Source organism: Fredinandcohnia quinoae (assembly GCF_022427965.1).
Classification (GTDB): Bacteria; Bacillota; Bacilli; order Bacillales; family Bacillaceae_L; genus Ferdinandcohnia; species Ferdinandcohnia quinoae.
Window position 1 is genome coordinate 1 of record NZ_JAKTTI010000005.1, and the last position, 57671, is coordinate 57671.

Below are 57671 nucleotides of genomic sequence, written 5' to 3' on the forward strand. Positions count from 1 at the left end.
CTGGACTGAGCGTAGCGAGGGAAGCGGCTCGGCCCCGCCCGCGGAAAGCGACCACACGGAGTGGAAATCAACCTACACTATTTACCTATTTCTATTCTAAATGAAAAAAGACTCATTTTTCTTTACAGTAAATGTTCATAACTATTATTATAAATTCTATTCAATTCACTTATCCTATAAATAAGTATTTCATGATCTTCATTTCCCTCTAACCTATTATCAAGGATATATTTTTCCTTTGCATTCATTGCTTTTTCTTCAGTAGTAAAAATTCCAATTATGTTTGATGCTTCTCCACATTCAGTACAACCAATATCTACAACTACATAGTACATCTTAGTCCAACCCCAATTCATTATTTACTTAACGTTACCAGTAGTGTAACAAAAATAAAAGTCGACATAAAGAAACTCGTCATACTAAGGATTTTATCGCAAAGACAAAAAAACAGATCCTAAATTTTTTAGAATCTGTTTCATGTATTTCATATATGGGTATTTTAAACTTTTTGGACGTTAGCTGCTTGTGGTCCACGACTACCTTCTTCAATATCGAAAGTAACCTCTTGACCTTCTTCTAAAGTTTTGAACCCTTCGCCTTGGATTGCTGAGAAGTGAACAAATACATCATCTCCACCTTCAACCTCAATAAATCCAAAACCTTTTTCACCATTAAACCATTTTACTTTTCCTTGTGCCATTTAATTTCCTCCTATGTAATGCAACCAAAAAAGGTGCAAGGTATTGCATGAATTATTATTACCCAAGATAGATTTTTTATAACATTTTTTTTAAATTTATTATAAATAAAAAAACCGATCTTTTTTAGACCGGTCGAATTGGTTTATGCTAAGTAACTTTTACAATGATTATCGACTACTTGTAATTCTTTTGTGGATTGCTCCATTGATGAACCACAAATTGGGCATATAGGGATTTCAGTACTTTTAAAATTATCCCTTAACCAACAATTACAATCATCAGACGTACATACCCAAATCTTAGTTTCCTCAGTAACAATCTCTTCAACCGGTTTTCTTCCAAATGCCATTTAAAAACATCTCCTTTACCTAAACTTGATGAGAAACATGAACACTAAATGATATGTAATAAATAAAAAAACTTATTATAAAAGTTTCTTGTGCAAAAACCCTTTATAATAAGCAGTTCACATATTAATTTGCTCTTTTAATTAGTTTATTATACAATCAAATACCTGTATTTGTCAATCAAAGACTTTTATGAGTGTCGAAATTATTCGTCAACTAAATTAGAAATGAAATACAATATTAATATAAGTGACATGCTGTAAAATGACTTTCTTTAACTTCCTTCCATTTTGGTTTTTCTAGTGCACATATTTCCATTGCATGCTTGCATCTTGTGCGAAAAACACAGCCAGAAGGTGGAAAAATAGGACTTGGAACATCACCTTCTAGGACAATCCGTTCCCTTTTAACAGTTGGATCTGGTATAGGTACAGCAGATAATAATGCCTGTGTATACGGGTGGAGAGGTTCACTATTTAATGACTGACTATCTGATAGTTCTACCATATTACCTAAATACATCACTAAAATTCGGTCAGAAATATATTTTACCATTGATAGATCATGGGCAATAAACAAGTAGGTTAGGCCCATTTGTTCCTGTAATTCTTTTAAAAGATTAACAATTTGGGCCTGGATTGAAACATCTAAAGCAGAGATTGGTTCATCACATACAATAAATTTCGGCTCTAATGCTAGAGCTCTTGCAATACCGATCCTTTGTCTTTGACCACCACTAAATTCATGAGGGTATCGATTTGCATGTTCAGGACTTAGGCCAACAAGATTTAGCAATTCAGCAACCCTTTCTTTTCTTTGCTTTCCTTTTGCGAGTCGATGAATATCGAGTGGTTCTCCAACTATATCTTCAATTTTCATTCTTGGATTTAACGAAGCATATGGATCTTGAAAAACGATTTGTACGTCTTTTCGGAGCTCCTTAAGTTTTGTATGAGACAGTTTGTATATATTAGTTCCTTCAAAATAGACTTCACCTGCAGTAGGTTCTAATAGCCTGATAATTGTCTTACCAACTGTAGACTTTCCACAGCCACTTTCACCTACTAGTCCAACTGTCTCCCCCTTTGCTATTACTAAATTAAAATCGTCAACCGCTTTAACTGCTCGATTATTGGAAAGAAAATATTTTTTCACATGCTGAATTTCCATTAGTGGTTTTTCAACTAATATACTCGAACCCGTATTTAGCAAGTAGACTCCTCCTTTGCCATTGGATGATGAAGCCAACAAGCACTATGATGGGAGTCCCCTGTTTTTTCAAATCCCGGCTTATACTCACCACATATTTTCATTGCTTTTTCACACCTTGGAAAAAAAGAACATCCTGTTGGTGGTTCAAGCAAATCTGGAGGCGTACCTTTGATCGACGATAACTTCTCTTGTTTCAGCATGTCAAGACGTGGTACTGATTTTAACAATCCCTTCGTATATGGATGGGAAGGGTTTGCAAAGATTTCACTTACAGAACCCGTTTCAACAATCTCCCCAGCATACATGACCACGACTCTGCTGCACATCTCTGCAACAACACCCAGGTCATGAGTAATAAGGATAATCGAGGTATTTGTCTTCAACTGAAGCTCTTTCATCAAATGCAATATTTGAGCTTGAATGGTCACATCAAGTGCTGTTGTTGGTTCGTCTGCTATTAATAAATTTGGCTTACATGCCAATGCAATTGCAATCATTACCCTCTGTCTCATTCCACCAGAAAATTCATGTGGGTATTGATTTATTCTTTTTTCAGGCTGAGAAATCCCTACTATTTCAAGCATTTTAATCGAATGTTCAATTGCCTTTTTTTTCGAAATTTTATTATGCCTTAATAATCCTTCAGAAATTTGTTCACCGATTTTTGCTGTAGGATTTAATGAAGTCATTGGATCTTGAAATATCATCCCTATTTCAAATCCTCTAATACGTGTCATTTCTTTTTCCTTTTTATTCACCAAGTTTACTCCATTTAGAGTAATGGAACCTTGTTTAATTTTTGCTTGGGGTGATGGTAAAAGGCGCATAATGGATTTAGCAGTAACACTCTTACCACAACCTGACTCTCCAACAATTGCAATCGCTTCTCCTTTATTTACATGAAAGGATACTCCGCGCACTGCCTTTACCTCTCCTTCAAATGTTTGAAATGAAACGTGCAGATTTTCTATTTCTAGAAGTCTTTCCATTTTATCCCCCCTCCTCACATACTCTTATTATTTTCGCAATCTCGGATCAAGTGCATCTCTTAATCCATCACCAAATACATTAAATGCAAACATTGTAAGTGAAATAAGGAAGGCAGGAATGAACAATTGATAAAAATTCCCGATCAAAATACTCCCGAGTGCATCATTTGCCATCGTTCCCCAACTTGCCTCAGGTGCCGGGATACCTAGCCCTAAAAAACTAAGGGTTGCTTCTGCGAAAATTGCTGTTGGGACAGTTAATGTTACATTTACTAAAATAGGTCCCATTGTATTTGGAATCATATGCTTTCGAAGTTTCCATATAGTACTTGCTCCAATTGCATTAGCTGCTTGGACATATTCATATTCTTTGATTTGAAGAACCTGCCCCCTTACTAATCTTGCCATTGGAATCCACCCAGTAATAGTCATTGCAATAATAATTGTCCATAATCCTCTCCCCAATACAATCATCATTAAAATAACCATTAATAAATATGGAATTGCATAGATTACTTCTGCTATTCTCATCATTATATTGTCTAATTTCCCACCACGAATCCCGGAAATGCCCCCATATAAAATTCCAATTGCAAAATCAATTAATGCAGCCATAAACCCAATAAATAAGGATATTCTTGCTCCATACCATGATCGTGTAAATAAATCACGACCTGATGAATCTGTACCAAACCAATGCTCTAAGTTGGGTCGTAAGTTCTTTTTCGTAAAATCCTGTTCATAGTATGTGTATCCATTTAAATATGGACCAATTATTGCCATTATCCCGATAATTACAATGATGATGAGGCCGATAATTGCTAATTTATTTTCCTTTAGACGTCGCCAAGCATCTGACCAAAAGGAAACACTTGGTCTAGCTATTTTTTCAGCTTCTGCAAAGTTATGATCTACAGGTAAAAACATCTCTTTTGTATACTTAATTTCTTTATTCATTTGCTCTCCCCCGTCACTTTAATTCTTGGATCTATCCATGTATAAGCAATGTCGACAATAAGAATTAAAAGAATCAGGATCGCAGCATAGAAAATTGTTGAACCAAGTATAACTGGATAGTCTCGGTTAAAAATGCTGTTAACGAACATTTCCCCCATGCCAGGAATACCAAAAATCTTTTCGATAATAAAACTTCCTGTAACCAAATTCGCAATTAAAATACCTAGAACTGTAATTACTGGAAGTATTGCATTACGAATTGCATGCTTTAAAATGATTGTTCCGGTCTTTAAACCCTTTGCTTTCGCAGTAAGTATATAATCCTGTGCCATTACCTCTAACATACTCGATCTCATAAGCCGAGCAATATAAGCCATTGGCATCATGGCAAGTGAAATAGAAGGCAAAATTGTATGTGACCATGATTTCCAAGTAGCAACCGGTAATAATTCCAACTCAACCGCAATGAAATTTATTAGAAATGTTGCTAGTATAAAGTTTGGAACAGAGATTCCGATGATTGCTAGAATCATAGAGGAATAGTCTGGCCATCGGTTTCGATATAATGAAGCAATCACCCCAAAAAGCAGTCCTAAGGGAATAGCAATTAATAAAGCTTGAGTACCTAAATGCAGGGATACTGGAAATCCATTAACGATATAATCGTTAACAGTTAATGATGAAGATTTATAGGACGGACCAAAATCAAATTGTAAAATTGATTTTAAGTACATTCCATATTGAACAAGTAATGGTTTGTCCAAATTATAGTAGCCTTGAAGATTATCATAGACAGCCTTTGGCATAACACCTTCTTGAGCAAAAGGGTTACCAGGAATACTGTGCATCAAAATAAACGTTAGGGTTATAATGACCCAAAGTGTTATGATCGCCAATCCTATTCTTTTTACAATGTAAGTTAGCATCTTACCCCCCATTTCAGATGATCATTAAATAAAGATAAGAAAAATCGGGTATGCTTTTACGGAGCATACCACGAATTTTTCTATTTTACTTATTTATTAATATCAGCATAAATAAATTGAGGGTAACGATTGATAGGTGTATAGACCCCTGTGACATATGGTTTTACGGTAAATGGCTTCGTATAGAAATAGACTGGAATTACAGGCATTTCATCCATCATTATTTTTTCAGCATCATGCATTGCCTTCATTCTTACTTCTTGATCCATTGTCGTCTTTGCAGTATTTATTAATTTGTCATATTCGCTATTACTCCAATTGGCATCATTATAAGGTCCATCAGTAACCCACAGGTCTACGAATGTCATCGGATCAACATAATCTCCTACCCAACCTGCTCTTGAGATTTGATAATCCCCTGCCTTTTCTCGGTCAAGTTTAACCTGGAATTCAACATTTTCTAATGTAATGCTAATATCAAGATTTTTACGCCACATTTCTTGTACTGCTTCTGCAATCATTTTATGCCCTTCAGATGTGTTATATGTGAGTGTTACATCTGGGAACTTATCAAGCCCTTCTTCTGCTAGACCTTCCGCTAGAAGTTTTTTTGCTTCTTCAATATTTGCTTCAAATAGATTTCCTGTATTTCCTTGGAAGTCACCAGAAATATCAGGTATACCTGGTGGAACGATTGAATATGCCGGTTGTTGACCACCTTGAGCAACATGCTCAACAATTGTTTCACGATCGATTGCCATTGATAATGCTTTACGAATCTTCACATTATTAAAAGGCTTTTTCTCATTATTTAGATTATAATAATATACTGAGAGATCAGGTCCATTTTGGAATTCAGGATTTTTCTCTTCTGCTAATTTCCCGATGACATCCTGTGGTAATGGATAGACTAAATCTAATTCTCCTGATTGATACATTTGCCAGGCAGTATTTTCATCATCAATAATCACGAAATGAACTTCATCTAATTTAATATTTTCTTTGTCATAATAATTTTCATTCTTTTCTAGCTTCATGCTTTCTTTATGCTGCCACTCTGTTAATTTGAAGGCACCATTCGAAACATATGATTCTGCTTCCTTATACCAATCTGGATTTGCTTCTTGCACTTTTTTATTGACCGGATAATACGTGTAAAATGATGTTAAATCTAAAAAATATGGGGTTGATTGTCCAAGTTTCACCTCTAGTGTCTTTTCATCAAGTGCTTTTACCCCAACCTTATCTTCAAGTGCTTGCAAATCAGCACCCTCTGCAGCAGAATTAAATTCTTCCCCACCTTCTAGATAATAGAGCTGGTACGCATAAGTGGAAGCGGTTGCAGGATTTAGTGCAAATTTCCATGCATATTCAAAATCATGTGCAGTTACTGGATCACCATTAGACCATTTTATTCCTTCTTTAAGTGTAAAAGTCCAAGTAAGTCCATCATCACTTGTTGTCCAATCTTCAGCCATCCCTTTTACTATTTCACCTTCTGGGGTTTTCTTTGTAAGTCCCTCAAACGCGTGCTCCAATATCCATGAATCATGTGTACCTTGTGCAATTCCTGGATGGAGTGAACCAGGTTCTTCATTGTTGTTTAGTTTTAAAATCTTTGGACCTGTATCCTCCTCAACTTCTTCTGTAGTTCCTTCATCTTTCGGAGTATCTTTGTCCTTCGGTTCATCAACTGTTTCCCCACTAAAACATCCTGATAAAGCCAGAAAAATAGAAAGCAATAAAATAAATCCTACCGTTAGCTTCCTTTTCATACAAATTCCCCCCTATTTATTATTTTTTTGAAATCATGTACAAATAGATTTCTACAACTAATCTATAAGAAGTTTTTTAAAATTATTACTTATGAAGTAAAATTTCATGATTGTTTTTAGTAGATTTCATTTATAAGCCACACATATTTACCCTTATTCATATAAATTTGGTACACTTATACATAGTAGATATAATTCGTGTGGAGTGATAAATATGGATCGTATAAAAATTAAGGAAGTATTAAAAACTGTTCCCCTTTTTAAAGAACTAACCTCAAATGAATTGGAAGAAATCGTTAACATAGCCCAAAATCGGCAATTTCTTAAAGGAACGCATGTCTTTATGCAAGATGACCCTTTGGAGAATGTCTATTTTATCTATGCCGGTAAGGTGAAAATTTATAAAAATGACTTTAACGGTCGTGAGCAAATTGTCTCAGTTTTAAAGAATGGAGATATGTTCCCCCATGTCGGTTTCTTTCGGAAGGGCAATTATCCAGCATATGCCCATGTCATTGAAGATGCGACACTTGTTGTAATATCCATTTCTCATTTTGAGATGCTATTATTACAACACCCACAGGTTTGTATTAAGCTGTTCCGGGTAATGGGTGAAAAAATTGTTGATCTACAAAATAGGCTTGAAGCACAAATTTTAAATAATACGTATGAGCAAATTATCAAATTACTTCTCAGACTTTCGGAAACAGATGGAAAAATAATAGATGATGGTCGGAAAGTCTTTACAACCAACTATACAAATAAAGATTTAGCAAATATGATTGGGTCTACGAGGGAGACAGTTAGCCGAACTTTAACAAAACTAAAAAAGAAAGAGATTATCAATGTAAATTCCCATGGTAACCTAATTATTGATGTAGAGAAATTAGAGGATGAATTATTTATATAAGTTAAACTAAACTCGTCGTCTGGCGAGTTTTCTTTATTACACAAAATACCTAAACGTTTTCATTAGTAAATGAATATAGTAGCAGTAAATATTTCTAATGAAAGGAAGATTTAAAATGAATGAAGAAGAAAAAAAACGACAACACGAGCCTTTTGGGCCAATTATTCGTTCAATGAATGACTTTTTCACCCAACAACCCGTTAGACGTCTTTTAGATAGTATGGATGAATTTTTTGAGAGAAGACCATTCATTTTATCAACAATTTCAATCGATATGTATGAAACTGATAAAGAATTGATTATTTCTGCGGATTTACCTGGGGTAAAACGCGAACAAATTAATATTGAGTATTCTGAACGTCATTTAACGATATCTGTGAACCATCAGGAGGAATTAGAAGAGACTAATGATACAAAACACTATTATGTGAAAAAGCAGTCTTTTAAAAAAGCTCAAAGAACAATAGTATTACCCTATCCAATCACTGGTAATCATATAAAAGCAAGCTATCGTGATGGGGTTCTGAAGGTACAATTACCTAAAGAAAGACAAAAGAAAATAGCCATCGATGACTAAGAGCACTTCATTGAGTGTTCTTTAGTACATACTTTCTTATACTTAAATGCACTCTATATCTAGGAGGTGTTAAAACAATTTGGATAAAACGCTTGGCTATCTACTTGAGACCCTTTCAAATTACTCGGATCATCATGTGATTCCGCAAAGAATGATGAATAAGCTTGAAAATACACAATACAATTCGGAAGGTACATTTATAAGAGAGCTTAATGAGGAAGAGTTAATTTTTCTAAATAAAGTACTACCTGATGAAATCAAATACGCATTAGAAAGTCAGGATTTTAAAAGGGTTCAAGAATTAAATGAGGTTTATGAATTACTTCCTTAAACGAAGGTGGAAATTATGAATCAAAAGCAATTTTCTACAAAACAGTATTCAGATACAAATGTCGAAGATGTAAAAAGATTAAATGCGCAATCAGGCCTATCATATAATGAAGTACTCCAATTGTTGGCTAAACAGTACAATGAAAAGCATAAAAGAAAGCTGTAATTTGACAGCTTTCTTTTTATTAATCTACGATTTAAATGTTTGGGACAATCCTTTAACAATTGAACTTACCTGATTAACCGCACCCATCATTTGTCCAGCTGTATCCATTAGTTTATTTACATCATATGTGCCATCTTTTTTCTTAAACTGTGAAAGGAATGATTGAACTCCAGCTGTTTGCTGTTGATTCATATTCCCGATTGGATATGGTGTTGGGTATGGAGTATACATGGATGAACTATTTGAAAAGTATGGTTGCTGTTGTTGTTTCGATGTTTGGGGTGGGAAATTATTTGAAAAGGATTGGTTAGAAAACATGGAGTAAGGGTATAAATACGACTGGTAATTTGGCTGTGAATAATACGGCCATGAATGGCCATAAGGCTTTGTAATATATTTGCTCCTCCCATAATTTTGATACATTGGAAACAACCTCCTCTACTGTGCTTTTTAATTATAGTTTATGAAAAATCATGATATTTGTGTAATGAAAAAAGACACCTTCTATAAATAAAAGGCACCCTTTATCGGCTAACTTTTTTATTAATGCTCTCTAGGACATACATAATTGATTCGTACATCGCTTTAAAACGCCTTGCTTTTGTATCCTTATAAAATCCCTGTATCGATATTAATTGTATATTTTCATGTGTAGCATCGATTTGATTAGGGTGAAGGTGTTTTGGTTTTTCTTTTTCTATCCAATCATTAGCTAATTGCATCCATCGATCAGCAATTTCCATTACTTCATCAACATAAGGCTTAACCTCATTATAAAAATCAGCTTCGTAATCTGTATTTTTTTTTACATCTTCCATTCGAATAAGTGATTGATTACATCGTTCAATTAATATTGTTGTTTTAGCAATTAATTCTGTGTACATTCTTTCACCTCAATGTATATCATACCTGTTTAATAGCTGAATGTTAAGTGAAATGAACGCTCCTTTTCATTTATTCTATCTTTAAAATCATTTTTAAAAATATAATCCTTTTTGATTGAAGTTATTTTTTTCTTATGCACCTCTATACTTTTAAGGCAATTATTTGCTTCTTGATTAATATTTTCATTTACTTCTGTGATTATTTTATGTTCAATTTGATTAATTAATTGGACCAAATCATTTAGTTGATACAATACACTTTCCTTATTAGCCAAAATAGCTTTTGTCACGATTATTCATCTCCTTCTAAATGCTCTTTATACACATATTCTAGATAGAAAAACAACTCCCTTCATCGTTGACAAAACTAGTTTTCTTTCGTCAAAGAAAGTGGTTTTATGATGGGATTATCACAATTAGTTCGACAAGTGTTTTATGAAAAAAGAATGTATTGCCAAGAAGTTGCTCAAACTAAGAGAAGGAGGTGGATTATAGTGGCAAAAAAGAAAGACAATAAAAAAGGACGACAAAGACAAAATGAGGAAACTGCACCTGGTTATGGAAACAAAAAAATAGAAGGGCCTAATCGTCCATCTACGTAAAAAAATAAAGGCTGATTATGATCAGCCTTTATTTTTTCTTAATAATTGCTCCAATGTAATGCCGAGTTGTAGTTGTTTTTGTTTATTTAAATACCAATTCGTGATGTCATACTTTTTATTTTCATTTTTTACAGGTTGAAACCATTTCTTTTTAATTAATCCGATAAACCAATCATTATTACCTTCTCTACTATGTGTAATGATTGGATAGGTTGTCCTTAGAAATGGAGTAATTCGATACTTCCGGGGATGTAAATAACGTTCATAGTCAAATCTTGAACCAGTATGTTCAATTTTTTTTGAGAAAAGTAGAAAGGAATAATAGTGATCTTCATGAAAAAGAAGTGAAGCTAGTTTCTTTCCTAACTCAATTCGTTCATCAAGCTTTTTAAAATTATATACCGAAAACCCAAATAATTCTCCATGAAGTGTTGGAAAAATTGCTGAACTAAAATGGAGCCAATCTTGAAAGTTAAAAAAGAATGAATCAAAAACCTTTTTTTTATAAAAAGGGTGCTCAATTACAGGTTTTTGGATAATATTTTGCTCATTAATGATTTGTGCAATAATCAATCGTTCTCTATTCCTATATTTCCAATAATATTCCCACTCCATTTCAATAAATTTTGAAACAGAAAATGCTGGTAATAAATGAAAAAGCGGTTTACCATATCGTTTTGAATATTCATAGACAAGTAATTGTGGATATGCATCTGAAAAAATAAGCCAATTTGCTCGCTCATATGTTAAAAATATATGATTTCTTATCTTTCTATCAAGGATTTTTGTAAACCATTCACCTTCAAGGTCTGTCATATTCCAGCCAGCATTTCTTGATACCATACTCGCTAAAAATGACCATCTTATTTCTTTATTCCTATAATAATAAGTTGCATAGCTTTTAGTTCTCGAAATATTATCTTGATTTTGTTTCGCGGTTTCCTGCTTTATATCAGTAATTAATTTTATATCAAATGTTGAATTTTGATATTTTTCTCGACGTTGTTCAACCTTTAATCTAATATCTTTTTGGAAATGATTCTTGTCTCCCATATAATCACCTCTTGGTACATCTAGTTTAACCATTCACCTAAATTATAAAGCCCTAAATCTACCTGAAGTTCCGAATATGATGACTGAAATTTCTCTTAATCCCGATTCATATTTAATGCAACTATTTTATTGGATTTTCTGATATGATAGTTAGTAGGTTTTTAAGGGGGGATTTTGAATGGAGTTCCGCTATCCTAATGGCAAAATATATAAACCTAAAAATGTTGCAGATACACCCTATTTAAAACAGAAAATATATAGTAATCGCGGAATGACTCTAGAAGAAGACCTGAATGTAACGAATAGTTACTACTTGGAAAAAGATATTGCGGTTATCCATAAAAAGCCTACTCCTATACAAATTGTGAAGGTAGACTACCCAAAAAGAAGTGCTGCTGTTATTAAAGAAGCATATTTTAAACAAGCATCAACTACAGATTATAATGGGATATATAAAGGGAGGTATATTGATTTTGAAGCAAAGGAAACTAAAAACAAAACATCGTTTCCTCTTCAAAACTTTCATGAACACCAAATCAACCATATGTCTGAGATCTTAAAACAAATGGGAATTTGCTTTGTAATATTACGGTTTTCTACATTGGACGAAATGTATTTACTTGATGCGAAACATTTGCTATCCTTTTGGAATCGTCATCTAACAGGCGGTAGGAAATCTATTACAAAACAAGAAGTTGAAATGTATGGTCACCAACTACCAATTGGTTATCATCCAAGAATCGATTATCTTAAAGTTATCGATCAACTTTACTTTTAAAGCAAAGGCAGGATAGATATATGACTGAAAAATATCAAAGTCGAGAAGAACGACGTAAATCACAAGGGAATAATAATAAAAAGAAGCAACCAAAAAAACAAAAACGATCTTTATTTAAAAGAATCTTAATCATCATGTTTTCATTAGGCATATTATTCATGGTTGCAGGTGCGATAACCTTCTTTGTTTTAGCAAGTGGAGCCCCCCCTCTTGATGAGGCATTGCTTAAGGATCCACTTTCTTCAAAGGTCTATGATATTAATGGTAAGAAAATATATGAATTCGGAGCGGAAAAAAGAACATTCGTTCCAATTGATGAAATTCCTGATGACTTAAAAAATGCTGTTATCGCTGTTGAAGATGCAAGATTTTATAAGCATCATGGTTTAGATGTTATTCGTCTCGGGGGTGCCGTAATAGCCAATATTACTGAAGGTTATGGCGCAGAGGGTGCAAGTACAATCTCTCAACAGGTAATCAAGAATTCATTTTTCACACAGGATAAAAAATTAAAAAGAAAAGTACAAGAACTTTGGATGGCTTTTCAATTGGAAAGAAAATATTCAAAAGAGCAAATTTTAGAAATGTATTTGAACAAAATATATTATGGTGTAGGAAACACATATGGTGTTGCGAAAGCAGCAGAATTATACTATGGAAAGACATTAGATGAACTAACCCTTGAGGAATCAGCATTTATAGCTGGTGTAGGAAATAACCCAGGTTTATTTAATCCTTATACACATCCAGAAAGGGCAGAAAAAAGACGAAATATTGTCCTTAATTTAATGGAAAAAAATAACTTTATTACTAAAGAAGAAGCAACAGCAGCAAAAACTACGGCAATAGATGCTACTTTAGTTGCTTCAAAGGAAGAATCACAGCCTATTGATTCCTTCTTAGATCAAGTCAAGAAAGAATTAAAAGAGCAAGGCGGAATTGATGTGTATACAGCTGGATTAAAGATTTATACAAGCTTTGATCCCGATGCACAAGCACACATCGATTCATTGCTGAATAATGAAGGTGATGTCCAATTTCCTAATGATGAATTCCAAGCAGGAATTGCTCTAATTGATACTCAAACTGGAGAAATTCGAGCACTAGGTGGTGGACGTAATCAATCTGCAAATTCACGAATAAATTTTGCAATTGATCCGCTTAATCAACCTGGTTCAACCATCAAGCCAATCATTGATTACGGTCCGGCGATAGAAAATTTAAAATGGTCAACTTATCATCAGATTGTTGATGAACCAACCACCTACACCGGCAGTGATAAAAAGATTAACAATGTGGACTTTAAATACCTAGGACAAATGACAATTCGAACTGCTTTAGCTAAATCAAGAAATACTACTGCAGTAAAAACCTTCAGAGAAGTTGGCGGTAAAAAAGCGCGTGAATTTGCCGTAAACTTGGGAATGCCTTTTAGTGAAAATGAAGTTAATGAAGCATACGCCATTGGAGGAACAGAAGGTGGGATCTCCCCTCTTCAAATGGCAGGTGCATATGCTGCATTTGGCAATAACGGGAATTTCAATAAACCACATGCGGTTAAGAAAATTATCTATCCAGATGATACTGAAGTAGTAATGGCACCTGAATCAGTTCCTGTAATGAAGGAAGCCACAGCATTCATGATTACTGATATGTTAAAGTCTGTTTTAGAACCTGGTGGTTCTGCTGCAGGATATGATGTATCAGGTCTTCCCATTGCAGGGAAAACAGGTACAACTAACTATGATTCAAAAACTGCACAAAAATATAATATTGAATCTGGAGTTCCGGATGTCTGGTTTAGTGGATATACAACAAATTACACGATATCAATTTGGACTGGTTACAAGGATAATATAACCCCGATTAAAAACAAAGAAAGAAATATAGCAAAGCAATTGTTTCGAGATATTATCACATATGTTTCAAAAGACAAAGACACAAAAGATTTTGTTAAGCCTAATAGCGTTGTAAAAGTCGGTGTTGAAAAAGGGACTAACCCTGCTAAGCTTCCAAGTGAATTTACACCGAAAGAAGATATTGTTTATGAGTATTTTATTAAGGGTACTGAGCCTACTGAGATTTCTGATAAATACGATAAACTCACTTCGCCTACAGACCTTGTTGCTACTTATAATGCAGAGAAAAATGAAATAGCACTTAGTTGGAATTTTCCAAAAGACAAATTAGATGGAATTTCTTTTGAAGTAAGTGCTTCAATTGATGAAGGACCTGGAATCGTTCAAGGAACATTGAAAGATTTAACTTATACAATGGTTAACCCTATTCCTGGTGCAATTTATAGCTTTACTATTGTTGCAGTCAGTGATGACAATAAAGAAAATCGCAGCGATCCAATTTCTAGTAAAATAGAGATCCCTATTATCCCTGACATAACCAATCCAGGTGATGACAATGGAAATGGAAACGATAATGGTGAAGGGAATGGAAACGGTGACGGGAATGATGATGGGAATGGAGACGATGACACAGGAATTGATATTCCTGACATACCACCCCTCCCACCTGGTGATGTTAATGATCAATCTAATGGTCGAAAGGGAAACTAATTTGTAAAGAAAACTCGGCGATTGCCAAGCCTTTTAGGCGACGGCAGAGCCGTAGTTGCACTTATTCGGATAAGAAAGTTTATACTTTCTTATCTGTTAAAAATAGTGTTCTCCATATGGAGAACACTATTTTTTTTGCCTTTGTATAGCCAAATTCTTATAGTATTGTTTAGCTAATTCATCATAAAGCAGACCTAGTTGTATGTATGAATGGTATGAACTTGGGTTTTTCTGAATGAAGGTAATACGCTCATACAAATTTATTGGCTTGTAATCGAGATTGTCAGTCAACAATATCTCATTCAGGTTCGACCATTCTCTCTTATTCACTTTACATAAAAGATGCGTAAAAGAATCAATAGAAATATTCATCGATTCTTTTACACCTTCTTTTTTTCTACTATTAAATTGGGTTAACAAAAATTCTTTTTCCTTCTCCCAATTTCCGAGAATTTGTTGTACTGAAAGAACACAATAGTCGCTATTATCCATCATTTTTTCTTGCCTTCATTCTTTTTTTTCCTTCTCTACAAAGATCTAATAACGGACATATTTCACATTGCGGTGACTGTGCCTTACAATGATACCTGCCGAAGAATATCATCCGGTGATGTGTAACAGACCATTGTTCCTCTGGAACCTTCTTCATTAATGTCTTTTCAACCTCAAGAACTGAATCCTTCCATTTACATATGCCCAGCCTTTTACTTACCCTTTCAACATGAGTGTCTACCGCAATGGCTGGAATCCCGAATGCAACGGAAACTACGACATTCGCAGTCTTTCTACCCACCCCAGGTAATTTGGTTAACTCATCCCGATCACGAGGTAATAAGCCACCATAGTCGTCTATTAACATTTGGCATAGCTTCCGAATATTTTTCGCTTTATTTCTGAATAATCCTATTGATCGAATATCATTTTGCAATTCCTCCAGTGAGACCGCAAGATAATCCTCAGGGGTATGATATTTTTCAAACAACTTCGCAGTAACTTTATTAACTAATACATCCGTACATTGGGCAGACAATGACACAGCTATTACTAGTTCAAATGGATTTTTATGATTTAATTCACAATGTGCATTTGGAAACATTTCACCCATTTGATCTAAGCATTCTTGAATTTGTTTATTATTTAACATTGTATTATCACCTTATTACTTAATTTTCGAGCCAATTATAAAAAGGAATGGTTTGTTTATACCGATCAGGCTGATTTTCATTATTCCGTTGTTTTTGTTGAGATTGACGAAATTTCTTTGAATGGGATTGAGCTTGTTCAATTGTTCGAATTCCATTCTTTTTCCACTCAAATAAAATTCGGTCAATATATCGAAAATTCATTTTTCCTGAAATGACAGCCTCTCTAAGAGCTGCTTTAATAATAATTGGATCGTGATGATCTTGATCAATCCACATTGACAATGACTCACACTCAAATGGTGACAAAGGTCGTCCAAATTCTTGCTCAAAAATAGAGTATAAATCAATTTCCAATTGTTGTTCTTTTTGAATCTTCTCATTCATATTTTGCTGATAGAGCATTTGTAACATCTTGTCCCATAAAGGTCGCAATGAATATTTTTCATGAATGATATGATTTTCATCACTTTCTTCATTTATCTCCAAAAATCCTCGTTGAATAAGCTGTCTTAATAAATCAGTACACTTTGTTTCCGTAAATGTCATTCGACTTGCTATTTCGATTGGAGTAGGAAACCTATTTCCACTTTCAATAAAAGTTAAAATATGGAGAAGTAACATCATTTCTTCTTCGTTTATATTTAATTGCTTATAAGAAATCATTAACAATTTTGGAATTGATATATTACCTTGTTCAAGCCAATCTATCAGTTTTTCATTACTCATTTCAAACACCTCTTCTCTACTAAGTATACCATGAGAATAGTAACACGAATAAGAAAGAATTCATTTTGGAAATTATTTTAACAAAGAAAAGCGCAAGCGCCTTCTAAACAAGCAGAGCTTGTTTCTGCGATGATTATCCCATGGTGTCTTCCTTAGTGTCCAGGCCCGATGCGCAAATTTTTATACTTTTTCTAACAAAGAAAAGAACCCCTCATTGCTGAGGGATTCTCATATTCTTTATGGATATAGTCTGTTAAGTAAACGTGGAAATGGAATTGTTTCACGAACGTGCTCAACACCGCTTATCCACGCAACAGTTCTCTCTAGTCCTAATCCAAAGCCAGGATGCGGTACAGAACCGTATTGGCGTAATTCTAAATACCATTTATATGCATCACTAGTTAAGTTATGCTCTTCTAGTCTTTGTTTCATTAATTCGAAATCATGAATTCTTTCAGAACCGCCGATAATTTCTCCATAACCTTCAGGTGCAATCATATCTGCACATAACACAACATCGTCACGGTCTGGTGCCGGTTGCATATAGAAAGGTTTAATTGCTTTCGGATAATTTGTAATAAATACTGGTTTATCATAGCTTTCTGCAATAGCCGTTTCATGTGGGGCACCAAAGTCATCCCCCCACTTAATATCTGTGAAGCCTTTTTCATGTAGGAATGTAATAGCTTCGTCATATGAGATACGTGGGAATGGTGCCTTAATATTTTCTAATTTTGATGTATCTCTTCCCAAAGTCTTAAGTTCAAGTTGGCAATTTTTCAATACTGATTGAACAATGTATGATACGTATTGCTCTTGGACTTGCAGGCTGTCTTCATGCTGATAAAATGCCATTTCAGGTTCAATCATCCAAAACTCAATTAAGTGACGACGAGTTTTTGACTTTTCAGCACGGAAAGTCGGCCCAAATGAAAATACTTTTCCTAAAGCCATTGCCGCAGCTTCCATATATAATTGACCACTTTGTGATAAGTAAGCATCTTCATCAAAGTATTTTGTATTAAAAAGCTCAGTAGTACCCTCTGGAGCACTTCCCGTTAAAATTGGAGGGTCAACCTTCACAAACCCATTATCATTAAAAAATTCATATGTAGAACGAATAATTTCATTTCGAATTTTCATAACAGCATGCTGTCTTTTTGAGCGTAACCAAAGATGACGATTATCCATCAAGAATTCAGTTCCATGTTCCTTAGGTGTAATCGGATAATCAACAGATGTATGAATAATTTCAAGACTAGTTACTGATAATTCATAGCCAAAAGGAGATCTTTCGTCTTCCCTTATAATACCTGTAACAAATAATGAAGATTCCTGTGTGATTGATTTTGCTGATTGAAAAATATCCTCGCCAACTTCTTCTTTAACGACAACGCCTTGAATAAAGCCTGTCCCATCTCTTAATTGTAAAAAGGCAATTTTACCACTTGATCGTTTGTTTGCTAACCAAGCACCAATTGTAACTTCTTGTCCAACAAATTTACTTACCTCTGATATTGTTGTTTTCACTACGTATGTCCCTCCAAAACCCTAAAGCCTTATGTAAGTTTTACTAATTTAAACCTTATTATATTATACATTTTCTCTAATTCGAAATGCAAATAAAGAATGGGTTCATGCCCAAACAAATAAAAAAACCATATCCACTCTTTGAATATGATTTTTTCATACAGGTTATTAACCCATTTTTTGTACGACAAATTGATGTATCCTTTTTATTGCCTCTTCTAATTGTTCCAATGAGGTAGCATAGGAAAGCCGTATATTATTCGGTGCTCCAAAGCCAGACCCTGGAATAACTGCAACAAGGGCTTCCTCTAACAAGGCAGCAGCAAATTCATCTACATCTTTATAGCCAGTAAGCTTTGCAGCCTCTTTCGCATTTGGGAATAAATAAAATGCCCCTTGTGGTTTTACACAAGTGATACCAGGTATTTCAATTAACTGATTGTAGATTACATCAAGACGAGCCTCGAATGCTTTTCTCATTACCTCTACAGCTTCTTGTGAGCCTTCATAAGCTGCAATTGACGCATATTGAGCAATAGAAGTCGGATTCGAAATGCTGTGGCTGGATAAGTCAGTCATGCTTGTGATAATATCTTTCGGACCAGCAGCATATCCAATTCTCCATCCAGTCATCGAGTGAGACTTTGATAAACCATTAATCAGAATTGTTTTCTCTTTTATTTTGTTATTTATTTGGGCAATTGAATAGTGTTGTGTTCCGAAATACACAAGTTTTTCGTATATTTCGTCAGATATAATCCAAATATCATGTTTTATACATATTTCTCCAATTGCTTCAAGTTCTTCCTTCGAATAAATCATTCCTGTTGGATTACTAGGAGAATTAATAATGAGTGCAACAGTCTTCGAAGTTATTGCTTTTTCCAGCTGGTCAGGTGTAATTTTATATTCATTTCCTTCATTACCTTCAATGAAGACTGGTACACCTTCAGCAAGCTTAACCTGCTCAGGATAGCTTACCCAATAAGGAATTGGAATAATTACCTCATCACCTTTGTTTAAGAGCACTTGGAATAAGGAATATAAGACAAATTTCGCACCTGTTCCAACAATTATTTCATTGGGATTATATTGTAATTGTTGATCCATTAATAGTTTTTTACAAATTGCCTTTTTAAGCGTAGGTAAACCTGCAGATGCTGTATATTTTGTATGACCTTCTTTCATTGCCATTATTGCTGCTTCGATAATATGGTCAGGAGTATTAAAATCAGGTTCTCCAGCACCAAGCCCAATAATATCATAGCCATTTTCCTTTAATTCCTTTGCCTTTGCAGTTATTGCTAACGTAGAAGATGGTGTCAGAGCTGCAACACGATTTGCTAATTTCATCATTTTTCCCCCTAACCTTAAGGTTTAATCGAATTTCGATATTTTCCTGTTTCAAAATATAGTTTATAATAAGTCAACCGATTATCTTCTCCGATATAAATAATTTCCCAAATAGGAAGATGATCTTCAATTCCCAATTTTATCGAACGAATTTCTTTAGGATTTCTTTCTTTTGAAAGTATATGTAGTGCTTCTTCTTCAGTGATTCCTTCACTTACTTTTCGCAAGACAACATCACCTTTATTTTCAGGAACCCAAACAATAATCTCCTCATCATCTTGATTTTTCCCTAAAATAACTTGATATGCATTTGTACCATAATATGAATAAGTATTCTCTATTGATTGTAAGTCGGTATTCTCTAATGCAATTTGGGTTGCCTTTTCTTCAGCTTGTTTGACTGGCTCAAATGCACTTTGATAAATACTTATAGCCCTCCAAACAACAAGAATTAATATAATGATAATAATAAAAATCCATTTTTTCATAATAATATTTCTTCTTTACGTTCGATATATCGTAAATACAGCTATATTTTGATCTTTTTCATCAAGAGCTAGTCCAAACATTAAGTCCTCTTGTTTTAATGTTCGATTTAAGCTATCAACAATTTTATATAAATCAGGTGTATTAGAAAGTTTTACAGTAGATAATACCTCAATTTTGCTTTCCAAAAAAAGCTCCTCCTCATGCATCACAAATTTTACTACACATACGATTATTTTGTTTGGCAACAATATAAGTACTACAACTTAATGTTGAAGTATTCTCATCTCATTATAACAGTTAGTAAGTGATATACGTACTAAAATTTTGACTAAAAAATATCTTCTATCCCATGTTTAATACCTGTCGATAATCTTAGCGGCAGGTCTTCTTTATGGAAATGGAATAACCTCGTAGTTAGTTCCATTATACTTAATAGTAACATTGCCAAATTGCTTCGTATAATATATATCAATCCAAGTACTATTAAGTCTTTCCAATACGTCTTGGCTTGGCAGTTGTCCCCTTTTGTGAAAAATAATTGCAATTTGTGGATCCACATATGAAACAAATCGTTCTGTAGTTCCTCTCTGACTTCCAAAATCAGCAACCTTCAAAATGTTCGTGTTGGGAAGACCTTTTATTGATTGCATAGATTTTTCCAGTTCAGAGTTTGAACTAGTCATATATAGTGTTTCATTTGTCCCAAATTGAAACATTAAATCCATACCTAATGATCCTGAGGAATCTTTTGATTCGTTCATTACCTTCACAAAATGATTCTTCGAAAAATGATAAACATCTCCATTTTCCCATAAAGTTTTAGGGTTATTTGGTAGTATTAATGAATTTGAAAAATGGGATCCGATCACGATTTTTGCTTTTTTATATCTCTCCACTAACCAACCCAAATTAGCAATAAATTCTGGTTCATCCTTCGTTAAAATAATCGTTGTTAATTTTGTAACATTATATAAAACTAAAAGTTCTTCTAATTCCTTTTTCGTTCCTTCTCCACCTGTATTTACTAGTACATTTTCTCCGTTAGGCAAGTGAATTAACGTAGACTCTCCATCTGATAAATTCAGGAATGTCATCGCAATTTCGTCATCTGAAAGTTTGATATTTATTTTTTCAATAGTAGCAGAAGTCTTATTCGGAAGACTTAAAAGCAATAAACCGATGCTAATGAATACAAATACAACTTTCTTCACCTTTTACCCTCCATCATTTAAATGACCATTGTTTTCATTTACTAGTGATTATTGCTATAACCAATTATCAATTTCTTGTAGCAATGACTGCAGTGGTTGTTCGAAAATGGTCATAGTAGGAAGAGACGATAAAAATTTCTTCCCATAACTTGTCGTTGTTATTCTTCGATCCATGATGAATAAAATACCTTTATCATTTTCTGACCGAATTAGTCGACCTACTCCTTGTTTAAAACGAATGACTGCTTCTGGTAAGGATAATTCGTGAAAAGGATCTCCACCTGCTTCAGTTATCATTTTTGCTCTCGTTGAAAAAACAGGATCATTTGGTGGAGCAAATGGAAGTCTTACCATTATCAATGCAGATAGATCATCTCCTGGTATATCGACACCTTCCCAAAAACTATTCGTTCCTAATAGAATAGCTTTATCAAATGCTTGGAAATTTTTTGTCAACTTTGTACGACTACCACCACTAATACCTTGTGCAATTAAAATAAAATTATCTAAAATTAAAATTTTCTTTAAGATTTCATATGTACTTTTTAGCATTTCATATGAAGTAAATAAAACTAACATTCTTCCATTTGTCCTAATAGCAATTTCAGCAATTTGGAGAGCGAGTGAGTGTACATATTCATCAATTGGTACCGAATTAATTACAGGCATATCATTAGGAATCATTATTTTCGCTTGATTCTTATAATCAAAGGTTGATTTTAACAAAAGTGTTAAGGGCTGAAAATCAGTTAACCCATTTTTTTCGATTACATATTCAAACGTGTTATCAATGGTTAATGTGGCTGAGGTTAAAATAACACTTTTTTTATTTTGATAAAAGGTATCAGCCAATCTATCGGCAATTTCAATTGGTTCACGATATAAATTTGCAGAATTTAATGGACCTTTTGGGTCGAGTTCAATCCAAGAAATATATTTTTTTTGATTATCCAGCAAAAATTTTTCAAGCTCAATTATTGCAGCTCCAAGCTCTTCATAACTTGCAAAATAATCGTGAACTATCCCTTTATGTAAAGGCGTTGTCATTGAGTCATAATTGGAAAAGACATCCTGCTGGAGTCTTACAGAGACAATAATTTCCTTAAAATGAATTTTTATTCTCGATTGTAATTCAAGTATTTCTTGCCATATTCCACCTGATTCTTTTGACGAATCAAGCAAATATTGAATTCGGTATGTGTTATCGTTTTGCTTATTATTTTTAATAACCATGTTATGAATTGACCTAAACAGATCACTAATATTAATTTTTAATTCTTTTATTAATATATCAATTAACTGAAACGAAGAATCATCCAAACCAACGTTAGTAAATATCTTTTTTGACTGCATTAATAGGCCATGACTATCTAATATTCCAATTTGTGTGATAATCGAATGGAATTGTATATAGTTCACCTTTTGTCCAAGATATTTCCGACCGATTGGTTCTAAATGATGGGCTTCGTCCACAATTATGTACTGATAGGATGGCAAATAAGCATGATTGTTCATAATATTGGAATATAAAAGAGCATGATTCGTAATGATAATATCCGCTTTTTCTGCCTGTTTCCTCGCTCGTTTATAAAAGCACCTTGACTCCCAAGGGCAATCTCTTATTGTATTCTCTGTTCGATTACATTTAACCTTTTCCCATAGTATTTTTCCCCCGGAAGGTAAATGAATTTCATCAATATCTCCAGTTTCTGTTTCTGTCAACCATATTAAGATTTGAGCTTTTGAAAGATTTTCATCATAATTATCACTTTCTTCATATAAGACTTGTTCAAATTTTCTTAGTGATAAATAGTGTCCGATCCCCTTGAGTAATGCAATATTTATAGGAAAAGGAAAGATTTCTTTTATCTTGGGTATATCCCGCTCCAGCAATTGCTGTTGAAGTTGTATCGTATGTGTACTAATGACCACTCGTTCATTTATCTTTGCAAAATAGATTGAAGGAAGTAAATATGCTAATGTTTTACCGATCCCCGTCCCAGCTTCAACTAAAGCATGTTGATTAGTTTCCATCGCATTAAGTATGAATGTAAGCATTTCAAGCTGGCCTTGACGAAGACTAACATCTTCAAGTATGTTTGATAACTTGACATTTTCCAAGTCACTGATAAAACTGTCCTTTTCAACAGTACATTTTTTCAAGGCAAGTCCTCGATAAACATCATATTCTTTTTCTTCATCTAAAAATTCAGATCTTTTCGTTATAATCTCTTCTAATATTTCATACAGGTCACTTTTTAAATGTTTTGAAAGTGATAATAATTTTCTTAAAGTTACAAGTGGAAGTTTATTTAATTTCGCAAATATCTTAAGTAGGATTTCTGCAGTTACCTCTGCATCACTATCAGCTTGATGTGGATTGTCATGGACTAATGAAAAGCTTTCAGCTAGCTGCCCTAATTTATAGCTATCAGCCCATGGTAGCATAATTCTTGATAATTCAACTGTGTCAATTGTAAGACAATCAAAAAATTCATAACCGCAATTTTCAAATTCTATTTGTAAAAAGGATAGATCAAATGGGACATTATGGGCAACAAAATATGAATCTTCAAATAACGAAATAATTTCAGGAGCAATTATTGAAAATTCTGGAGCATTTGCAACTACATCATTTGAAATTCCTGTTAACTGTTCGATGAATTGCGGAATATCTCTGTTAGGGTTAACAAATGACGCAAAGCGTTCGACAATTTCTCCGTCCTCAATTACAACTGCAGCAAACTGGATAATTTTATCATCTTTTTTCGGTATATTGCCCGTTGTTTCTAAATCTACTACAACAAACCGGTTTTTCATTAATTTTCACCTCCTCTATCCATATATGTAAAAAACCCCCGTAAGAAGGGGGATTGTTATAAAATAGTAGATGCTGGTTCCTGGTAAAGTAATTCTTTAATTTGATTATGCTCATCCATTATGGCAACCTTTGGTTTATGTGCGGCAACCTTTTCTTCTGGAATCAACGCATACGAAATCACAATAATTACATCATCTTTTTGAACGAGGCGTGCTGCAGCACCGTTTAAGCAAAATACACCACTACCTCTTTCTCCTGGGATAATATAAGTCTCAAGACGTGCCCCATTGTTATTATTTACAATTTGAACTTTTTCATTAGCAATCATTCCTACCGAATCAAGGACGTCTTCATCTATTGTGATACTACCTACATAATTAAGATTAGCTTCTGTAACATGAGCTCGGTGAATTTTTGCATTCATCATTGTCCGAAACATGATGCTCCCCCTTTAACCCCTGAATAAAGTTAAACAACAAATGTTATATTATCAATTAGTCTCGCTTTTGTAAACTTGACAGCAACAGCAATAATTATTTTCCCTGAAATCTCTGGTAGTACTTCTAATTCCGGATAGCTATAGATCTCAACATAGTCAATTTCTCCTACCGTATGATTAGAAATATGCTTTCTGATAATTGCTTCAATCTTTGATGGATTTCTTAGACCATTTTGAATTTCTAATTTTGCTATCTTTAAGCTTTTATATAGATGTGGTGCTTCTACTCGTTCTTTGGCAGTTAAATAAACATTTCTTGAGCTTTTTGCAAGACCATCTGCTTCACGTACGATTTCAACTGGGATGAGTTCAATAGGGAAATTAAAATCATGAATTAACCCAGCAACAACTGCAACCTGCTGAGCGTCCTTTAAGCCAAAATATGCTCGATCAGGCATAATGATATTAAATAGTTTAACGAGGACTGTAGCAACTCCGTCAAAGTGTCCAGATCTCTTCCTACCACATAATACATTAACCCTTGATTTTACCTTTACGGATAGAGAAGGTTCACTTGGGTACATCTCCTCAGTACTTGGATAAAAAAGAATATCAACATTTTGCCCTGTTGCCATTTTTTGATCATGTTCAAAATCACGAGGGTATGCATCAAAATCCTCATTTGGTCCAAATTGTAGTGGATTTACGAAAATACTTATAACAACGATATCATTTTCTGCACGTGCTTGCTTTATTAATGTCATATGTCCTTCATGCAAATAGCCCATTGTTGGCACAAATCCTACTGTTCGACCGCTTTTACGTTCTTTTACAGTGAAATCCTGCATTTCTCTAGCAGATGTTATGACCTTCATTTTTTTCCTCCATATAATGTAGCAAGTTCTTCTTCATTCATCGTAAACATATGCTGTTCTTCTGGAAATTGTATACTTTTCACTTCTGATACATATTGTTTTAAACCATTTAAAATTGGTTCATTCACTGAAGTAAACTTTTTCACAAATTTTGGTACTCGATCAATTCCATATGATATTACATCATGAAAGACAAGGACTTGTCCATCAGTTTTATTACCAGCACCAATTCCAATTGTTGGAATCGTAAGCGCGTTTGTGACCTCTTCTCCCAATTGTTTAGGCACACATTCGAGAACTAATGCAATTGCGCCTGCCTGCTCACATTTTTGAGCATCAGTGATTAGCTGTCTTGCACTTTCAGCATCTCTTCCTTGCACCTTGTAACCACCAAGTACACCGACTGCTTGAGGTGTTAAACCTAAATGTGCAACGACAGGAATACCAGCTTTCGTTAATGTTTCAATTGTATGAATTACTTCATTTGCACCTTCAACCTTGACTGCATGAGCACCCGCTTCTTGGACAATTCTCGCTGCATTTTTTAATGTGTCTGATTTTGATATATGATAGGACATAAAGGGCATATCCGTTACGATAAATGTATTTTTTGCTCCTCGCTTAACTGCCTTCGTATGATGGATCATTTCATCAACCGTTACCGGGATTGTAGATTCATAGCCTAACACAACCATTCCTAGTGAGTCCCCAACTAAAATCATATCAACCTCTGCTTCTTCAGCAAGTTTTGCTGACGGATAGTCATATGCTGTTAACATCGCAATAGGTTCTTTATTTTGTTTCATTTTCAAAAAATCAGTAGTTTGTTTCATCTTAGTTTCCTCCTTCTTAATAAAGAGGTGATGAATTAGCAATGACAATAAAAAAACTTCTTTCACAAGAAAGAAGGATTATTGATCAGAAATTGGCATATTTCATCCCTCTGTCCCTGTCTAATGGATCAAGGCAGAATACAAAAATATTTAATTTTATTTCCATATTTTTTTTATTGCAAAGGTGTGGTTCCAAATGGATACCACCCGGTTCTCCTGAATTATATCAAATAAACACTAACCATTTCTACTATTTATTTTGTGTTAACTCAATATCAGCAGAATGAATGTGATGTATCGTGCCGTCTAAGGATTTTAATTGTAAAACGCCTTCATCAGTTATGCCTAGAGCCTTTCCTTCGATCGCACCTGTTAGTGTACGGGCAATAATGTTTTGTCCAATACTTATCGCATAACTTTCCCATAATAGCTTAATGATTTTAAACCCATGCTGCAGGTACTCACCATAAAGCTTTTCAATCTTCACTAATATACATTGTATTAATCTTGCCCGATCAATTCCCTCCCCTTTTTGAATTGCTAAAGAGGTTGCAATATTTTTTAAAAAGTCGGGAAAATGACTTTCGGTATGGTTCACATTGATCCCGATTCCAATTATGACAGAATTTATTCGATCAGCCTCTGCTTGCAGCTCAGTTAAAATACCAACAACCTTTTTATTATTCAACAGTATATCATTAGGCCATTTAATATCAGCTTCAAGCCCTGTTGCTTCCTGAATTCCTTGAACAACACCAACTGCAGCTAATAATGTCAATTGTGGTGCCTGATATGGAGGAATATTAGGCCGTAAAATAATGCTCATCCACACCCCCGTATGTTTCGGTGAATGCCATACCCGATCTAATCTGCCACGACCAGCAGTCTGCTCTTCAGCAACAACAATTGTTCCTTCTGGTGCACCTTCGTACGCAAGATGATGGGCAATTTTTTGGGTAGATGTTACGGTTTCTTCAAAATGAATATTTCGTCCCAGACTTGATGTTTTCAAACCTAATTGAATTTCATTACTACTAATCTTGTCAGGCTTAGAGATAATCCGGTAGCCCAATTTGCGAACCGCCTCAAGTTCATACCCTTCATTTCTAAGTCCCTCAATATGTTTCCATACAGCAGTTCGGGAACAGCCCAAACGCTCACTTAATTTTTGACCAGAAATATATTCCCCGTTAGCATTTGAGAAAACTTCTAATAATGTCTTTCTTATTTCTGATTGCAAGACCGAAGCCACTCCTTTACCATTTGTATGTTATTCTCAGTTTCATGATCTAAAATGGCATTTTCAACTTTCTCCAACAGTTCAGAAATCCATTTCCCTGGCTTCTTATCGTACATGGAAGTAAGAACTTGTCCATTAATCGCCAAATCAGTTCGAGATTTAATCGGTAGTTTGTCATATTCTACTAATGGTTGATAATTTAAATCATTAACAAATCCTAAGATTTTACGAATTCTTTCGACTTGAGAAATACTTTCATAATCATTCTCATATAATAGCCTCTTGGTCCATCCAACTTCATCGATTTTTTTTAAGCTTGAAACATTCTTGACTACGCTGTTAATGATTTTGGATGGTAGTTTCCATTTCCGTAAAAATAAATTACAGTCCTCAATTTTAAGTAAATAGCATATGAGTGTCCAATACTCAACCCGATCCTTCAATATAGTCCAATTATACTTAACAAACGATGTCAATAGTTCCTCTTTATCAATCAAACCTGGAAGATATTGATAAAGTGAAGTTTCCAATAAAATTCCACATGCTTCTTGACAATTTTCTCCCCTTAGCATTTTTTCAAATTCAACTGTTACACGTTCAATTGATATTTTACTTAAAAGATTTGCTTGATTTGAAATTGCTTCTTGGGTTTTATCATCTAATTTAAATGATAATTGAGCAACGAATCGAATGGCCCTCATCATTCTTAATGCATCTTCATTAAATCTTTCATAAGGATTGCCTACTGATTGAATCACCTTTGACTCAATGGCTTTTCTTCCTTCGTATGGATCGATGAATTCTCCATCCACATTCATTGCAATTGCATTCATCGTAAAATCTCTTCTTTTCAGATCTTCACGTAGTGACTTAACAAATGCAACATCCTTTGGTCTTCGAAAGTCAACATAGTTCTCTTCCGTGCGAAAGGTTGTAACTTCAAATTGTTCTCCTTCAAAAAGGACAATAACTGTACCATGTGCTGCCCCAACATCGATCGTCTTTGGAAATAGTAACATCGTTTCACTAGGTGAAGCAGAAGTAGCAATATCAATATCACCTATTTCTCTTTTTAGTAGGAAATCTCTAACAGCACCACCAACAAAATATGCCTCATATCCATTAGTTTGCAATGTTTGAATAATCCTTTTTCCTTTTTGAAAAGGTTCGAACATATTAGCTCACCTATCTTTAATCCTTATTAAGTATCGAGAAATACAAATCTTCATATTCATTAACAATTTTTTTGGAATTAAATTTCCCTTCTACAGACATTACTGCATTGCTAGATATTTCTTTATGCAGGTTTTCGTTTTTAAGTAATTGAATTGATTTACTAGCAACTTCTTCATAATCTCCAATTTCACATAGATAACCGTTATAACCATCATTAATTACTTCAGGAATTCCACCTATATTCGTGCCAACAGCTGGGACTCCACAAGCCATTGCTTCTAATAATACTAATCCAAAGCTTTCTTTTTCAGATAATAATAGTTTTAAATCACTAATTGAATATAATTCCTCAACATTTTCCTGTTTCCCTAAGAAAAGAACATCATCCTCTAGTTTTAAATCATTAACCATTTTGCAAACAACAGTTAGTTCAGGTCCATCCCCGACTAGTAATAATTTTGATGGTATTTCTTTATGTATTAAGTGAAATGCCTTCACAACATCACGCACACGTTTCACTTGTCGAAAATTTGAAACATGGATAACTACCTTTTCATGTGAAGCAATTCCATATTGTTCCTTTAAATCGCTAACATTCTTTCGATGATAGACTCTTTCATCAATAAAATTATAAACCGTTTTAATTTCTTTCTTCGGTTCGATTAATTCATAGGTTTGATCGACAAGTGCCTTCGAAACTGCTGTGACTACATCTGATGTTTCAATTCCAAAACGGATTAAATCAGTTAAAGATGGATCATAGCCTAAAACAGTAATATCAGTACCATGTAATGTTGTGACAATTTTCAAATCACCACCAACCATTTGTTTTGCTAAATATGCACAAACAGCATGTGGGATTGCATAATGTACATGTAGTAAATCTAATTTTTCCCGTTTGGCCACCTCTGCCATTTTACTTGCAAGTGCTAAATCATAAGGTGGGTATTGAAATACTGAGTATTGATTCACTTCAACTTCATGATAATAAATATTTGAATATATTTTATTTAATCGAAAAGGAATACTTGATGAAATAAAATGAATTTCATGACCTTTTTCAGCTAAAAGTTTTCCTAATTCTGTTGCGATTATGCCTGATCCGCCCACTGTAGGGTAACATGTAATACCTATTTTCAACTTCATTCATTATTCTCCCAATAAATCTTTATTAATTAGAAGTGGTTTCTCTACTATAAAACCTTCTGCGTACATGATACCGACTTCTTTACCAAATAATCTCTCGCGATTTTCAATCGTTTCTATATATCCATTAACTAATGGTGTATCGATTGTGCTATCAGTTTTTTGAAACTGACTTTTATATGTTTGCAAACTCACTATTTTATCATCCATGTACGCACTAATATCAATAACGAAATTGGGCCTATGGAAACCGTTTATCATATAAAAATAGAGTGACTGCGCTTTATGTGGCTCTTGGCCATCCTCATCTTGAAAATTTTTTATGCCTGCTGAAAAAAAAGCTTCCTTCACTAATTTTGCACAATTCCCATGATCGGGATGACGATCTTCATAATAAGGAGCAAAAATGATCGTTGGTTTATATTTTCTAATAACAGTTACAACTTTTTTAATATTTTCATCGTTTATTACGATACCTCTATCAGGAATAGCAAGATTTTCCCTGACTTCCACACCTAAATGATCTGCTGCACGCTTTGCCTCCGATTTACGAAGAGCAACAGTGCCATTTGAAGAAAGCTCAGCTTCCGTTAAATCACAAATACCTATTTTCTTTCCTTCTTTTGCATATTTTGCAATCGTCCCAGCCATTCCAATTTCCACATCATCTGCATGTGCTCCGAATGCTAGAATATGTAATTTCGAATCAGCCATTTTGTCCACCTTTTCTCGCTTGAATGATTTCTCTCCATGAGAAATCGCCACGTTCTAATCCATGTATGAGTATTTCAGCCGTTCCCATATTCGTTGCTAAAGGCACTAGGTAAACATCACAAAGTCTAATCAATGCTGAAACATCTGGTTCATGTGGCTGAGCTGTTAATGGATCCCTAAAAAAGAGTACCATATCCATTTTGTCCTTCGCTATCATGGCACCAATTTCTTGATCTCCGCCTAATGGGCCTGATTGGAAGCGATGAATTTGTAATCCTGTAGCTTCACTTATTTTTAAGCCAGTCGTTCCAGTAGCAAATAGTTCGTGTTTTTCTAATACTTCCTTATAGGCAGTAGAAAATTGAATTAGATCTTGTTTCTTTTTATCATGGGCAATTAGTGCAATTCTCAAGATACATTTCCCCTTATTCAATAATATTTTCTAGTCCATATACAAGCACTTCAAGATTCATAACAGTTTCAACCGAAACCTTCACTCCAGACATAAATGATTCACGATTAAAAGAGTCATGTCGAATTGAGAGCAATTGTCCATGTCCTCCAAACATGACTTCTTGATGAGCAATTAAACCAGGTAACCGTACACTATGAATATGTATCCCATCAAACTCTGCACCACGTGCACCTTGAATTGTTTCATGTTCATTTGGATGCCCTTGTTTTTTTGACTCCCGAACTGATGAAATTAACTCAGCTGTTTTAATAGCTGTTCCTGAAGGTGCATCAAGCTTTTGATCATGATGTAATTCAATAATCTCAATATCCTTGAAATACTTAGCAGCCATTTGTGAAAATTTCATCAATAGGATAGCTCCGATTGCAAAATTTGGGGCGATAATTGCACCAATCTGACGTTCCTTCGCCAGTTTTGAAAGTCGTTCTAAATCCAATTTTGAAAATCCTGTCGTTCCAACTACGGGTCTCACACCATAATCCAGAGCTAACTCAGCATGGTATCTTCCAATTTCAGGAGTAGTTAGATCAATCAACACATCTGGTGCAGTTTCTTGGAAACATTGGATTGCATCAGTGTAGATAATTGCATCCAGATTAGGCAAACCTTTAATCTCATTTACTTTTTTCCCTTCATTAATACGGTCGATCACCCCAACAAGCGAAAAATGTTCCGTATTTTCGATTAAGGTTAAAGCCTCTTTTCCCATACGTCCTCTTGGTCCAGCTACAACAATTTTAATTTGTTTCATTTGAACTCCTCTCTTTCACATCAATTTCAACTTTAGTCCATCTATTTTTATCTCTAGTATTAAATTTGTTCATGACGATATTGTGTGCATTCTCTAGATCAATGTTTAATGAATTTGCTAAACAAATTAATACAAAAAGAAGATCACCAGCTTCCTCCTCGATTGCCTTTTCGGCTTCTGAAGCTTTCTTGGGCTTTTCCCCATATACATGATTAATTTCTCTAGCTAGCTCGCCCAATTCTTCCGTTAATCTTGCAAGCATTGCTAATGGACTAAAATAACCTTCTTTAAACTGACTTATGTATGAATCAACTTCTTGTTGTAATTGTTTCATTGTTTTCTCAGACAATTGCCTCACCTCATTATTTTCTTACTTTATGTTAGCTAATCATAGACAATTTGACAAATATAAAATCTTTTTTCTATACGTAGTTTGATTACAAAATAAACATCATCTATAATAAAATAGCTATCATTGTGAGTATTTACTAGGAGGGAAGTATAATTTGAATTTAAAAATCAAAAATATTTTATTTATATTATTCGGTTCAATCATTTTTGCATTTGGACTTGTTCATTTCAATATGCAAAATAATCTTGCTGAAGGCGGCTTTACAGGAATCACCTTGTTGTTGTATTTCTTATTTAGTTTCGACCCTTCCTATTCGAATTTAATTTTGAATATCCCATTATTTTTTCTAGGCTGGAAATTACTTGGTCGAACTTCTTTCTACTATACAATTATTGGGACAGTAAGCCTTTCTATCTTTCTATGGATTTTTCAGAGATATCAATTCCATATACCTCTTGATGGAGATTTGACGTTAGCAGCCTTATTTGCTGGTGTTTTTATAGGTGTAGGGTTAGGGATTATATTCCGTTTTGGAGGTACAACAGGTGGCGTTGATATAATCGCAAGATTAGTTCATAAATACATAGGGTGGAGTATGGGCAAAACGATGTTTATGTTTGATGCAGTCGTAATTACACTTTCACTTATCTTTTATTTATCATATAGAGAAGCGATGTATACGTTGGTTGCTGTATTCATAGGTGCTAGAGTAATTGATTTTATGCAAGAAGGAGCTTATTCTGCAAAAGGGGCAACAATCATCTCAGATAAGAATGCGGAAATCTCAAAAAAAATACTTCAGGAAATGGAACGTGGTGTAACCATTTTAAAAGGGATCGGATCTTTTACTCAGCAAGAAAAAAACATCTTATATTGTGTTGTAGGTCGAAATGAGATTGTTCGCTTAAAGCAAGTTATCACATCTGTCGATCCACACGCCTTTGTTGCGGTCAGTGATGTACACGATGTACTTGGAGAAGGTTTCACTTTAGATGAAAACAAAAACCCTATAGAACGTTAAAAAACCTGCAATCGCAGGTTTTTTCTTTAATCATCAGATCTTGTCATCCCGGTGTATATTAAGATAAGTCTTAATAGTTCCAGTACCGCTACAGATGCTGCTGCAACATAAGTCATTGCTGCTGCATTTAATACTTTTTTTGTTTCATGTTCTTCTTCATTTCGAATTGCACCTACGGATACAATCTGCTGCATTGCACGTGAAGATGCATTAAATTCAACTGGTAATGTAACTACCTGAAATAGTACAGCAGCTGCCATAAAAATAATTCCTAATAACATTAAATCTCGAAATGCTGTAAAAAACATTCCAGCTAAGATTAAGATCCAGGAAACATTTGAACCAAAATTTGCTACTGGAACAAGTGCATGACGAAAACGTAAGAAAGCATAGTCTTGTTGGTCTTGTATTGCATGTCCAACCTCATGTGCTGCAACTGCAGAGCCTGCTAGTGAAGTTCCATGATAATTATTAGAAGATAAACGAACGGTTTTTGATCTCGGATCATAGTGATCTGACAAAAACCCCGGGGTCTCTTCAATTCTTACATCATATAGTCCATTTTGGTCTAGTATCCTTCTAGCAACTTGAGCTCCAGTTAATCCAGAAGATGCTTGTACTTGCGAATACTTCTTATAAGTACTTTTAACCTTCATTTGAGCATATAGCGGTATTAAACTGATGATCAAAAAATACACTAAAAATGTAATCATACGTATATTTCCTCCATACTTAGATATAAGTAATATTGTAGTGAGGTAATTGAAGAAAGTCAATCAATACGTTTAACGATCATCGTAATCTCTTTGAGATTGTTTCTTTTGTTTATCACCAATATATTTTCTCCAACCTACATATGTTAATGATAGAATGATAGTACTACCCGTTAATATCATCACCCAAATTAATGACGGATCTGCATCATCCTCTTTCATTTTGTCAAATAAATTCGTAAGATCTACTTCCATTTGCTCAAGCTGCTTTAAGCGAGTTGAATTATTCAAATCATCGTCACGATAATGATCCAAAAATGTGATATGTGAGTCAAGCCTTTGAACAGCTTCCTCAGTAATATCTACTTTCAAACTTGGATAAATCATCTCATACTTGGAAAGAAAAGCATTTAAGTGTTGTTGGTATGTTTGAATATCTCCAATTTCAACTGTTTGTTTCATCTGACTAAATGTAGTCATGATTGAATCTTCCATTTCTGCCCACATCGGTTGATGCTCAGAACGAATCGCATCGATTACAAGCCGAAATTGTGTGACGATTCTAAGTTTATCCCCAAAGTCGAGTGATGAGGAGTTGACTGCTTCTAATGCGTGATTATGAGCATCTGTAATAATTTGTAATTCACCCATCGAATATGGTCTATTTTTTAAATTGACCTTTAAAAATTCATTAGAAAAATGTGATAAGAATTGCTCAGCCTCTTCATATCTTTCTTGTTTCACCATAAGTAAAGCTTGATCAGAAATATGATCGAGACTCTCCCAATTGCCTTCTTTAGAAACAGCAAATATGGATGCTGAATATAAAAATAATAGGATACAAATTATAACAACCATTCTAAAAAATCTCATACTTGTCCCTCCCCAAACATCTAGTAAAATGTATGTTTAGTTGGACAAGAGTAGACCATTTTTTTTCATTATGGGAAAGAGAGCTTCAAGCCATCTTTCTTAACACACAAAAGGTATGCGATTAATATTGATGTCACACTTAACCAAAATGTAAAATATCCGATTTGTGGAATATACTGATCTAGCATACTGTATCGTGGAAGCATTTGAAATACATAATCAATGACATCATTGTGTAGTGTCCAAACTGCAACAAGAACTAAATGAATCGGTTTAATTCGGTAATATGGAGCATATAGTAATCCCTGAATTGCCATACCTAAATGGGAGAATATTAGCATATATCCTACAGGTGTTAAATCACCAGTGAAATATGTTAGAATATTCATCACAACTGCCCAAATTCCATATTTAAATAAAGTTACAATTGCTAATGCTTCAATCAATGGCCAATTTTTTTTCAATAAAAATCCGACTAATACGATACAAAAAAATAAACTTGCAGTCGGGCTATCCGGAACAAAGACTAAAAATTTTGCAGGTGTTATCTTCAATTGACTTTCATACCAAATATAACCATAGATTGTCCCCGGCACATTAATTATCAGTAGAGTCCATAATACCCAACGTTGTCCCATTAAATATGTAATTGATTTCATCAATATGTACCAACTTTCCTTAACATGATCTAATTCTAGATTCACGAAAATGAACAAGAATGTCAAGTAATTTTCAGAAAGAAAAAAAGCCGACAAGTAAAGTCAGCTTTCTATAAGTTATTTAGATGTTACACCTGAGATAAATTCTGCAAGCTTTTGAAGTTCTTCATCAGTACCTTTGAACATACCCGGAGGCATGTCTCCTGTACCATTTTTTGCAATATCTGCTACTTCCTCTGGAGTCAGCCCAGTGTCAACTAGTGATGCACCAACACCTGCAATACCTTGAAGGTTATCCCCATGACAACTAATACAACCTTTATCCTTAAATACTAAATATCCCTCAGACGCAGTATCAATATCAGCTTCGGCTACAATTTTACCTTGTTCTTTTGATGCTTCCCAATCATGGGTAACAACTGATTCCCAAGTTAAAAAAACAGTAGCTGAAACAGCTAATAACATTAGTCCAGTTGCAACAGGTCTTTTAGCAGGTCGACGCTCTGGTCCACGGTCTAAGAATGGAGCTAATAGTAAAGCACCAAACGCAAGTCCAGGCATAACAAGAGCACCAATTACTGTATATGGTCCTGATGCATAAGAGTATTTTAGTAATTGATATAAGAATAAGAAGTACCAGTCAGGTAATGGAATATATGCTGTATCTGTTGGATCAGCAATACGTTCTAATGGTGACGGATGTGCCACTGTTAAACAGAGAAATCCAATCAGGAATACAGAACCTACCAACCATTCTTTTAACAAGAAGTTCGGCCAGAATGCTTCTGTTTTTCCTGGGTATTCGGAATAATCCTTAGGAATATTTTGCTTTCTTCCGACAGGAACACGGGAGTCCCCTACAAATTTCATTCCTTTTCCGCGATGCATAATCGGTCCCCCTCCTTTTTTAAGGTTTATAAGTAAAAATTAGTAGTCCAATTAATTTTACAGTGGTCCTGAAATACCTTGTCTACGTATCATAATGAAGTGAGCTGCCATTAAAGCAAACAATGCTGCCGGTAAAAAGAAAACATGAATCGCAAAGAATCGTGTTAAAGTTTGTGCCCCGACAATTTCAGGATGTCCCGCTAGTAGTACCTTTAATTGAGTACCAATTAATGGGGTTGCTTCTGCAATTTGCAGACCAACTTTTGTTGCAAATAACGCTTTCATATCCCAAGGTAGTAAATATCCAGTGAATCCAAGGCCTAACATTACGAAGAAGATTAGAACCCCTACAATCCAGTTTAATTCACGTGGTTTTTTATAAGCACCTTGGAAAAATACACGAAGAGTATGTAGGAACATCATTACGATTACCAAACTTGCCCCCCAGTGATGCATTCCTCGAACGATTTGACCAAAAGCAACTTCATTCTGTAAATAATAAACAGATTCCCATGCATTTTTAATATCTGGTACATAGTACATCGTTAAGAACATACCAGAGAGCACTTGGATAACCGTTACGAAGAATGTAAGACCACCAAAGCAGTACACAAACGCAGAGAAATGATGCGCTGGATTAACATGCTCTGGAACTTCATGGTCAGCAATATCGCGCCAAAGAGGCGTAATATCAAGTCGATCGTCTACCCAATCATAAATCTTGTTAAGCATGGATTACGCCCCTTTCCTTGGTTGTGCTTTACCTAAATATAAATAGCCATCTTTTACCTCTTGTACATAAACATCTAACGGAGCCATTGGTGGAGTATTCGGAACATTCGTACCGTCCTTTGTATACAATCCATAATGACAAGGACAGAAGAAATGATTTTGATTCGCTGGATCCGTGTTCCAGTCTACTGTACAGCCAAGGTGTTTACAAACTGGTGATAGTGCAATAATTTCATTTCCCTCTTTATAAACCCATGCAGATGTAGTTACTTCAGACTCATACCATGCATCAACTTGATGAACTTGGAAGTCAAATTTTTGTGGCTCATTCGTTATTTTATCCACAGAAACTACTTGTACCATATCATGCTTAGGAGCTGGCTTAAGTACTGGATCAATAGCAAAACGAACCAATGGCATTAGCATTCCAGCTGCCATAAATCCGCCCACACCTGTTAATGTATAGGTTAGGAATTGACGTCGTGTAACTGGTTGTTTATTCTCGCTCATGTTTTTCCCCCCTTATTGCTAAGCTAAGTCCACTCCGGACATAATTGAACACAATTAATACTAGGACATTCTCATGATATATCAATATGATGTGAAGGTCAATATTATCATTTGCTTAAAACATGGCAACTATGTGACTTTAATTGGGAAATTGTCCAAATTTTAAAGTTAGATGATCAAGTTTATTGCCAAATATTCATAAATACTGAAATAAGCTGCTTCATTTGATCTTGAAGCATCGATTGTTTGTATTTTTCCTCCACATATTCTAGTGGCAAAGTAGGAAGCCATATCAATGAACCTTGAAGAACTTGTTCTACTACTTTCCAATTACTATCTGAGGTTATAAAAATAAAATGCTTCATTCCTGATTCTTTCATTTCGCTTGTCCAATTTGCTAGACGTTCCTTGCTGCTAAGCAATTCCTCACTCTTCATATATGTAAAAGCAGGGAACAATATAATTCTTCCCTTAAATTGCCGCTCAACTTCATTTGAGAGTATCGTTATAAACTCCCCCATTGCAACTGTTGATTTAACTTCATCTTTCCAAGAGATTGGTATTAATGGTATTACGGCTGTATCAACATATTCCTTTGCTTGTAAGTATACGTCGATGTCCTTTGTTGTCCATTTCAAAGTGTATTCGCTTCCTTTCATTTAGCATAAAAATAACATACCATATTTTAAAATTTTCGTACAAAAAAAATAAACTTTAGTCCGACGAATGTCATTCTAAAGTTTTTTTAAGTTGTGTTGATAATCGAAGAAATTCTGCTTCATCCTGTCTGTCTAATGCATCATCGATAAGTTTTAATAGATTTTCTTTTTGATACATCTGAATAGATTCTTCTAAGAATTTCTTCGCAAGTTCTTTATCCTTTTCATTCACTTGGAGATGTTTCGGCATATAGGGATTCTCCTCAAGAACAGCTACGAAATGTGGAGAATGAAAGGATGACCTAAAATTAAGTTGGATAAAAATTTCTTCTTCTCGATTTAATCGGATATCATGAAATGATTTTTCCGCATCCGTTGTCATTATATTTTCTTTGTAAAAACGAAATGGGACGTCATCAACGCAATGTGTGGACATGATTATTCCTCTAGGACAATATTGTGCCTGCTCAACAAAATGAACATTTTTCATTAGCTGATCATGACTCATTAAATAATTCAAAATCCAAACACATTCTCTTCTTTTTAGCTGATAATTATTAAGAAACCAGCGAATAAAATCTTTTTTCTCGTTGACAGATACAGGGGTAGTCATCGCTATGCTTCCCTCCTCTGCTTTTGATGAGTTGTCACTTATAATTAAATACATTCTACATCCAAACTGAATTTCCTGCAAAATCCAATTATTGAACAATAATTATGCTAAATCTTCAAGAAGCTCCTCAATCTCATACTTTGATGGGTTAATTACAAGCAATTTCTTAAATACATCAATTGCTTCTGTCTTTTTACCATCTTCTAATAAAAAGTAACCAAATTCTTCTAAAAACTCTGGGGATTCCTTAAAAAAAGTATATGCACGACGGTAATGATTTAATGCATCAGAAAATTGCTCTAATTTATTTTTTGAATATGCGAGGTCCCATTCAAACTGTTCATCAAATTCACCATATCCCATAACTGCTTCTAGACATTCAACTACATCATCATATCTCTCTTCATTCAAAAGAAAATTACTAAGTTGTAACGTTGCTTCAACATAGCCTGGGTCAATTCCAACCGCTTCACGTAAATATTGCTCAACACGATCTCTATGACCGCATTTCAAGGAAATCATAGCGGCTTTAAAGTGTAATTCTTTATTTAATGAATCCACCTGAATGCCCTGTTGTAAAACTTGCAGACTTTCATCTAATAAACCTTCTTTCTCATAAGCTTCAGCTAAATAAAAGTATAAAGACGTATAATCAGGATCCAAATCCTTTAATTTCGAAAATACTTCAATTGCTTTACTATAATATTCAGCTTGATATGCCGTTACTCCAAATCCGAACAATGTATGGCTATCCTCCTGTTTGGAAATGGCTGCTTCAAAGTAAGGTAGGGCTTCCTCAAATTTTCCTGTAGCACTTAAGCTTTCTGCAAGCCTTGCACTTACAAGAACTCCTGCTATTTGCTCGCTTTCTTGTAATATTTCCATATAATATGGAATACTTTTATAAAATTCACCATTACTCGAATATAATTCAGCCAAGGCAAAATCAATTATTTGATCATGGTCTGACATTTCCTTAGCTCTTAATAATTTTTGTTCGCTAACCTCAACCAAGCCTTGCATTTGAAATAAATCAGCCTGTAACACTAGTGCTTCAATATATGCTGGATCATCTTCAGCTATTTGGTCAAGAAGTGAAATTGCTTCCTCCTCTTCATCCATATCAATCATAATTTCTGCTAAAAGGACATAGAGTTCACCTTCATCAGGATAAATATAAAGTAATTGTTGAACAATTTCTTTCGACTTTTCAACAAACCCCCATTTAAAATAATGTTGAGCAATTACGTACAATTCATCGTTTGTAGATGAATTTTGCAATTGCTCCAACAATTCTAAACCTTGCTCTATATTTCCATCCTCAACTAATTGAATTGCATTGTCTATTTTATTCATAAAGTTCAAACTCCTCTTATGTTATAAATCTTCCATCATTTGTATTCCTAGTTGAAGATACAAAATAGCCAGGTTTTTTCACCTTACATTCGTTTCCAAAACCTGATCGAAAATAAATCTGGGAATTTACTTTCAGAAACTTCCCTTTATGCATTGTAATCTTCGGGATATGTTTATGATAATCGAGAATAGGCATTTCATCAACTGAATAGCATATATCATCAATATCATATAGATTATAATCCAAATCTCCACCAATTCTTATATCTCCCTTTTCGGGATAAATACCAATTTTTTTTAGATTATCAATTGACAATGGCAAATCTTCATTGGGACAGTCTGATATTGTTGGAATCTGATTCTTATTCATTATTTCATTCCATATCTCACTATTTTTCTTACCATGGAATAACGACTTTTCTCTGCTTTTCCATTCAGGAATAATTGGAAGTCGATAAGAAAAATATGATTCGCTTATCCAACCCCAAGGAATGTTGAATAAATTTTCATTATGATCAACTACAGTGATTACGACTGGAATTTTATGTTTCCTACAAGCAACCATTAAGGAAGGAGTTAAGATAGATAAAGGAATCCGAATTCCAATATAATAATCAATCGGACTATTTAATAAATAATGTTTCGTTTCTTTAATCACTTTCTTTAGCTCATTTTCATTTTTCACATCACTTATAACTAGTAATGTTGTACATCCTTTTTTAATATATTTGTGAATGATTTCTTCTTTAAATTGTTGAAATGGAAGCTTTGTAGAAAATGAATAATTAATCATAATATGACCAGGTGTTAATAAAAAATTTGACAATTCCATACGCATAAATTTTAGCCGATTTAAATTTTCACTAATATAGTCCACTCGATCATTTTTTATTAAAATTGAACAATGTTTCACTTTTTTATCCTTAACTAAATTAGCCTTTTCTAAAATATATGACATATAACCTCCCCTTTTTTATTTCAAATTCCTCTTAAGACAAGCTATGCAAATGTTTCTCATTCTATGTTATTAAGTAAAAAAAGAACCCGAATGGGTTCTTTTTTGCTTTTTATATCAATGAATGTAGATGATTGAAAAAAGTAGGATATGAGACTGCAATCGCCTCTGAATTATTTAGTGTTACTTCTCCTTCAGCAAGAAGCGCTGCAATTGCAAGCATCATACCAATACGATGGTCGCCATAACTGTCTACATTACCACCATTAAGTTTTGTTCCTTCCCCAGTTATTATCATACCGTCCTCAGTAGATGTAATATGTGCACCTAATTTCGAAAGTTCCTTTACAACAGTTTCAATCCGATTTGTTTCCTTCACTTTCAACTCACTAGCATCTTTGATAACTGTTTCCCCTTTTGCCTGTGTAGCTAAAAGTGCAATAATTGGAATCTCATCAATTAGTTTTGGAATCATACTACCTTCAATAGTAGTTCCATGCAACTCTGAATAGCATATTGTTAAATCTGCAATCGGTTCATTATTAATAACTCGTTCATTCTCTATCGTTAGATTTGCACCCATTTGTATTAATACATCAATGATTCCAGTTCTCGTAGGGTTCATTCCTACATTCATCATTTTAATTGTACTATTTGGGATAATCGCTCCTGCGACAAGGAAGAAGGCAGCAGAGGAGATATCTCCCGGCACAAAAATATTCGTACCCTTAAGCTTTTGTCCACCAGTTATTCCTACGGTAAGTCCATCTTCTGCTACCTTACAACCAAATGCTTTAAGCATTCGCTCTGTATGGTCTCTTGATTTATGCGGTTCAGTAACAGTCGTTGTACCACTAGCATTAATACCAGCAAGTAGTATAGAAGATTTTACTTGTGCACTTGCAACAGGTGAATGATAATTAATAGCTCGTAAGTTACCTCCCCTAATCGCTAGTGGTGTAAATTCCGCATCTTGCCTACCATCAATTTTCGCACCCATTTCACGTAGTGGTTCAGTAACTCGTTTCATCGGTCTTTTTGCAATAGAATCGTCTCCAATCATACAACTATGAATTGGAATACCAGAAAGCAAACCGATTAATAATCTACTAGTTGTCCCTGAATTTCCAACATCAAGAATGTCGGTAGGTTCTTTAAGTGCTTCAAAACCTTTTCCAACAATCTCGACAATTTCATCGTTTCGAGTAATGTTAACACCCATTTTTTTAAAGCAATCAATCGTCCGTAAGCAATCTTCTCCAAGTAAAAAGTTCTCTACTACGGTCTTGCCATCGGCTATAGCACCAAGCATAATTGAACGATGTGAGATGGATTTGTCACCAGGTATTTGAATGACACCTGAAAGTTTTCCTACATTTGTTTTAAGACTAATCTTTCCCATTTTATCACACTCCCAATAAAACTATTTATCCGTAAAATGTTTCATACGAAGTATTAGATTCAATACAATTCTTTGCCATCTCCCTATCATTCTCATTTTGGAAACTTATCCTAAGCACTCCATATATCTCTTCTCTTGTTTCAATAATGCGAATATTAGTAATACTTATCTTTTCATTAGCCAGTAATCCTGTTATTTCAGAAATAACACCAGGATAGTCTGGAACATCAACAAATAGGTCATAGAAGGAAGGTATAGCTCCTTTTGTACGTTCTGGCAAACCATCTCTAAAGTTTTTTGCATTCAAAAAATAATCATATATCTTATCGCCGTTCCCAACAGCAACAAAGGAACGTATTCTTTCCATTTCTTCGAACCAATTCTGAAATAAATCTAGTAATGTTTCCCTATTATGTAGTAATATATCACGCCACATTGATGGATTACTTGAAGCTATCCGTGTAATATCACGAAAACCACCTGCTGCTAAAGGTTTTATAAGTTCGTTCTGTTTTTCATACTTATCTGCTTGATGAACTAAACTAGCTGCAATTATATGCGGAAAATGACTTATAACACCTGCAATATAATCGTGGTCATTCGCTGACATAGTAACAAAATTTGCCTTAGTACCTTTTAGTAACTCCTTTAGGTTGTCTAGCTCTTGCATACTAGAATTAACATTTGATGGGGTAAATATATAAAAGGCATTTTCAAACAAATGGCTTTTGGCGGCAACCACACCACTTTTATGTGAGCCTGCCATTGGATGCCCTCCTATAAAGGTAACTCCACGTTTCGTAAATAACCTCTCCGCTAATGTTACGATTTGTTGTTTTGTACTACCAACATCTGTAATAATAACATTTTCTTTTAATTCATAAGCTGAAATTTGATGAATTATTTCTTCAGCTTGTTTGACTGGAACTGCTACAATCACATAATCACAAATATGTATTACCTTGTCGATGTTAGTTACTTCTTCGTCAATCACACACAACGTTTTTGCGAGCATCATAGACTCGGTGTGCAGATCATAACCATAGATAATTGTATTAGGATGTTCTTTTTTTATCGCTAGTCCAATAGAGCCTCCTATTAGGCCTAAACCAATTATTAATACCTGTTTCATCCATTCACCACCAAAAAGAGAAAAAGCGAGATGTACGTATAGAACACCTCAGCTTCCACTAGTTATATGTTCACGACTTCATTTTTAAGCATTTCAGTAAGTATATTAATAATTTCGATATTCTGTTCCTCTGAACCGACTGTGATTCTTACACTTGTTGGGAAGCCCAATGCATTGCCTGATCGTACAATAATTCCGCGTTCCAATAAATATTGAAAAACTTCATTTCCTTCCTTCTTGAAATCAATCAAAATGAAATTTCCTTGAGATTGATAATACGAGAGATTAAACTGTTCACAAAATTGATAAAATTGAGAGAGGCCTTTTTTATTTTTTTCAATACATGTACTAATAAACTTTTGATCACCTATTGCTGCAATTGCAGCGATTTGAGCAAGTCGATTCGTATTAAAAGGTCCACGAGCAGGTTCAATTTTCTTTATAAATTCACTATTTCCAATCCCATATCCGATTCTGAGACTAGCTAATCCATAAGCTTTTGAAAAAGTTCGTAAAATCATTACATTAGGATATTTTTCTAATAATTGAACACTATTAGGAAAATCTTCTTCAGTTACATATTCATAATACGCTTCATCCACAACTACAAGCACGTGTTTTGGTACACTATCAATAAATGACGTAAGGGAAGATGCCCCCACATAACATCCTGTAGGATTATTAGGACTGCACACCCATACAACCTGGGTATTCTCATCTATTGCTTTAAGCATTCCTTCAAGATCATGATGACCATTAATAAGTGTGATCTCGCGAATTTCCGCACCTTCAATGATTGCATTGTGTTTATATTGAGAAAATGTTGGTGTTGCCATCACTGTGTTTTTACCAGGATAGAGCAACGCTTTTGCAATCAAAGATATTACCTCATCAGAGCCATTACCAAAAATCAGTTGGTGTTTATCCACCCCTAAATGCATTGCTAAAACACTTCTTAAATCATAAGAAGACCCGTCAGGATAAAGAGCTAACGAATCTATAGATTTTTTAATTTCAGCTTTTACATCCTCTGAGCATCCATATGGATTTTCATTCGAAGCAAGTTTAATGATTTTTGATAAACCATATTCTTTTTTTACCTCTTCGATTGGTTTCCCTGGCTGATAGGGTTTCAAATCTAATAGTTGTTCTTTTACATCCATCTCTTACACCTCTTTAGTTGTTAATTGGAGAAATGATGCTGCTAACATAGTTTTTAAAGTTAAGCAAAGCAGTTGTTTTAGTTTCTTCATCCATTAATTTTGGTATTAATTCCTCGATTTTCTGGACAAGTGCACTCCCAATTACAACACCATCACAATAGCCTTTTAAGGCTTCGATTTGTGTTGAATTTGAGATTCCAAACCCTACAGCAACTGGGACATTGCTATATTTTTTGGCTTCTTCTAAAAATGAGTAAATATGATCGTGAATAGAATTTCGAACACCTGTCACACCAAGTGCAGAAACACAATATAAAAAGCCTTGTGCATTTGTAGCAATTTTCGCAATTCTATTGGTAGATGTTGGTGCCACTAATGAAATGAAAGTTACACCATTTTGCTGGCATTTTTCACGTAGACTTTCATTTTCCTCAAATGGGAGATCTGGAATTAGTAGTCCATCAACTTCATTTTGCTGCACTAAAGCGAAAAAGTTATCTTCTCCTAATTGTAGCACAGGATTGTAATAGGTAAAGATAATTACAGGAATTTTCAAACCTTTTTTTCGCATAATTGATACTAACTTAATTGAATTTTCCAATGTGACTTCATTTTTTAATGCTCTTGAAGCAGCTTTTTGGATAACCGGTCCGTCAGCCAATGGGTCTGAATAGGGTATCCCCAATTCTAAGACTGATGCACCTGCCTCTTGTAACATGATAGCCAGATCAACTGTAATATTCGGGTGAGGATCACCTGCAACAATGAATGGAATAAATAATTTATTTTTTTTGGGTAATCGTTGTTCAAAAGTTGTCTTCATTTTGGTTCTCCCCTTCGATATATGACATTAAAGAATGAACATCTTTATCACCTCGTCCAGATAAACAGACAAGTACAGAATCCTCTTGTGAAAGTTGCTTCGCAACCTCATATGCCTTCGCCAATGCATGTGCTGATTCAATTGCTGGGATAATACCTTCAACCTTTGATAGCAGTTGTAATGCCTCTATCGCTTCTTCATCCGTAACACTTTTATACATAACCCGCTTATTACTTGCAAGATAAGCATGCTCTGGACCGACTCCTGGATAGTCTAGTCCAGCAGAAATCGAATACGGCTCGATAATCTGGCCATTTTTATCTTGCAGTAATAACGTAAGAGAGCCATGAATAACTCCTTCTGTGCCCATTGTAATCGTTGCAGCATGTAGATCAGTATCAAGGCCTTTTCCAGCAGCTTCGACTCCTATTAATTGAACATCATCCTCTAAGAATGGGAAAAACATACCTATTGCATTGCTTCCCCCACCTACACAGGCCACAATTGCTGTTGGGAGTCTTCCTTCTCTTTCTATAAATTGATCTCTCGCCTCATCACCAATAATTCTCTGGAAGTCCCGAACCATTTTCGGGTAAGGATGTGGTCCTACAACCGACCCAATCATATAAAAATGATCTTCACAATTCTGTACCCAGTAACGAATTGCTTCATTTGTCGCATCCTTTAACGTTTTATTTCCACTTGAAACTGGAATTACCTCTGCACCTAGTAGTTTCATTCTAAAAACATTTAATTTTTGCCTTGAAATATCTTCTTCACCCATAAAAACTGTACACTCCATGCCAAATCTTGCTGCAACCGTTGCTGCTGCAACTCCATGCTGACCTGCACCTGTCTCAGCTATGATCTTTCTCTTTCCCATTCTTTTCGCTAGCAATGCTTGCCCGATTGCATTATTTATTTTGTGAGCTCCTGTGTGGTTTAAATCTTCTCGCTTCAAGTAAATTTTTGCACCACCCAATAATTTTGTAAGATTACTAGCATAAGTAAGCGCAGTCGGTCGGCCTGAGTACTCTTTTAAAACATTGAAATATTCCTGTAAAAATTCTCCATCTTTCATTGTTGCACATAACAATTGCTCTAATTCTTCAAGTGGCTGCATTAGAGTTTCTGGTACGAACCTTCCCCCGAATGTGCCAAATCTACCATTATAATCTGGAATCTTCATATCGCTTCACCCACTTTTCAATTATTCGAATACGTTCAATATCCTTTTTTCCATTACTCTCGATTCCGCTCGCAAGATCAATTCCACCTATATCATAGTTTAATAAAGTTTGAATGTTATCAACATTAATACCTCCAGCAACAAGGCATGCAACCCCTTGTCTTCTAGCCACTGCCATGTATGAAGGGATATAACTCCAATCAAAAGCAATGCCGGAACCACCCCATACATCTTGCACTTTTGTATCAATAACATATCCATCAATGACTCCAGCAAATTTATTCATTATATCAATAGCACCTATCTCATGATGGATTGCCTTCCAAACATGCAAATGAGTATGATGTTTAATTTTCATAATATCTTCTACCGATTCATTCCCGTGACATTGAATAATAGATAATGGAACTAGTGAAAGTACCTTTTTGATTTCGCCAAGTGTTGCATGAACAAAAATACCAACTAACTTTTTATTTTTAAGATCAACATTTTGAATCCATTTCCTTACCTCTACGGGTTCTACACGTCGCTTGCTGGGCGCAAAAATAAAGCCAATATAATCTGCGTTGCTGGAAGCAGATACTTTTAAATCCTCAAATGATTGATTTCCACAATATTTACTTCTGACTTGCTTCATAGTCAATCTCTCCAAATAATCGTTTGATTCCATTACCTGGTTTATCTTCCCGCATGAATGCTTCCCCTATTAAAACAGCATCTGCTCCAAATTCTAGAACACTTTCTAGATCATGATAGTGTTGAATACCACTCTCACTTACAACGATACTACCGGTAGGTACATTTTTAATGATTTCCTTCGTATGTTGGATATTTGTCTCAAACGTCATTAAATTCCGATTATTGATTCCAATTATTTCAGGTTGAAACAGCTTACATATCCCATCAAGAGTTTGCGATGAATGCACCTCGACAAGGCACTCAAGCCCTAACTCATATGCCTGAAGATAAAAATCTTGGAGTTCGGTTGGCTCTAATATTTCTCCAATCAATAAAATAGCATCTGCTCCAATATGAACACTTTGAATAATTTGTTTCGAGTCTATAATGAAGTCCTTCCGCAACACAGGTAGATTAACATTTTCTTTTACGATTGTTAAAAAGTCATTGGAACCTTGAAAAAATATTTCATCCGTTAAAACAGAAATCGCATCTACATTAGCGTTCATATACTCGCTCGCTATAACTACCGGAGAAAACTGTTCCCGTAACACCCCTTTAGATGGTGAAGCCTTTTTAATTTCAGCAATTAGCCCGATCTTTCTGTTTGCATTTGTTAGTGCTTGATATAAGGATTTTTTTTGTACTTTTTGTTCAGTATTAGTTAATGTTAGGTTCTTAATTTCGAGTTTTTTCTGTTCCACGATTCGATTAAGCATAATTCTCAACCTCCCGAATGGTTAGTTTTTCAAAATGACTACGTACCAATCCGGATTTAATAGCCTCTTTTGCAATCTCTACTCCATTTTGGATGCTCGAGGATCTTCCTGAAATATAAATGGCCACCCCGGCATTAAAGAGAACAATATTCACTGCACTTTCATTCGCATTTCCGAATAATACATCCTTGAGAAGAGCAGCACTTTCATTTGCTGTTGATACTTGAATATCACTAAGATTCCCTCTTTGAAGTCCAACATCTTCTGGTGAAAGCACAAATTTAGATATCTTTCCGTTTTTTAACTCAACAATATCCGTTTCAGCAGAAATACTGCATTCATCTAAACCATCTCTTCCAGTTACAAATAACACATGTTCAGATCCAAGTTTTTGTAATGCATGTGCCATTTTTTCCGCATACGAAATTGAAAATACTCCGATTACTTGTTTTTTACACTTTGCCGGGTTAGCCATCGGTCCGAGGAGATTAAAGACCGTTCGAAAACCAATTTCTCGCCTCGGATTAACTGCATGCTTCATCGCGGAGTGGTATATTGGGGCAAATAAAAAACTTAGTCCCCTTTCTTTTAAAGCCTGCTTTGCTTGTTCTTTTGTAGCTTGAATCTCAATTCCTAAATGTTCCAGAACATCTGCACTACCACTATTAGAAGAAACCGCACGATTCCCATGTTTTGCAACTCTAATACCTAACGAAGACACAACAATCGCAGCTGCTGTTGAAATATTAAAAGTTGATGTTCCATCCCCTCCTGTGCCACATGTGTCGATAATTTGATCATCCTCATAATCTAATGGCAGCATATGTTCACGCATCGCTCTAGCAAAACCAGTAATCTCTTCAATTGTTTCGCCACGAAATCGTAAAATTGTTAATAGACTTGCTATTTGACTTGATGTAGCACGACCCGACATAATTTCATCCATAACCTGATAGCTTTCTGTTTCAGATAAAGTTTCGCCGCTTATACATTTGTTTAATAGATTTTTAAGCATGGATATCCTCCTCTTCACAAAATGTTTCCTCTGCAAGTTGGATGGACTTGATAAGCGCACTTGCTTTATTTATTGTTTCCTTCCACTCAAGCTCTGGAACTGAATCAGCAACAATTCCTGCCCCAGCCTGCACATATGCGATGCCATCCTTTAAAACAATCGTACGAATCGTTATACATGAATCGATATTACCGTCAAATCCAATATATGCGATTGTCCCTGCATACAAATTCCTTGCAGTTGGCTCAAGCTCGGCAATAATTTGCATAGCTCTAATTTTCGGAGCACCTGACACTGTTCCAGCTGGAAAAGCAGCAAAGAGTGCATCTAAAGGGTCGACGAGTGTCTTAAGTTCCCCCGTAACCTTGGATATGAGATGCATAACATGTGAGAATCTTCCTAATTCCATTAATACCGGTATTTTTACTGAACCATATTTTGCAACTCTTCCCAAATCATTTCTAGCTAAATCAACAAGCATATTATGTTCCGCTATTTCTTTTTCGTCCTCTATTAACTCTTTTGCTAATTGCTCATCTTCCTGTATAGTCCTACCCCTTTTTCGAGTACCTGCTATTGGATGAATTTCTAATTTTCGATTTTCGACTTTGATTAATCGCTCTGGTGAACTTCCTACGATTTCAACATCATTTAATTTTATATAAAATAAATATGGTGATGGATTTACCATTCTTAATACTCGATATAACTGGAAACCACTTACTTTCACAGGAATTTCAAAACGTTGAGATAAGACCGCTTGAAGAACATCACCTGATGAAATATACTCTTTCACTTTATTAACTGCATTTAAAAAATCATCTTTTTGGAAATTAGATTTGATATTTTCAAAACTTACCGCCTCACTCCCTTTGTAGTGAAGAAGCATTTCATTTTGAGTATTATTATGGATTACTTTCGACAAATACATATTAATCATCGAATGAGCATGATCATAAATTACCTTCTTCGTCCGTTCATTCTCATCACCATTTAGACGAACATGATGAATGATAACTAACTCTTGTGTATGATGGTCCAAAACAATGAATGTTTCACAAAAGAAAAAATGATACCTTTTAGACTTTTGTGTTTGATCTGTATGTTCAGGAATCTTTTCTAAATTGGATACAGCATCATATCCAACATATCCAACAGCACCACCATAAAAAGGAATTTCAATCGATAATTCTTTTACACATAGCTTATTTTTAACCCAATGATACGCAGCTTTAAAAGAATCCACTTTGGCTAGCTTTTGATTGTTTTCATTTCGAACAATAAAACCACCATCACACTCATCAATAAAAAGAAATGGTTTTAAGCCAATAAAAGAATAACGTGACCACACAGATTCAGCATCCTTGCTTTCTAATAAAAAGGATGCCTCATTTTGTAAATTTTGAAAAATTTGAATGGGTGTTAACGTATCAACAAAGAAACGTTTAACAATCGGAATTGTTTGGTAAGAAACAGAATCCGACAAGAATGTGGAAAAATCGTATTTAATCATTTCGGCTCACTCCTCCATAATTTTATGGAGAACGAGGATTTTAGGAGGTATATTACGTTTATAAAAATAAAAAACCCAAAGACACAGGTATGTCCTTGGGTAGTAGATACAGATGAATACAGCACACATATCCTCAACTAAACTCGCTCGATCTCAGCTACCCTAAACTCTTCTCATCTCTAAAAACCTGTAAACTTTACTCATAAACCATCTAATCTAATAAAAAATTCTAACTATTCATACATTCTATAATAAAGTAATTTTAACTGTCAATATGTTTTGTTAAATCTGGTCTTAATAAAATCGCTTTTTCTAAATAAATATGAGTAATATCACTCTGCTCTACTTCCGTATTTACTGTCATCATTACACGAATACATAATGGCAGTGAATCTGGAACAGGAATTTCTTTCATACACATTACAGGTACAAATGTCCAGCCCTCTAATAGCCTAACAGCTGCAGCAGGAAAACAAGCATTAATGTCATCTGTAGTAGAAACTAATATTTGAGCAACATCTGTCGCCTTAATATTATTTGCATCAATCATTTCCCGTAATAATTTTTCTGTTGCTGAAATAATTTCTTGTTTTGTATTGTCTTCAATGGTTGTTGCTCCTCTTACTCCCCTTACCATCTCACACCTCCTATTCGCAATTCTTAAGCTAATAATGAAAGTAATCGTTCATCATCAACTTCCACTATCTCAACTTCCCCAATTTCCTTTAGTAATACCATTCGTACTTTTCCTGAAGTAACCTTTTTATCATGTTTCATTCTACTTAGAAGCTTAGTTGCTTCAAGCTGCATTGGAATCGTTACTGGAAAGTCAAATTTTTGAAGCCAATTAGCTATTCGTTCAGAATAAATTTCATGATTTGATAAAGTTTCTCCCACTTTCATTGCAAATACCATTCCGATTGCTACTCCATCACCATGTGTAATATTGCCGTATCCTAGTTCTGCCTCGATCGCATGGCCTAATGTATGCCCAAAGTTTAAGAAAGCTCTAATCCCCTTCTCTTCCTCGTCCACGGAAACAACCTCTGCTTTTATAGAGATTCCTTTAACTACAGCATACTGTAATTTTTCTTCCTTCAAGTCTTCTAATGATGTAATTTCTTCTGAGAGCCACTCAAAAAAGGAATTATCCCAAATTAAGCCATGCTTTATTACTTCTGCAAAACCTGATCTTAGTTCATCTAAAGGTAAAGTCTTCATAAAATCAATATCATATACAACGGCATTTGGCTGATGAAAGGCCCCAATCATATTTTTACCAAGATTATGGTTAATAGCTACCTTGCCGCCGACGGCACTATCATGTGCCAATAGTGTAGTTGGAACTTGAATGAATGGAATTCCTCTCATGAAAGTTGCAGCTACAAATCCAGCAAGATCACCTACAACTCCCCCACCCAAGGCAATTATTAGTGAAGAGCGATCCAATCGATTTGCTAACGCAAATGTTTGACATTTATTATAGATATCAAAGGATTTTGAACTTTCTCCTGAAGGAATTACATATGAAATCGCCTCATAAGTATTAGCTAACTGGTCCATAATTGTCTGAAGGTATAGCTGTGAAACAGTTTGATCACTGATGACAAGAACCTTCGAAACAGATTTACAATTTTCTCCAACAAATCGTGGTAATTCTTTAATAATTCCACTGCCAATATACACTGGATATTCCTTTGATTTTGTCTTAACTGTAACAATCTCCATTTAGAATTCCCTCGAATACTCACGCATTTTGGATATATTTTCAGCTATCAGGTCAATACGATCTTGGCCGAACTGTTCTACAATAGCAGATGCAAGTTCCCACGCAACAACTGCCTCTGCAACCACACTAGCTGCAGGAACAGCACAACTATCAGAGCGTTCAATACTCGCTTCAAAGACCTCTTTTGAATCAATATCTACACTTTTTAATGGCTTATAGAGTGTTGGAATTGGCTTCATTACACCTCTTACAACAATTGGCATACCAGTAGTCATTCCACCTTCGAAACCACCTAAGTTATTAGTTCTTCTTGTATAACCTGTTTCTTTATCCCATATTATTTCGTCATGCACTTTACTTCCAGGGTTTCTTGCAGCATCGAAACCGATGCCAAATTCAACACCCTTAAAAGCATTAATACTCATAATTGCTGCAGCAAGTTTTGCATCCAATTTTCGATCATAATGAACATAGCTTCCAACTCCTGCTGGAACTCCTTCAACAATTACCTCGACAATGCCACCTATAGAATCTCCATTTTGTTTTGCCTCATCAATTGCGTCCATCATCTTCCGACCTGCTTCTTCGTCAAGACAACGAACTGGTGATTGTTCGGTTCGTTCTTGTAAATCCTCAATTCTTTCGTATGTAATTTGTGTAGCTTTAACACCGCCAATTTCAAGAACATGTCCCGCTACTTTAATTCCAAGAACAGAGAGGAGTTGTTTCGCTACAGCTCCTGCTGCTACCCTAACAGTTGTCTCACGAGCTGAAGAACGCTCTAATACATTACGCATATCCCTGTGACCGTACTTTATAGCACCATTTAAATCTGCATGTCCAGGACGTGGTCTCGTAATTTTTCGTTTAATTTCATCCTCTTCCACATCAATAAGAGGCTCAATTCCCATAATTTTTGTCCAATGCTTCCAATCGTTATTTTCGACAACTAAAGCTATTGGGGAACCAATTGTTTTTCCATGTCTAACTCCACTTACTATCTGAGCTTGATCCTTTTCAATTTGCATTCTCCTGCCACGACCATGGCCCTTTTGTCTTCTAGCTAGTTCCCTATTTATTTCATTACTCGTTAATTCTAGACCTGAAGGTACCCCTTCTAGAATAGTTGTTAACTGTGGTCCGTGTGATTCACCCGCGGTTAAATACCTCATCTCTTCTACCCCCTTTTAGCTCTTTAAAGCGATTATGTATCAATATATCACAATATTATGTATTCAGTAAGTAATTTTCTTTATTTTGTTAAATATCTTGTTAACTATAATAAGAAAAAAGAATCCATCGGATGATGAATTCCTATTTTTTTCTATAGAAAAATGTATCTTCTGTTTCAAATCCATAAGAGCCCGGATTAAATATTTGTTCAGTACTTCCCACAAAGAATATCCCATCTTGCTTTAATGCAGCACTAAATTTTTTGTATAATAAGTCTTTTGCATCCTCTGTAAAATAGATTAACACATTTCTACAAACAATCAAATCAAAATTACTATCAAATCGATCAGCTAATAAATTTTGTTTTTTAAAGGTAACTGTTCTTTTAATCTCATCACTTACCTTATAGAATCCACCCTCGGTTGAAAAGTAACGTTTTTTTATGTCAGGTGGCACTTCCTGCAATGATCGTTCTGGATAAACACCCATTTTCGCTCGAGCAATCACATTATCATCAATATCCGTTGCTAATATCGAGATTTGTTGTAATGGGACCAATTTTGATAATATCATCGCAATCGTATAAGGCTCCTCACCAGTCGAACAAGCAGCACTCCATACCTTTAATGTTTTGTTTTTTTCTAGAAGTTTGGGGAGAATTTTATTTTCTAAAACCTCCCACCTTTTCCCATTCCGGTAAAATTCTGATACATTTATTGTCATTCTATCTAAAAACTCGTGGAGTAATTTTGGATCATTCTCAATAGCATTATAGTATTCACCAAAATTTTGATATCCTTTTTTCTCATATAAGGATGTTAAACGTCTTAACATTTGTGCCTCTTTATACAAACTTAAGTCAATTCCCGTTTTTCTTTTTATTTGATCTGCAAATTTTTCGTAGTCTGATGCCATGATGCTCTCCCCTAATATATTTTAAAAAACCAGCACGATTTACTGTGCCGGTTAAAAAGAATTAATAGATCCAGTTGTTTATTAACTTAGTATACCCAATAATTTCTTCTTCTTTGAAGAATAAAGATATTTCACGTTCTGCACTCTCTAGGGAGTCTGACCCGTGAATAATGTTCTTTCCAACAGTTAAACCAAAATCCCCACGAAGTGTACCTGGTGCAGCATCTTTCGGATTAGTAGCTCCCATCATTTGACGTGCAGTAGTGATAACGTTTTCTCCTTGCCACACCATCGCAAATACTGGTCCAGAAGTAATAAAGTCAACTAATTCACCAAAAAAAGGACGCTCCTTATGCTCACCATAATGTTGCTCCGCAAGCTCTTTTGGGATAGACATTAATTTAGCTCCTACCAATTGAAAGCCCTTTCTTTCAAAGCGTGAAACTACCTCACTAATTAGTTGACGTTGTACCCCATCAGGCTTTACCATTAAAAATGTTTTTTCCATTATTTCTCCACCCCGTTAAGTATGTATACTAGTTGTCTAAATTCCCAACCAATCAAAATAGTAACACTATTTTGATTGGTTTTCAACTTACTATTTTTTACTTAACTCAAAATTTGCGCTTCCCAATAAATTTCGCAATATTATAAAGCGTATTTCTCGCTTTATTTGGAGGTAATTCTTCTAATACATGAAAGGCTTTTGCTAGATAAAGATTACTAAGCTCCTCTGATTTTTGAATAGCTCCAGATTGTTTAATTAAAGAAATAAGAGGTTTGATTTCAACAGGGGTTGTTTTGTCAGATACTTGAATAATCTGATCTCTTAAAGTACTTTCATTTAATGCATAAAGCACAGGTAGAGTAACATTACCTTGCAGCAGATCACTGCCTGCAGGTTTTCCAAGCTGTTCAGCAGTACCTGTAAAATCCAAAATATCATCTGTTATTTGAAAAGACATACCTACATAATAACCGAACTGAAATAATTTTTTATGAATATCGCTTGGTACGTCAGCTGCAATTGCACCAAGTTGACAACTAGTTGCAATAAGTAGTGCCGTTTTCCGCTTGATTCTTCGCAAATAATTGCGTAAATTTTGATTAAAATCATATTTATCCTGAATTTGTTCAATCTCACCAAGACATACTTCAACAATCGTATTGGATAAATATTTATGCAATAATGGATTATTTAATCTAGTAATGATTTCCAAGGAACTTCCTAAAATATAATCACCAGTATACATGGCAATCTTATTGTCCCATTTTGCTTTAATTGTTGGTTTCCCGCGTCGCATATCGGCATCATCAATTACATCATCATGAACGAGGGATGCAGTATGGATCAATTCCAGAGCAACTGCAACATTTTTTATCTTTTCAATATCATAGTTACCAAATTTACCACCAAGTAGAACAAATACAGGACGAAGTCGCTTCCCGCCAGATTGAACTAAATGTAGACCTGCTTGTTGAAGAACTTGGTGTTCACCCTGAATGGTAGCTTCCAATTCTTTCTCTATTAGTGCTAAATCTGTATTCAAATAGGAATACATCAATGATAATTTCATTAAATTCACCTTAATTTACAAAATATGACTTGAGGATTTTATCTTTTATAACCTAAATGCATTGCTGCAACACCAAGTGTAAAAGGCTTTACTTCGACATTTTTTAAACCTGCTTGTTCAAACATTCCCGCTAATTCCTTCATACCAGGAAAATCCCTCGCAGATTCTTGGAGCCAAGAATATTCTTGATAACTTTTAGCAAATAGCTTCCCAAATACCGGCATTACAAATCGAAAATAAAAGAAATACAGTTGTCTAAATCCAATAACAGTTGGTTGTGATGTTTCCAAGCAAACAACTTTGCCCCCAGGTTTTACAACTCTATACATTTCTTTTAGAACTTGCATATAATCCGGGACATTTCTTAGACCAAAACCAATTGTAACATAATCAAAGGAATTGTCCTCAAAAGGAAGCTCCATTGCATTACCATGCATGAGTGTAACTTGACCCAAATTAAGTGCATCAATTTTTTCTTGACCTATCTTTAACATATTTTTACTAAAATCCAATCCAATTACCTTTCCTGTAGAACCGACAGCATTGGCAAGTGAAATTGTCCAATCAGCCGTACCACAGCAAATATCTAAGGCAGATTCTCCTTTTTTTACAGCCATACGTTTCATCGTGTCTTTTCGCCAAGCCTTATGTTGTTGAAAGCTAATAACGGAGTTCATTTGGTCATAATTTTTATATATTTTTTCAAAGACGTGATGTACACGTTGCTCTTTAGATTGTTGCATGCGTTACCCTTCTTCCACAATCTTATTCATAATAGATCCACTATTAAAAATGAGTTCCTTTATTCTAGTAGCTAATAATTCATTCATATTGGGGTTAGAATGCAGGACCTTTTCAATTATGCTTCTTACATGGTCTGTATAGCGATCATACACATTTAATAAATAAGTTTCTTGATCTTTGCCAAGAATTCTTTTTAGTGAATCAAAAAGTAATGAACATCCTTTATTCAAAAATTGCTCTCTCTCTTGAATGAGTCGTTTCAGCAATAAAAAATTTGATGCAAGGTATCCCCATTTCGATATTTGAAAGCGATTTGATATTTTACTGATAATTGCAGATTCAATCTTCTCAATACAGGAAAAGAGCTTGTCTACATGCTCTGGGTCATTACGATATAAAGAAATTTTATTTTCATTTACATCTTTAATACCCTCTGCTAAAGTACGAATCAACATTATATCATCTGTTTCTGCTAAAAAGTAATAATATAAGCCACTAAAATAATCTCCAGCTAGAACAGATAATTGTTGACTTTTAAGGGATTTACTTGAAATTATCGTATTTTTGGGGACTGTATCATGAGTATCAAGTGCAATATGGACGAGCATTGTTGTGATAACATAATTTTGTAACTGCTCCCTGCTTATTTGCAATTCTTCATAAATTGAATATAATAGTAGGATTTTATCTTCATCTATAATTGGAGAAGCAATATACTTTTGCAAGTAAGAATGCTTCGTTTTTTTTTCAATCTGCTCCTTTAAATCAGCAATCAATTTCTTGATGTCTTGCACTTCAATCACCCTTGTTTCCCCAATTTGTAGTTAATATATCTTTATTCTATAATTACGCTTGTAAACAACGTTA

At 34.7% G+C, this 57671-nt stretch carries 66 protein-coding genes; 8 read left to right on the forward strand and 58 right to left on the reverse strand.

The window, feature by feature from the left end; genetic code table 11:
• Positions 1-122 precede the first annotated feature (122 nt).
• From MJG50_RS05085 to MJG50_RS05120, 8 genes are all read right to left on the reverse strand, one after another.
• Positions 123-335 (reverse strand): DUF7336 domain-containing protein, encoded by a 213-nt coding sequence (locus MJG50_RS05085; RefSeq protein WP_240253322.1) that lies wholly within the window; start codon positions 333-335, stop codon positions 123-125.
• Positions 336-499: 164 nt separating this feature from the next.
• Positions 500-700 (reverse strand): cold-shock protein, encoded by a 201-nt coding sequence (locus MJG50_RS05090; protein WP_240253323.1) that lies wholly within the window; start codon positions 698-700, stop codon positions 500-502.
• A 143-nt stretch (positions 701-843) separates the two neighbouring features.
• The gene (locus MJG50_RS05095) at positions 844-1050 is read right to left on the reverse strand and encodes a cold-shock protein (RefSeq protein WP_240253324.1); all 207 of its coding nucleotides are present in this window, start codon (positions 1048-1050) and stop codon (positions 844-846) included.
• 238 nt (positions 1051-1288) lie between these two features.
• On the reverse strand, positions 1289-2260 hold the full coding sequence (locus tag MJG50_RS05100) for an ABC transporter ATP-binding protein (protein ID WP_275695512.1): 972 nt from the start codon (positions 2258-2260) through the stop codon (positions 1289-1291).
• Positions 2254-3249, reverse strand: coding sequence for an ABC transporter ATP-binding protein (locus MJG50_RS05105; RefSeq protein WP_240253326.1), 996 nt, complete (start codon positions 3247-3249; stop codon positions 2254-2256). Before MJG50_RS05105 ends, MJG50_RS05100 begins: the two co-directional genes overlap by 7 nt.
• A gap of 27 nt (positions 3250-3276) precedes the next feature.
• Positions 3277-4206, reverse strand: coding sequence for an ABC transporter permease (locus MJG50_RS05110; protein WP_240253327.1), 930 nt, complete (start codon positions 4204-4206; stop codon positions 3277-3279).
• On the reverse strand, positions 4203-5132 hold the full coding sequence (locus tag MJG50_RS05115) for an ABC transporter permease (RefSeq protein WP_240253329.1): 930 nt from the start codon (positions 5130-5132) through the stop codon (positions 4203-4205). The genes MJG50_RS05110 and MJG50_RS05115 overlap by 4 nt, the downstream gene beginning before the upstream one ends.
• An 89-nt stretch (positions 5133-5221) precedes the next feature.
• Positions 5222-6907 (reverse strand): peptide ABC transporter substrate-binding protein, encoded by a 1686-nt coding sequence (locus MJG50_RS05120; protein WP_240253330.1) that lies wholly within the window; start codon positions 6905-6907, stop codon positions 5222-5224.
• Positions 6908-7121: 214 nt separating this feature from the next.
• Here MJG50_RS05120 and MJG50_RS05125 point away from each other — a divergent pair, with 214 nt between their 5' ends.
• From MJG50_RS05125 to MJG50_RS05140, 4 genes are all read left to right on the forward strand, one after another.
• Complete coding sequence (locus MJG50_RS05125) at positions 7122-7817, forward strand: Crp/Fnr family transcriptional regulator (protein WP_240253332.1); 696 nt, start codon at positions 7122-7124, stop codon at positions 7815-7817.
• 115 nt (positions 7818-7932) lie between these two features.
• A complete protein-coding gene (locus tag MJG50_RS05130) occupies positions 7933-8394 on the forward strand; it encodes an Hsp20/alpha crystallin family protein (protein WP_240253333.1) in 462 nt (153 codons plus the stop codon).
• A 79-nt stretch (positions 8395-8473) separates the two neighbouring features.
• On the forward strand, positions 8474-8725 hold the full coding sequence (locus tag MJG50_RS05135; protein WP_240253334.1) for a sigma-G-dependent sporulation-specific acid-soluble spore protein CsgA: 252 nt from the start codon (positions 8474-8476) through the stop codon (positions 8723-8725).
• A gap of 15 nt (positions 8726-8740) precedes the next feature.
• The gene (locus MJG50_RS05140) at positions 8741-8890 is read left to right on the forward strand and encodes a hypothetical protein (protein ID WP_240253335.1); all 150 of its coding nucleotides are present in this window, start codon (positions 8741-8743) and stop codon (positions 8888-8890) included.
• Positions 8891-8914: 24 nt separating this feature from the next.
• On the opposite strand, the gene MJG50_RS05145 is transcribed toward MJG50_RS05140, so the two are convergent.
• From MJG50_RS05145 to MJG50_RS05155, 3 genes are all read right to left on the reverse strand, one after another.
• Positions 8915-9313, reverse strand: coding sequence for a YppG family protein (locus tag MJG50_RS05145; RefSeq protein ID WP_240253336.1), 399 nt, complete (start codon positions 9311-9313; stop codon positions 8915-8917).
• Positions 9314-9414: 101 nt separating this feature from the next.
• Entirely contained in the window at positions 9415-9774 is a 360-nt protein-coding gene (locus tag MJG50_RS05150) for a YppE family protein (RefSeq protein ID WP_240253337.1), read from the reverse strand.
• A gap of 29 nt (positions 9775-9803) precedes the next feature.
• Entirely contained in the window at positions 9804-10064 is a 261-nt protein-coding gene (locus tag MJG50_RS05155) for a hypothetical protein (RefSeq protein WP_240253338.1), read from the reverse strand.
• A 111-nt stretch (positions 10065-10175) separates the two neighbouring features.
• On the opposite strand from MJG50_RS05155, the gene MJG50_RS05160 reads away from it, so the two are divergent.
• On the forward strand, positions 10176-10376 hold the full coding sequence (locus tag MJG50_RS05160; protein ID WP_240253339.1) for a hypothetical protein: 201 nt from the start codon (positions 10176-10178) through the stop codon (positions 10374-10376).
• A 21-nt stretch (positions 10377-10397) separates the two neighbouring features.
• On the opposite strand, the gene MJG50_RS05165 is transcribed toward MJG50_RS05160, so the two are convergent.
• Positions 10398-11462: a DUF2515 domain-containing protein gene (locus MJG50_RS05165; RefSeq protein WP_240253341.1), complete on the reverse strand. Its 1065-nt coding sequence runs from the start codon at positions 11460-11462 to the stop codon at positions 10398-10400.
• A gap of 145 nt (positions 11463-11607) precedes the next feature.
• Here MJG50_RS05165 and recU point away from each other — a divergent pair, with 145 nt between their 5' ends.
• Positions 11608-12207, forward strand: a complete 600-nt coding sequence (recU, locus tag MJG50_RS05170) for a Holliday junction resolvase RecU (protein WP_240253342.1) — start codon at positions 11608-11610, stop codon at positions 12205-12207.
• Positions 12208-12227: 20 nt separating this feature from the next.
• Positions 12228-14777: a transglycosylase domain-containing protein gene (locus MJG50_RS05175; protein ID WP_240253348.1), complete on the forward strand. Its 2550-nt coding sequence runs from the start codon at positions 12228-12230 to the stop codon at positions 14775-14777.
• A 126-nt stretch (positions 14778-14903) separates the two neighbouring features.
• Here MJG50_RS05175 and MJG50_RS05180 read toward each other — a convergent pair whose 3' ends face one another.
• The 19 genes from MJG50_RS05180 to MJG50_RS05270 all read right to left on the reverse strand — a co-directional run bounded on the left by MJG50_RS05180 (position 14904) and on the right by MJG50_RS05270 (position 32035).
• Complete coding sequence (locus MJG50_RS05180) at positions 14904-15272, reverse strand: YpoC family protein (protein WP_240253350.1); 369 nt, start codon at positions 15270-15272, stop codon at positions 14904-14906.
• A complete protein-coding gene (nth, locus tag MJG50_RS05185) occupies positions 15262-15921 on the reverse strand; it encodes an endonuclease III (protein WP_240253352.1) in 660 nt (219 codons plus the stop codon). Before nth ends, MJG50_RS05180 begins: the two co-directional genes overlap by 11 nt.
• Positions 15922-15940: 19 nt before the next feature.
• Positions 15941-16648: a DnaD domain-containing protein gene (locus tag MJG50_RS05190; RefSeq protein ID WP_240253354.1), complete on the reverse strand. Its 708-nt coding sequence runs from the start codon at positions 16646-16648 to the stop codon at positions 15941-15943.
• Between the two features lie 237 nt (positions 16649-16885).
• Positions 16886-18178, reverse strand: a complete 1293-nt coding sequence (gene asnS / locus MJG50_RS05195) for an asparagine--tRNA ligase (protein ID WP_240253356.1) — start codon at positions 18176-18178, stop codon at positions 16886-16888.
• A 168-nt stretch (positions 18179-18346) separates the two neighbouring features.
• Positions 18347-19531 carry a pyridoxal phosphate-dependent aminotransferase gene (locus MJG50_RS05200; protein ID WP_240253357.1) on the reverse strand — a complete coding sequence of 395 codons (1185 nt, stop codon included), beginning with the start codon at positions 19529-19531 and terminating at the stop codon, positions 18347-18349.
• Between the two features lie 17 nt (positions 19532-19548).
• A complete protein-coding gene (locus MJG50_RS05205) occupies positions 19549-20019 on the reverse strand; it encodes a cell wall elongation regulator TseB-like domain-containing protein (RefSeq protein WP_240253359.1) in 471 nt (156 codons plus the stop codon).
• Positions 20020-20034: 15 nt separating this feature from the next.
• Positions 20035-20205 (reverse strand): YpmA family protein, encoded by a 171-nt coding sequence (locus MJG50_RS05210; RefSeq protein ID WP_240253360.1) that lies wholly within the window; start codon positions 20203-20205, stop codon positions 20035-20037.
• 204 nt (positions 20206-20409) lie between these two features.
• A complete protein-coding gene (locus MJG50_RS05215; protein ID WP_240253362.1) occupies positions 20410-21231 on the reverse strand; it encodes a ComEC/Rec2 family competence protein in 822 nt (273 codons plus the stop codon).
• A 54-nt stretch (positions 21232-21285) separates the two neighbouring features.
• Entirely contained in the window at positions 21286-24051 is a 2766-nt protein-coding gene (gene dinG / locus MJG50_RS05220; protein WP_240253364.1) for an ATP-dependent DNA helicase DinG, read from the reverse strand.
• A gap of 56 nt (positions 24052-24107) precedes the next feature.
• Positions 24108-24491: an aspartate 1-decarboxylase gene (gene panD / locus MJG50_RS05225; protein ID WP_240253366.1), complete on the reverse strand. Its 384-nt coding sequence runs from the start codon at positions 24489-24491 to the stop codon at positions 24108-24110.
• 29 nt (positions 24492-24520) lie between these two features.
• Positions 24521-25366 carry a pantoate--beta-alanine ligase gene (panC, locus tag MJG50_RS05230; RefSeq protein WP_240253368.1) on the reverse strand — a complete coding sequence of 282 codons (846 nt, stop codon included), beginning with the start codon at positions 25364-25366 and terminating at the stop codon, positions 24521-24523.
• On the reverse strand, positions 25363-26199 hold the full coding sequence (gene panB / locus MJG50_RS05235; RefSeq protein ID WP_240253370.1) for a 3-methyl-2-oxobutanoate hydroxymethyltransferase: 837 nt from the start codon (positions 26197-26199) through the stop codon (positions 25363-25365). Before panB ends, panC begins: the two co-directional genes overlap by 4 nt.
• A gap of 250 nt (positions 26200-26449) precedes the next feature.
• Positions 26450-27439 carry a biotin--[acetyl-CoA-carboxylase] ligase gene (locus tag MJG50_RS05240; RefSeq protein WP_240253371.1) on the reverse strand — a complete coding sequence of 330 codons (990 nt, stop codon included), beginning with the start codon at positions 27437-27439 and terminating at the stop codon, positions 26450-26452.
• Positions 27424-28614, reverse strand: coding sequence for a CCA tRNA nucleotidyltransferase (locus tag MJG50_RS05245; RefSeq protein ID WP_240253372.1), 1191 nt, complete (start codon positions 28612-28614; stop codon positions 27424-27426). Before MJG50_RS05245 ends, MJG50_RS05240 begins: the two co-directional genes overlap by 16 nt.
• A 16-nt stretch (positions 28615-28630) precedes the next feature.
• On the reverse strand, positions 28631-29761 hold the full coding sequence (gene bshA, locus MJG50_RS05250) for an N-acetyl-alpha-D-glucosaminyl L-malate synthase BshA (protein ID WP_240253376.1): 1131 nt from the start codon (positions 29759-29761) through the stop codon (positions 28631-28633).
• A 3-nt stretch (positions 29762-29764) separates the two neighbouring features.
• Positions 29765-30475, reverse strand: a complete 711-nt coding sequence (gene bshB1 / locus MJG50_RS05255; RefSeq protein WP_240253378.1) for a bacillithiol biosynthesis deacetylase BshB1 — start codon at positions 30473-30475, stop codon at positions 29765-29767.
• Positions 30468-30887: a methylglyoxal synthase gene (gene mgsA, locus MJG50_RS05260; protein ID WP_240253379.1), complete on the reverse strand. Its 420-nt coding sequence runs from the start codon at positions 30885-30887 to the stop codon at positions 30468-30470. Before mgsA ends, bshB1 begins: the two co-directional genes overlap by 8 nt.
• 13 nt (positions 30888-30900) lie before the next feature.
• Positions 30901-31701 carry a 4-hydroxy-tetrahydrodipicolinate reductase gene (dapB, locus tag MJG50_RS05265; protein WP_240253380.1) on the reverse strand — a complete coding sequence of 267 codons (801 nt, stop codon included), beginning with the start codon at positions 31699-31701 and terminating at the stop codon, positions 30901-30903.
• The gene (locus MJG50_RS05270; protein WP_240253624.1) at positions 31688-32035 is read right to left on the reverse strand and encodes a nucleotide pyrophosphohydrolase; all 348 of its coding nucleotides are present in this window, start codon (positions 32033-32035) and stop codon (positions 31688-31690) included. Before MJG50_RS05270 ends, dapB begins: the two co-directional genes overlap by 14 nt.
• A 172-nt stretch (positions 32036-32207) precedes the next feature.
• Here MJG50_RS05270 and MJG50_RS05275 point away from each other — a divergent pair, with 172 nt between their 5' ends.
• Positions 32208-33074, forward strand: coding sequence for a YitT family protein (locus MJG50_RS05275; RefSeq protein ID WP_240253381.1), 867 nt, complete (start codon positions 32208-32210; stop codon positions 33072-33074).
• 26 nt (positions 33075-33100) lie between these two features.
• Here the strand turns inward: MJG50_RS05275 and MJG50_RS05280 are convergent, their stop codons facing one another.
• From MJG50_RS05280 to MJG50_RS05410, 27 genes are all read right to left on the reverse strand, one after another.
• The gene (locus tag MJG50_RS05280) at positions 33101-33787 is read right to left on the reverse strand and encodes a zinc metallopeptidase (RefSeq protein WP_240253382.1); all 687 of its coding nucleotides are present in this window, start codon (positions 33785-33787) and stop codon (positions 33101-33103) included.
• 72 nt (positions 33788-33859) lie between these two features.
• Positions 33860-34660 (reverse strand): sporulation protein YpjB, encoded by an 801-nt coding sequence (ypjB, locus tag MJG50_RS05285; RefSeq protein ID WP_240253383.1) that lies wholly within the window; start codon positions 34658-34660, stop codon positions 33860-33862.
• A 68-nt stretch (positions 34661-34728) separates the two neighbouring features.
• On the reverse strand, positions 34729-35319 hold the full coding sequence (gene lhaT / locus MJG50_RS05290; protein WP_240253384.1) for a lipoprotein heptaprenylglyceryl N-acetyltransferase LhaT: 591 nt from the start codon (positions 35317-35319) through the stop codon (positions 34729-34731).
• A gap of 117 nt (positions 35320-35436) precedes the next feature.
• Positions 35437-36207: a menaquinol-cytochrome c reductase cytochrome b/c subunit gene (locus MJG50_RS05295; RefSeq protein WP_240253385.1), complete on the reverse strand. Its 771-nt coding sequence runs from the start codon at positions 36205-36207 to the stop codon at positions 35437-35439.
• A gap of 57 nt (positions 36208-36264) precedes the next feature.
• Entirely contained in the window at positions 36265-36939 is a 675-nt protein-coding gene (qcrB, locus tag MJG50_RS05300; protein ID WP_240253386.1) for a menaquinol-cytochrome c reductase cytochrome b subunit, read from the reverse strand.
• Between the two features lie 3 nt (positions 36940-36942).
• Entirely contained in the window at positions 36943-37449 is a 507-nt protein-coding gene (locus tag MJG50_RS05305; RefSeq protein WP_240253389.1) for a Rieske (2Fe-2S) protein, read from the reverse strand.
• Between the two features lie 182 nt (positions 37450-37631).
• On the reverse strand, positions 37632-38087 hold the full coding sequence (locus MJG50_RS05310; protein WP_240253391.1) for a YpiF family protein: 456 nt from the start codon (positions 38085-38087) through the stop codon (positions 37632-37634).
• Between the two features lie 91 nt (positions 38088-38178).
• Entirely contained in the window at positions 38179-38721 is a 543-nt protein-coding gene (locus MJG50_RS05315) for a ReoY family proteolytic degradation factor (RefSeq protein ID WP_240253626.1), read from the reverse strand.
• A 102-nt stretch (positions 38722-38823) separates the two neighbouring features.
• Positions 38824-40077 (reverse strand): tetratricopeptide repeat protein, encoded by a 1254-nt coding sequence (locus MJG50_RS05320; protein WP_240253393.1) that lies wholly within the window; start codon positions 40075-40077, stop codon positions 38824-38826.
• A gap of 16 nt (positions 40078-40093) precedes the next feature.
• Positions 40094-41035: a hypothetical protein gene (locus MJG50_RS05325; RefSeq protein WP_240253395.1), complete on the reverse strand. Its 942-nt coding sequence runs from the start codon at positions 41033-41035 to the stop codon at positions 40094-40096.
• A 109-nt stretch (positions 41036-41144) separates the two neighbouring features.
• On the reverse strand, positions 41145-42434 hold the full coding sequence (aroA, locus tag MJG50_RS05330; RefSeq protein WP_240253396.1) for a 3-phosphoshikimate 1-carboxyvinyltransferase: 1290 nt from the start codon (positions 42432-42434) through the stop codon (positions 41145-41147).
• A 25-nt stretch (positions 42435-42459) separates the two neighbouring features.
• Positions 42460-43566, reverse strand: coding sequence for a prephenate dehydrogenase (locus tag MJG50_RS05335; protein ID WP_240253398.1), 1107 nt, complete (start codon positions 43564-43566; stop codon positions 42460-42462).
• Positions 43567-43628: 62 nt separating this feature from the next.
• On the reverse strand, positions 43629-44729 hold the full coding sequence (hisC, locus tag MJG50_RS05340) for a histidinol-phosphate transaminase (RefSeq protein WP_240253400.1): 1101 nt from the start codon (positions 44727-44729) through the stop codon (positions 43629-43631).
• Between the two features lie 13 nt (positions 44730-44742).
• Entirely contained in the window at positions 44743-45552 is an 810-nt protein-coding gene (gene trpA, locus MJG50_RS05345) for a tryptophan synthase subunit alpha (RefSeq protein ID WP_240253403.1), read from the reverse strand.
• A complete protein-coding gene (trpB, locus tag MJG50_RS05350; protein ID WP_240253405.1) occupies positions 45536-46741 on the reverse strand; it encodes a tryptophan synthase subunit beta in 1206 nt (401 codons plus the stop codon). The genes trpA and trpB overlap by 17 nt, the downstream gene beginning before the upstream one ends.
• On the reverse strand, positions 46722-47378 hold the full coding sequence (locus tag MJG50_RS05355) for a phosphoribosylanthranilate isomerase (RefSeq protein WP_240253406.1): 657 nt from the start codon (positions 47376-47378) through the stop codon (positions 46722-46724). Before MJG50_RS05355 ends, trpB begins: the two co-directional genes overlap by 20 nt.
• The gene (gene trpC, locus MJG50_RS05360) at positions 47359-48138 is read right to left on the reverse strand and encodes an indole-3-glycerol phosphate synthase TrpC (RefSeq protein ID WP_240253408.1); all 780 of its coding nucleotides are present in this window, start codon (positions 48136-48138) and stop codon (positions 47359-47361) included. Before trpC ends, MJG50_RS05355 begins: the two co-directional genes overlap by 20 nt.
• Positions 48131-49153: an anthranilate phosphoribosyltransferase gene (gene trpD / locus MJG50_RS05365; RefSeq protein WP_240253411.1), complete on the reverse strand. Its 1023-nt coding sequence runs from the start codon at positions 49151-49153 to the stop codon at positions 48131-48133. Before trpD ends, trpC begins: the two co-directional genes overlap by 8 nt.
• Positions 49146-50666: an anthranilate synthase component I gene (gene trpE, locus MJG50_RS05370; protein ID WP_240253412.1), complete on the reverse strand. Its 1521-nt coding sequence runs from the start codon at positions 50664-50666 to the stop codon at positions 49146-49148. Before trpE ends, trpD begins: the two co-directional genes overlap by 8 nt.
• A 262-nt stretch (positions 50667-50928) precedes the next feature.
• Positions 50929-51303, reverse strand: coding sequence for a chorismate mutase (gene aroH, locus MJG50_RS05375; RefSeq protein ID WP_240253413.1), 375 nt, complete (start codon positions 51301-51303; stop codon positions 50929-50931).
• A 23-nt stretch (positions 51304-51326) separates the two neighbouring features.
• Positions 51327-52394 carry a 3-dehydroquinate synthase gene (gene aroB, locus MJG50_RS05380; protein WP_240253414.1) on the reverse strand — a complete coding sequence of 356 codons (1068 nt, stop codon included), beginning with the start codon at positions 52392-52394 and terminating at the stop codon, positions 51327-51329.
• Positions 52395-53567 (reverse strand): chorismate synthase, encoded by a 1173-nt coding sequence (gene aroC, locus MJG50_RS05385; protein WP_240253419.1) that lies wholly within the window; start codon positions 53565-53567, stop codon positions 52395-52397.
• Between the two features lie 142 nt (positions 53568-53709).
• On the reverse strand, positions 53710-54483 hold the full coding sequence (locus MJG50_RS05390) for a CheR family methyltransferase (protein ID WP_240253420.1): 774 nt from the start codon (positions 54481-54483) through the stop codon (positions 53710-53712).
• 61 nt (positions 54484-54544) lie between these two features.
• Positions 54545-54991: a nucleoside-diphosphate kinase gene (ndk, locus tag MJG50_RS05395; RefSeq protein WP_240253422.1), complete on the reverse strand. Its 447-nt coding sequence runs from the start codon at positions 54989-54991 to the stop codon at positions 54545-54547.
• A 106-nt stretch (positions 54992-55097) separates the two neighbouring features.
• Positions 55098-56060 carry a heptaprenyl diphosphate synthase component II gene (hepT, locus tag MJG50_RS05400; protein WP_240253424.1) on the reverse strand — a complete coding sequence of 321 codons (963 nt, stop codon included), beginning with the start codon at positions 56058-56060 and terminating at the stop codon, positions 55098-55100.
• Positions 56061-56098: 38 nt separating this feature from the next.
• Complete coding sequence (locus MJG50_RS05405; protein WP_240253426.1) at positions 56099-56803, reverse strand: demethylmenaquinone methyltransferase; 705 nt, start codon at positions 56801-56803, stop codon at positions 56099-56101.
• Positions 56804-56806: 3 nt separating this feature from the next.
• On the reverse strand, positions 56807-57607 hold the full coding sequence (locus MJG50_RS05410) for a heptaprenyl diphosphate synthase component 1 (protein WP_240253428.1): 801 nt from the start codon (positions 57605-57607) through the stop codon (positions 56807-56809).
• Positions 57608-57671 lie beyond the last annotated feature (64 nt).

Bases quoted from the DNA above. Each gene is read 5' to 3' on its own strand.
- MJG50_RS05085 (WP_240253322.1), bottom strand. From the start codon at position 335: ATGTACTATGTAGTTGTAGATATTGGTTGTACTGAATGTGGAGAAGCA.
- MJG50_RS05090 (WP_240253323.1), bottom strand. From the start codon at position 700: ATGGCACAAGGAAAAGTAAAATGGTTTAATGGTGAAAAAGGTTTTGGA.
- MJG50_RS05095 (WP_240253324.1), bottom strand. From the start codon at position 1,050: ATGGCATTTGGAAGAAAACCGGTTGAAGAGATTGTTACTGAGGAAACT.
- MJG50_RS05105 (WP_240253326.1), bottom strand. From the start codon at position 3,249: ATGGAAAGACTTCTAGAAATAGAAAATCTGCACGTTTCATTTCAAACA.
- MJG50_RS05110 (WP_240253327.1), bottom strand. From the start codon at position 4,206: ATGAATAAAGAAATTAAGTATACAAAAGAGATGTTTTTACCTGTAGAT.
- MJG50_RS05115 (WP_240253329.1), bottom strand. From the start codon at position 5,132: ATGCTAACTTACATTGTAAAAAGAATAGGATTGGCGATCATAACACTT.
- MJG50_RS05120 (WP_240253330.1), bottom strand. From the start codon at position 6,907: ATGAAAAGGAAGCTAACGGTAGGATTTATTTTATTGCTTTCTATTTTT.
- MJG50_RS05125 (WP_240253332.1), top strand. From the start codon at position 7,122: ATGGATCGTATAAAAATTAAGGAAGTATTAAAAACTGTTCCCCTTTTT.
- MJG50_RS05130 (WP_240253333.1), top strand. From the start codon at position 7,933: ATGAATGAAGAAGAAAAAAAACGACAACACGAGCCTTTTGGGCCAATT.
- MJG50_RS05140 (WP_240253335.1), top strand. From the start codon at position 8,741: ATGAATCAAAAGCAATTTTCTACAAAACAGTATTCAGATACAAATGTC.
- MJG50_RS05145 (WP_240253336.1), bottom strand. From the start codon at position 9,313: ATGTATCAAAATTATGGGAGGAGCAAATATATTACAAAGCCTTATGGC.
- MJG50_RS05150 (WP_240253337.1), bottom strand. From the start codon at position 9,774: ATGTACACAGAATTAATTGCTAAAACAACAATATTAATTGAACGATGT.
- MJG50_RS05160 (WP_240253339.1), top strand. From the start codon at position 10,176: ATGGGATTATCACAATTAGTTCGACAAGTGTTTTATGAAAAAAGAATG.
- MJG50_RS05165 (WP_240253341.1), bottom strand. From the start codon at position 11,462: ATGGTTAAACTAGATGTACCAAGAGGTGATTATATGGGAGACAAGAAT.
- recU (WP_240253342.1), top strand. From the start codon at position 11,608: ATGGAGTTCCGCTATCCTAATGGCAAAATATATAAACCTAAAAATGTT.
- MJG50_RS05175 (WP_240253348.1), top strand. From the start codon at position 12,228: ATGACTGAAAAATATCAAAGTCGAGAAGAACGACGTAAATCACAAGGG.
- MJG50_RS05180 (WP_240253350.1), bottom strand. From the start codon at position 15,272: ATGATGGATAATAGCGACTATTGTGTTCTTTCAGTACAACAAATTCTC.
- nth (WP_240253352.1), bottom strand. From the start codon at position 15,921: ATGTTAAATAATAAACAAATTCAAGAATGCTTAGATCAAATGGGTGAA.
- MJG50_RS05190 (WP_240253354.1), bottom strand. From the start codon at position 16,648: ATGAGTAATGAAAAACTGATAGATTGGCTTGAACAAGGTAATATATCA.
- MJG50_RS05200 (WP_240253357.1), bottom strand. From the start codon at position 19,531: ATGAAATTAGCAAATCGTGTTGCAGCTCTGACACCATCTTCTACGTTA.
- MJG50_RS05205 (WP_240253359.1), bottom strand. From the start codon at position 20,019: ATGAAAAAATGGATTTTTATTATTATCATTATATTAATTCTTGTTGTT.
- dinG (WP_240253364.1), bottom strand. From the start codon at position 24,051: ATGAAAAACCGGTTTGTTGTAGTAGATTTAGAAACAACGGGCAATATA.
- panD (WP_240253366.1), bottom strand. From the start codon at position 24,491: ATGTTTCGGACAATGATGAATGCAAAAATTCACCGAGCTCATGTTACA.
- panC (WP_240253368.1), bottom strand. From the start codon at position 25,366: ATGAAGGTCATAACATCTGCTAGAGAAATGCAGGATTTCACTGTAAAA.
- panB (WP_240253370.1), bottom strand. From the start codon at position 26,199: ATGAAACAAACTACTGATTTTTTGAAAATGAAACAAAATAAAGAACCT.
- MJG50_RS05245 (WP_240253372.1), bottom strand. From the start codon at position 28,614: ATGTTCGAACCTTTTCAAAAAGGAAAAAGGATTATTCAAACATTGCAA.
- bshA (WP_240253376.1), bottom strand. From the start codon at position 29,761: ATGAAGTTGAAAATAGGTATTACATGTTACCCTACAGTGGGCGGATCA.
- bshB1 (WP_240253378.1), bottom strand. From the start codon at position 30,475: ATGGCTGATTCGAAATTACATATTCTAGCATTCGGAGCACATGCAGAT.
- dapB (WP_240253380.1), bottom strand. From the start codon at position 31,701: ATGAAACAAATTAAAATTGTTGTAGCTGGACCAAGAGGACGTATGGGA.
- MJG50_RS05270 (WP_240253624.1), bottom strand. From the start codon at position 32,035: ATGAAACAATTACAACAAGAAGTTGATTCATACATAAGTCAGTTTAAA.
- MJG50_RS05280 (WP_240253382.1), bottom strand. From the start codon at position 33,787: ATGATTACATTTTTAGTGTATTTTTTGATCATCAGTTTAATACCGCTA.
- ypjB (WP_240253383.1), bottom strand. From the start codon at position 34,660: ATGAGATTTTTTAGAATGGTTGTTATAATTTGTATCCTATTATTTTTA.
- lhaT (WP_240253384.1), bottom strand. From the start codon at position 35,319: ATGAAATCAATTACATATTTAATGGGACAACGTTGGGTATTATGGACT.
- MJG50_RS05295 (WP_240253385.1), bottom strand. From the start codon at position 36,207: ATGCATCGCGGAAAAGGAATGAAATTTGTAGGGGACTCCCGTGTTCCT.
- qcrB (WP_240253386.1), bottom strand. From the start codon at position 36,939: ATGCTTAACAAGATTTATGATTGGGTAGACGATCGACTTGATATTACG.
- MJG50_RS05305 (WP_240253389.1), bottom strand. From the start codon at position 37,449: ATGAGCGAGAATAAACAACCAGTTACACGACGTCAATTCCTAACCTAT.
- MJG50_RS05315 (WP_240253626.1), bottom strand. From the start codon at position 38,721: ATGACTACCCCTGTATCTGTCAACGAGAAAAAAGATTTTATTCGCTGG.
- MJG50_RS05320 (WP_240253393.1), bottom strand. From the start codon at position 40,077: ATGAATAAAATAGACAATGCAATTCAATTAGTTGAGGATGGAAATATA.
- MJG50_RS05325 (WP_240253395.1), bottom strand. From the start codon at position 41,035: ATGTCATATATTTTAGAAAAGGCTAATTTAGTTAAGGATAAAAAAGTG.
- aroA (WP_240253396.1), bottom strand. From the start codon at position 42,434: ATGGGAAAGATTAGTCTTAAAACAAATGTAGGAAAACTTTCAGGTGTC.
- MJG50_RS05335 (WP_240253398.1), bottom strand. From the start codon at position 43,566: ATGAAACAGGTATTAATAATTGGTTTAGGCCTAATAGGAGGCTCTATT.
- hisC (WP_240253400.1), bottom strand. From the start codon at position 44,729: ATGGATGTAAAAGAACAACTATTAGATTTGAAACCCTATCAGCCAGGG.
- trpA (WP_240253403.1), bottom strand. From the start codon at position 45,552: ATGAAGACAACTTTTGAACAACGATTACCCAAAAAAAATAAATTATTT.
- trpB (WP_240253405.1), bottom strand. From the start codon at position 46,741: ATGAAGATTCCAGATTATAATGGTAGATTTGGCACATTCGGGGGAAGG.
- MJG50_RS05355 (WP_240253406.1), bottom strand. From the start codon at position 47,378: ATGAAGCAAGTCAGAAGTAAATATTGTGGAAATCAATCATTTGAGGAT.
- trpC (WP_240253408.1), bottom strand. From the start codon at position 48,138: ATGCTTAATCGAATCGTGGAACAGAAAAAACTCGAAATTAAGAACCTA.
- trpD (WP_240253411.1), bottom strand. From the start codon at position 49,153: ATGCTTAAAAATCTATTAAACAAATGTATAAGCGGCGAAACTTTATCT.
- trpE (WP_240253412.1), bottom strand. From the start codon at position 50,666: ATGATTAAATACGATTTTTCCACATTCTTGTCGGATTCTGTTTCTTAC.
- aroH (WP_240253413.1), bottom strand. From the start codon at position 51,303: ATGGTAAGGGGAGTAAGAGGAGCAACAACCATTGAAGACAATACAAAA.
- aroB (WP_240253414.1), bottom strand. From the start codon at position 52,394: ATGGAGATTGTTACAGTTAAGACAAAATCAAAGGAATATCCAGTGTAT.
- aroC (WP_240253419.1), bottom strand. From the start codon at position 53,567: ATGAGGTATTTAACCGCGGGTGAATCACACGGACCACAGTTAACAACT.
- MJG50_RS05390 (WP_240253420.1), bottom strand. From the start codon at position 54,483: ATGGCATCAGACTACGAAAAATTTGCAGATCAAATAAAAAGAAAAACG.
- ndk (WP_240253422.1), bottom strand. From the start codon at position 54,991: ATGGAAAAAACATTTTTAATGGTAAAGCCTGATGGGGTACAACGTCAA.
- hepT (WP_240253424.1), bottom strand. From the start codon at position 56,060: ATGAAATTATCATTGATGTATTCCTATTTGAATACAGATTTAGCACTA.
- MJG50_RS05405 (WP_240253426.1), bottom strand. From the start codon at position 56,803: ATGCAACAATCTAAAGAGCAACGTGTACATCACGTCTTTGAAAAAATA.